This is a genomic window from Mucilaginibacter rigui, from assembly GCF_014773275.1.
GTDB lineage: Bacteria > Bacteroidota > Bacteroidia > Sphingobacteriales > Sphingobacteriaceae > Mucilaginibacter > Mucilaginibacter rigui_A.
The window spans coordinates 57,339-115,009 of the sequence record NZ_JACWMW010000006.1 but is presented as its reverse complement, the minus strand read 5'-3'; the positions used below and the strand labels follow the sequence as shown (position 1 = coordinate 115,009).

Genomic DNA, 57,671 nt, shown 5'->3' with positions numbered 1-57,671 from the left:
TTACAAAACTTTATGCTGTTTGACAGCAGGTTCCTGATCACCAGGTTTATCATATTCCTATCCGCATAAACCTGTACAGGCTCTGTTGCAAGGTTAATTACTTTAAGGCTTTTCAGCCCAATTTTGGTTTCGTAAAGCCGGGCATTTTCCAAAATGCATTCGCTTATATTGAAATTTACAGGTTTAACTACAATGCCTTCCAACTGGCTTTTAGACCACTCCAGCAGGTTATCCAAAAAAGTACCGGTAGATATAATGGTATCTTCCAGTTTCATTAAAAGCGAGTTAAATTCTTTTTTGCCTATAATGCCATCATGGTACACAGCAAGCAGTGTTTGAAGGGTGCCAAGCGGCCCCCGCAAATCGTGCGAGATAATAGAAAAGAATTTTGTTTTGATATCATTAAGCCTTTCCAGTTCAATATTCTGCGCGCTTACCAGCTCCATTTGGGTGTTAAGCTCTTCGTTAACTAAGGCCAGTTCTTTATTGATGTTGGCTATTTCCTGCTGTTGTATTACAAGTTGTTTATTCGACGCCTGTTTTTCAGCATTTCGGCGATATAGTACTACCAGTAAAAAAATGGCCAAAACTAAAACTATGGATGTAAAAACAATGGTATTTGAATAATGATTTAATTTGGTAAGTATACTGGTGTTTTTGGTGGTGATGAGGTGGTTGTCTTTTGCCAGCGTCGCATTTTCTGCCCGCATCCTGTTTATCTCCATAAGCGTAACATCCTTTAGCGATTTTTCGCCCTGCAGGCTATCCTGTATAGCCAACATTTCAGATTGTGCGGCAAAAGCCTTGGGGATATCGTGTTTCTTTTTATAAACGGTGACCAGGCGAAGGTAGCAATCGGCAACGCCCGATTTTGAATCGATAGCTTTCCCTATTGTGATGCCCTGAAGGGCGTAATCTTTTACCTTATCATAATTGGGTATATCAAGGTAAACATCGGAAAGGTCTAACAGGATGGCAAGCTGTTCGTATTGGTCATTTAAGCCCTGCGTAATTTTTAGCGCTTCGTTTAAATTGCCAATAGCCAGTTCGTATTGCTTTGTTTGGCGATACGCCCGGCCCAGCGCTTTTTTTACAAGGGCGATGCCGTTTTGGTCGTCGAGCTTTATTCGGATGGCAAGGCTCTTGTTCAGGTAGTCAACCCCCTTTTTTACCTGGCCAAGTTGAGCATAAGAATCGCCAACACAAAATAGGGCATACCCAATACCTGCGGTATCTTTTAATGTAGTATAGCTTTTCAACGCCTGAGTATAATAGGTATTGGCAAGCTTGTATTCCCTACTATCTTCATAAATGGAGCCAATATTAATATAACACTGGTTAATACCCTTTGTAAAATCGGCTTTTTTTAAGATAGCAAGTGCCCTTAGGTAATAGTTAATAGCTTCTCTGTCATCATCTAAACGGGCGTATGAGAGGCCTGTGTTTGACAAGCTTTTGCCCATCACAATAAGATAGTTTGTTTTTACCGCCGTATCGTACGCTAAAGTATAATAATAAATAGCACTATCCAGCCTGCTGCGGATGCCATATGATACCCCTATGCTTAGGTAGGCATCGGCAAGGGCCTTGTCGTCATGCAATTTTTCGGCAAGTTTTTTATAGATAATGGAATAGTAAAACTTTTTTTCAGGATCAACAGTCCTGTAGGCTTCGGTAAGTTTGCCAAGCAATCTTAGGCGGGTAGTATCGGCAATTGGTTTTTTAAGCTGGCCTAACAACTCGTTTACTTTAGCTATTTGGCCGTAACCGGGAATAGAAAAAAGCAGCAACAGCCAGCAGCAGTGCTTCATAAACCATTTTATAGGGGTGTGATAAGGCATGGTTTTCGGCTAAATTAAACAGGAACTAATTTATGTGGCGGTTGTACTCACTTATCACCCACAATAAACCTCCGGTTAAATATAGCAATTCCACTTCATACATAAGCATAATAATATGGGTGATATTTTAAATTGTTGGTTAATTGCGCCGTATTACCTGCCGTTTGGCAACCCGGCGACATCCCGGTTCCTGGTAATTATTTTAATGATGGTAAAGCCTATCTTGCTGTGCTTAGAAGCGGCAAGGTTTACCTTCAGAATAACAAACAGTTGGAGAAGGTGCAGTTGATGCAATCGCTTTGATCAATTTGCCTTACCATATCCGCAACCTCTTTATTCAATAAAATTAGCCTTGTACATAAACATACCGGAATAATAAAATCAAAAAGAGCCGAAGAGATTATCCCTCCGGCTCATCTTTAAATCAACTATACCCAGCACTCCTGCTAAAGTTTCTTTTAGTTTGATAAGTTTAGTGTTACCCATAATATGGTAATAGCATTGGCAACAGTTTTTAGCAGTTTTATAAACACTGTATTAAAAACCGGGGTTTTGTTTCGACAGTGGGTTGGCAGTCAACTCATTTAAAGGGATGGGAAAAAGCAAATAATTAGGATCGGCTGTACCCCTCTGAGCCGTAATGATTTTAAGTGCATCAACCGTATGAACTGCAGACGGATCCGCCTGTGTTTGCCTGGCGTATCGTACCAGATCAAACCACCTGTCGCCCTGAAAGGCAAGTTCAAATCTGCGCTGCAAATCTACCTCATCCCTGAACAGATTTTTTGTTGGCAGGTCAGTTAACATTTTACCAACAAGGCCTGCTCTTGTACGAATAGCATTCAATTTGCCTAAGCCGTCAGCATTAGGGCCATTTAGTTCGTTTGATGCTTCTGCATACATCAAATAAACATCATTTAAGGTAAGTAATGGATAATTGTCTTCACTCGCGAAAAAGTTTGTGTTTCTCCATTTGTAAATAAACCAACCCGAATCATTACCTGTACCACTCCCTAATATAACACTGGTATAGTTTGTGCCGCCTTCCACCTCGCCACGTTTTTTCCAACGTTCGTCATTCACCATATCGACTTTTGAGATCAAGTCGTTATCAGGGATATTATATTTAGGGAAAGAGTATGTTGCAGGTGGATTAGGGAGTATTAGATCCGGTAAGCTAAGGCCGGGATCGTTTACACCATCAAACTGTACCTCCAGGATAGATTCCTTTTTATTTTTGAAAGGGAAGAGGTCCTGATAGGGCGTGCTTAAAGTGGTGCCATAGTTATTGTTAGCTATAACTTTACCCGCAGCAGTAAGGCATTCCTGCCATTTGCGTTCGTAAAGAAATACTTTTGCCTGCAAGGCATTGGCTGCTCCCTTAGTAGCGCGCACACGGTCTATACTTTGCCCGCCAAAAGTTTCAGGCAACATGCTTTCTGCCGCAGTAAGATCGCTTTCTATCAATGCATAAACCTCAGCCTGGCTTGATCTGGCTTTTGCCGATTGGCTTTCCGATTCGCTTGGTTCGGTACGTATGGTTACATCTCCAAAGCTTTTTACCAGGTTAAAATGGTGCAGGGCTCTTAAAAAATGTGCCTCACCTAATATTTGGGTCCTGCGTTCTTCGGTTAGCCCTTTGGTTATACCGGGCACATATTTAAGAACGGCATTTGCGCGATTGATGCCCTTATATGCATTCAAAAAAAGACGGCCCGGTTGGTCGGTTATTGATGTCCACTGTATTTTATCCAATGTAAAAACATCAGTATTGTCTGAAGTAGCATCGTCTGATGGCATTTCTCCTAAAACGTTAAGTACCGACCCATAATAGCCATCATTTTGTAATGCATCATAACACGCCACTATGCCCGACTCCGCATCATCACCATTTTTAAAATAATTATCAGCCGTAATAACGGTAAGCGGTGGTTTTTCAAGAATTTTTTTACACGCAGTAAAATTTGTTGCTGCCAAAGTAAGCAGGATATATATATAAGTTTTATATGGTTTCATAATTATAAGATTGATAGGTTTAAAACTGTACGTTCACACCCAGGGTATAAACCTTAGCCGGCGGGTAAACACCATAGTCAATACCGAAACCTGCATTTGAAAAAGGTGCGGCATTTACTTCCGGGTCATATCCTTTATATTTGGTGAACGTCAGGATATTTTGACCTGTGGCATATATCCGTAACGAAGAAATCCCGATTTTTTTGAGTGAACCTGTCGGAAACGTGTAGCCCACAGTCAGGTTTTTTAACCTTACATATGTACCACTTTCCAAATACCGGGTTGAAAACTGGCTATTCCCGTTAGGGTCGCCCAATGCTTCACGTGCTAGGTTGGTTACCTGCCCTTCATGTGTCCAACTATTCAATACATCTATAGATTGATTGACTGGATCTATCAGGTTTTCAAGTAAAGTACGGTTCTGATTAAAAATTTTATTTCCAAAACTCCCCTGTAAAAAGAAACTCAGATCCACGCCCTTATAACTAAATGTATTGGTTATACCACTAATAAACTTAGGGTTAGGGTCACCTATTACCTTCCTGTCATTCGGGTCTATCACACCATTCCCATCAACATCCTCAAAACGGTAATCGCCCGGTGCTGCATTGGCCTGTGCCGGTGCTGCGTTTATCTCCGGCTGGTTTTGGAATATCCCCTTCACTACATAACCATAAAAAGCACCTAAAGGCTGCCCTTTTTTTGTGATATAGTAGTTGCCAATAATTTCCCTGTCAACCGGTTTTCCATTTTCGTCAATCTGTGTACCAATATCAATTACCTTGTTACGGTTTATAGTGAAATTAAACTGTGTACTCCAGTTGAACCCACCTGTATTACGCATATTTACCGTATTTATGCCAAGTTCAAATCCCTTATTCTGAACCTGACCCAGGTTTTGAATGATGCTGGAAGCTTCAGAACCGGCACTCACTGCCAGAGGCACATCTATTAGAAGGTCCTTGGTTTTTTTCAGGTAAACATCAGCTGTTATATTTACACGGCTGTTAAATAATTCCAGGTCAAACCCGGCATCGTACTGGTACGTAGTTTCCCATTTCAGATTTTGATTCCCTATCCGTTGGGGCGCAATACCACCAACAACTCCATCACCATTATAATTGCTGTAATTAAACCCGCTACCATAAGTACTAAACCGGTCAGTAATCCCAACATTTTGATTGCCATTAGCACCAAAGCTGCCCCTAAGTTTAAACTCACTAATTACACCATTTTTGTTAAAGAACGGTTCTTCTGAAACTCGCCATGCAGCAGAAACTGCCGGGAAATATCCGAACCTGTTATTGGCAGCAAAACGACTTGATCCGTCAGCACGTATACTGGCTGAAGCATAATATTTATCCTTATAATTATAGTTGCCTCTTAAAAAATAACTAACCAGGCCCCATGCTTCTTCGTAGCTGGACATTGCTTGCTTAATACTTGCCGCGTATAAATATGGAACCGCGTTTGATGGGAAACCATAACCGGAGGCGCTGGAGCTGAAATTTTGTGAATTTTGAACAGACTGCCCACCCAATAGGGTAAGATGATGATCCTTCATATTCAGATCATAAGTAAGTGTATTTTCCCAAACCCAGATGGTGCCGATATTGGTTCCTGTTGCGGCACTTCCCCTGGTGGCAGAAGGCGCATTTTGAAAACCGGGATTTTCCCTTGCTATAAACTGATTTTCATATTGGGAGCGATAATCTATACCTAAAGAAGTGCGAAAGCGAAGATTTTTTAAGATGGAGTACTCGCCATACAGGTTACCAAATAGCTGGTTTATTTTGGTAATGTTACTTGTAGTAGCGTTATTACCAAAGGGGTTATCTGACTGTGAAAACGGATTAAGTGCATAGGTGCCGTCGGCGTTATAAATAGGTATTGTGGGTATTTGTTGTAAGGCGCCTAAAACCACACCTCCATTACTAAGGCCTATTTCGGTACGTGTGCTCCTGTTATTGTTTGTAGCTGCCAAACTAAGGCTTGTACCTATTTTAAAATTATCTGTAACCTGTTGGTCCAAATTAATTTTGGTAGAGTACCGTTTAAACCCCGAGTTTATCACAATACCATCCTGATCAAAGTACGCCCCGGAAATATAATATCGGGTTTTATCATTCCCGCCTGCCACACTTAGCTGATAGTTTTGCATAGGGGCGGTGTGGTAAAGCAAATCCTGCCAGTTTGTATTGGTACTAACCGTATCAACATCGTATGCGAGGGCTTCCCCCTCATTAGCTAATGCTTGATTATATATATTAGCAAATTGTTTGCCGTTAAGCAGCTTTATTTTTTTACCCAGTTTTTGAACGCCGTAATACATACTAAAATTTACTTGCGGTGCGCCGGATTTTCCTCTTTTTGTTGTTACCACAACTACTCCATTTGATGCCCTTGAACCATAAATGGCGGCGGCAGCACCATCTTTTAACACATCGATATTTTCAATATCGCTCGGGTTTAAACTGCTTAAAGGGTTAGGGCTCTGGCCACCAATACCCAATTCCTGGTCATAACTTGGCTGTACCGGCACACCATCAATAACGTATAAGGGCGATGTGCTTAGGCTTAAGGAGTTCTTGCCCCTGATGCTTATTTCTATCGCAGAACCCGGCTGGCCTGTAGGGTTTGTTACCTGTACACCTGCGGCCTGCCCCTGTAAGGCGTTTTCAAAACTGCTTACTACTTGTCGCCCTATGGCTTTTGATCCAACGGTGGCAACTGATGTGCTCAAATCCTGGCGTTTTTGGGTGCCATAGCCTACAACAACTACCTCGGTTAGCCTACCGGTTGAGGCGGTTAAAGCTATATTTAAACTGGCCGGTACGGGGTTTGCTATTAACAGTTCCTTTGTTTCCATACCAATGTAGGATACCAAAAGCAGGTCCCCGGGTTTTGCTTCGATAGAAAAACCGCCGTCAGCGTTGGTTAATACCACACCAGCCCTTCCTTTTATACTAACGGTGGCACCTGGTAATGCTGCACCACTGTTATCCGTTACCTTTCCGGTAATCTTTACCGGGGGCAAAGGCTTTATTATGTCCTCAGATAAAACGGAGATCACCACCGTTTTGTCCTCAATAGCGTAATCTAAATGTTGCCCGTTCAGGCACTCGCTAAGGGCTTGTTGTATGCTGGCATTTTTAATATTAAGGCTTACAGGCTTTGAATTTTTAAGGATAGAATAATCATAAAAGAACACATAGCCGGTTTGTTTTCTGATTGATTTAAGCACTTTTTCTAAAGCTACATCCTTGCCAGAGTAGGTTACCGTTTGAGAAAAACTACTTGCATGAACATGCATAAATGCTACGATAAGTAAAATGATAGTCAACCTCATAATTCGCCAAAATGGGTGGTTCTTCTTTTGCGGCTTAGCTAAATCCTGTTCACAGGAAGACATTGCACAGCAAATGCTGCAAATAATAAATTTCATTATATTTGAATAATTGGTAGTGAGAAATAAGATGATTGAAACAAGTTGTATTATCCTCTTTGCCATAGCCGGAGGTGTTTGCCCACCTTCGGCATTTTTTTTGAAAAAAGGATATGGTTAAGAATGTATAATTAGTCCATAACCATAACCTCCTTTCCCTTAACAGTAAAGTGTAACTTGGTTTTGCCAAGGAGACGTAACACCTGCGAAAACTTAAGATCGCGCTGTATAGCACCCTGGAACTCTTTTGATGTTAACTGAGGGCTGTAACTTACTTTAATATCATACCAGCGGGATAATTGCCGCATAACTGTATGAATATCTGCCTGGTTAAACTGAAAATAGCCCTCTTTCCATGATACTACTTCGTCCGTATCCATATCAGTTAAAACTTTGATGCGCCCATCGCCACCAAAATTCATTACCGACTGCTGGCCGGGATTTAAAAACTGTACGCCTGTTTTATTTAAAACCTTTACACGCCCTTCTAATAGGGTGGTTCTCATTACACCTTCATTTTCATAAGCATTTATGTTGAAATGGGTACCCAATACCTCAATTGTTTGCCCCGAGGATTTAACCTTAAATGGTTTTGCAGCATCTTTAGCTACCTCAAAATAAGCCTCACCGGTAAGTTCTACCACACGCTCTTTACCGCTAAATTGTACCGGATATTTTAATGAAGAAGTGGCATTCATCCATACTTTGGTACCATCTGCCAGGGTAACGCTGTACTCGCCTCCAATAGGGGTTTCCACTATATTGTATTCATTCAAATTATTGCCCTGTACATGAGTATCAGTAATGTTTATTAAAGTACCGCCCGCATCCTTATGTATTACGGTATTGCCCTGTCTTGCAATAATCCCATTTGGAGTATTACTCAATATCATTTTTTTGCCATTAGCCAGCGTAAGTATGGCTTTGCTGCTTCCAGGGAGAATGTCGGGTTTTGTAGTTTTTACAATATCGTTAGCAGGAGCCAACCGCTGCGGGAGTTTCAGGGAAAAAATAGCACCTGCGCATGCTACTATGATTATTATTGCAGCAGCTGCAGTCCGCCAGTTTAGCCATCTTATTTTTGGTGCTTCATCACCCTGCTTGATGCGGCTGATAAGCTTATGATGGATTTGCTCAAATACAAGTTCTTCTTCGGGTGATACATCGCCGGTTATTTCTAAATTATGGTATTGTTCGGTCAACAACGCCTTCAGCAAAGCTTCATTCCCGGGAATGTTAAATGCATTAAGAAGCGTTTGTACCTCTTGCGGTGTACATTCATTTTTAATGTACTTTTTTATCAGTACTTTAAGCTGTTGGGAAGGGTTCAATTTTGGCTGCGTTTATTACTAATACGCTGCAGGCAAAATTTATGTGGGCTGCTAAATGAAAAATATTTACAGCGAGGCTATAATACTAAGCGTTACCGCATATATTGCTATATCAGGGTGGTTTTTCAGGTAATTCTTTAATACGATATTTGCCTTTACCATATGGTCTTGAATGGTAGAAAGAGATATGTTTAGCTCCCGGCTAACTTCGGCATACGTTTTTCCATCCAGTTTGCACATCATATAAACCCTTTTACGTTGCGGCGAAAGCTGTTCAATAGCACCTTGTATCAAAGCAAGTTGTTCCTGGCTAATAACTTTATCTTCCTGGCAGGTATAGTCTTGCTCGGCTACCGAAAGCAAGCTGTTTTGCAAGGCTGTATCTTTAGCCAGCTTTCTGAAATGGTCATATACAAGGTTAACACCAATAGTATAAAGGTAAGCTTTGAATGATTTGGCAGGATCAATTTGCGACCTTCTTTCCCAGATCTTCAGGAAAATGTCCTGTATAATTTCCTGTGCGATATCTTTATCGTGTACCATTTTTAGTGTTTTTGAATACAACTGGCGCACGTAAAGTTGGTAAAGGCGGGTAAATGCTGCTTCGCTTCCACTTTTCAGGAGTTTAAGCAAGCCTTCTTCTTCGTTTATATCCGCACCCATTTACCTGTTATTATTGAGATAAACTTAACAAAAAAAACATCATAAATTAAAGTAAAGAAACGAAGTAGATGAACGGCAAGCATGGTATCTTCAAAATTGCTTCAATATTAACATGTAGCTTAATATTTTGAGGCGGGAAGCACCGAGCCAATGAAAATACTCATTATAGAAGATAACCAGGAAGCGAAGTAATAGCGCATAACACAAAGTAATGTAATATTTATACCTGTGGGTGTATGAATAGGTAAATTATACCTCAATAATATGCAGAAAACCTATATTCGCCTCCTCTAAAATAAATGTTATCCTGCTGCTTTGAGAGTGTAAAGGGATACGGGAAAGAAGGGTATAACGAGCGCATGAACTTCCGGAGCGAGTATTTGAAAATTGTATTTAATATTGTAGCCATCATTGATATTCATGTAATAGCAATGGCCAACCAGGCGATTAAAGGTGTGGTAGAGAAGGCATTTGTTTAACATGAAAAGTAACGTACTTAAGGGTAGCCTTTTTATTGCGCTGGGCGCATCCAGCTATGGTATGCTGGCTACATTTGTAAAAATGGCCTATCATGAAGGTTTCAGCACTGCTGAAGTAACGCTTTCGCAGTTTGGCCTTGGGTTTATCGGGTTGTTTATTTTAACCTTATTTCGTAAACGTGAGCCAGCCCCGCCTGTAGAAACATCGGGCAGTAAAAGCATATTTAAGTTAATAGCCGCTGGTACATCAATGGGCTTAACCAGTGTTTTCTATTACCTGGCAGTTCAATATATACCCGTAAGCGTTGCTATTGTGCTGCTTATGCAAACCGTGTGGATGGGGGTAATAGTAGAAATGATACTGCATAAAAAAACACCCGGATCACGTAAAATAGCAGCCGTTTTTATCATTCTGGCAGGAACTGTACTTGCAACTAATCTGCTTAAGGAATCCATCACCATAAACTGGGCCGGGTTTGCCTGGGGGATGATGGCCGCTGTTTGCTATACGGGTACTATGTATTCATCCAATAATATTGGGGTTCATTTACCGCCCTTGAAAAGAAGCCTTTACTTGATATTGGGCGGGTTAATTATTATAGCGGTTATTTTTCATTCGTCGCTTAACCAGGCTTTTCACTATCAGATATTCCTGCGCTGGGGGCTCATCTTATCCTTATTTGGCACTATACTGCCGCCGTTACTGTTTACCCGCGGCATGCCACTAACGGGCATGGGGCTGGGGGCCATTATAGCATCTATAGAGATCCCGGTTTCGGTATTAATGGCCAATATATTGTTAAAAGAGCCTGTAAGCGCACTGCAATGGCTGGGCGTTATACTGATATTGTTTGCCGTGGTGCTAATGAATATAGGGAACAAGAAAGAAAAGCAAGTGATAGTTTAAGATTATAGTACTGCTATAAATCCGTCCATTCACCCCTATCAGCTGTCCGTCTTACTTAGTTTGGTAGTATATAACATCGGCCTGTGGGGCTTACTTTCCTGGTATCAAACAAATTCAAACTAAGTACTATACAAAAGTGTTATGTTTTTCGGGTGTAATTATAATACAGATTACTGATATTTATACAATTATTACATATTTGAGAAAAAGCCATAACCAACTCATTGATTAATAGTGTAAATTCGAATTAGGAAGCCATTATTATGGATACCCTGCAACGCTTTTAATACGATCAGCGAATACAGTGCATATAATAAATGAAACCAAACACTCATTAGTGAGTGTGCCCGATCTGTCAAGGGCTGATGCAAGACAAGGCAGATAAACAACCGAATTAAACAGATTTTTTTATGACCTCAATTACTGTAAACGGGAAACAACATCAAATTGATGCGGACCCTAACATGCCGTTACTCTGGGTGATCAGAGATATCATCGGTCTTACCGGTACCAAGTATGGCTGCGGTGTGGCACAATGCGGGGCTTGCGTTGTACATTTAAATGGCGACGCGGTACGTTCATGCGTTACTAAGCTAAGTCGCGCAGCAGGCCAGCAGGTAATTACCATAGAAGGTCTGTCAGCAAATAATGATCACCCCGCGCAACAGGCATGGAACGAGGAAAATGTACCGCAGTGCGGTTATTGCCATTCCGGGCAGATCATGTCGGCAGCAGTATTGTTAAGAGAAAACCCCAACCCCAGCGATGCTGATATTGATAGTGCCATGGCCGGTAACATTTGCCGTTGCGGTACCTATCTGCGTATTCGTAAGGCCATACATTTAGCTGCCGAGTTGCAGAGAAAGGAAGGTGCAAGTAAATGAAAAATCAAATAAAATTCCCGGTGAAAGCATTAGCGGCGATAGGTGTGTTGCTAACAATGGTGGGTATTATGGCATTTGCGCTTCACAACGATAATGCACCTGTATCAAAACAGCTTGTTGTGAAAAAAGACAGCATAGCGTCGGTTAAGGCATTTAAACAAGTTTATACAGTGCTAATGAGTGCGAGGTGTATGAATTGCCATCCTTCAGGAGATATCCCACTTCAGGGCGAAGACAGTCACTTGCATACGATGTTGCCTAAAAGAGGTGTTGATGGTAAAGGAGTTTATGCCATGAAATGTTCCAATTGCCATCAGCCGGCAAATACACCAGGGTTGCACACGCCGCCGGGCAATCCTAACTGGCATTTGCCTCCGGCCGATATGAAAATGATTTTCCAGGGGCGTACGCCGCACCAGCTTGCTAAACAATTGGTAGATCCGAACCAAAATGGCCACAAGGATTTGAAGAAACTGATAGAACATGCAGATGATGGTTTAGTGCTGGCTGGCTGGAACCCCGGTGAGGGGCGTAAACTACCGCCAATAAGCCACGCTGCATTTAAAAAAGCGTGGATCACCTGGTTAACCACAGGCGCTTATGCACCAAATGGTAAATAGCAATAAAGTTTATTATTAAGCACACTCAACTCGTTTATTATGAGTACAAGTACAATATCCAGAAGAAATTTTTTGCGGGCTACCGGTATTACCGGTGCTGCACTTTGTTTGGGATTCTCTTTTTCAGCAGATGGAAAGGCTAACGTTATTGTAGCCACTGATGCAGATCAGTCAGCTATTGAAATGAACGCCTGGATAAAGATAGATGCCAGCGGCAAAGTTACTTTAGTAGATCATCGGGCCGAAATGGGGCAGGGGTCCTACCAGTCGGTACCTCAGATAATAGCCGAAGAACTGGAGGTGGACCTGAAAGATGTAAACGTTATTTTTGCGCAGGGCGACCCCAAAAAATACGGTGGCCAGATCACCGGGGGGAGTTCAACAGTACGCGACTCTTATAAAAGACTTTTGAAGTTAAGCGCTACTGCACGGGAGGTTCTTATAGCCGCCGCAGCAGCAAAATGGAAAGTTTCGGCTACTGATTGTTATGCGCAATCGGGTACTGTAATACATAAACCATCGGGCAAAAAATTTCATTATGGCGAACTTGTTGCCGATGCTTCCAAGTTGGATGCCCCCAAAAATATTGTACTTAAAAAACGATCTGATTATAAGTTAATTGGCAAACCATTACACCGAAAGGATACGCCAATGAAAACCAATGGCGAAGCCATATTTGGGTTAGATAAAAAGCTACCGGGGATGCTTTATGCGGTGGTAGAGCGTAACCCCAGGTTTCGTGGTAAGGTAAAAAGTTTTGACGCTGCCGCTACTAAAAAGATACCTGGCGTAAAACACGTTTTTGTGGTTAAAATGGAGGTTTTTAATACCATACGCGAAGGCGTTGCAGTAGTAGCTACCAGCACCTGGGCAGCTATGCAGGGAAGAAAGGCTTTAAAGGTGATATGGGATGATACCGGTTTTGAACATGTGAATATAGCTGACATTTACACGCGGCAACATGAGGAGTTAAAAAAAGAGGGCCTTTTTTTTAAAAAGCAAGGCGACCCGGATGGCATTCTTACTAAAGCTGAGAAAATGCTGGATGTTGTATATCAAACACCTTACCAGGCCCATAGTGCCATGGAACCGTTAAACTGCATTGCCCATTATCAAAAAGATAAAATAGAGATATGGGGCCCAATACAGGCACCGGATTGGGTACAGGGTGATATTAGCCAGAAATTTAAGATGCCAATAGATAAAGTAAGGGTTAACATGACCTTTTTAGGGGGCGGTTTTGGCCGTAAAGCTTTTTTAGATTACCCCTACGAAGCTACCATGATATCTAAGCAAATTGATGGCCCGGTACAGGTAATCTGGACGCGTGAAGATGATACAACCCAGGGGCCTTACCGCGCAGGTATATCTTACAGGGCGCAGGGCGCAATTGCTAATGGACAGATCATGGCTGTTAAATTCCGTATGGCCGGGCAAAATATAGACCATTGGAGCGATCCCAAAAGGGGCGTGGCCAATAGCAGTACTACCGAGGGTTTTTTAGCGCCATATTTTGAAAGCATAAAAAATATAAGCTTTGCTGATGTGCCGTTTGAAATGCCTATTCCTAATATGTGGTGGCGGTCGGTATACGCATCCACAAACGGTTTCGCGTATGAAAGTTTTATTGATGAGCTGGCACACGAGGCCGGAAAAGATCCGCTTGATTTCAGGAGAGCTTATTTGAAAGATGAACGCTGCCAAAAGCTGATAGATAAATTAGAGGAGGTTTCTGGCTGGAAAAGCAGGAAGAAAAATGAGGGTTATGGTGTAGCTATAACGGAATGCTTTTCGAGTACTGTAGGGCAGATAGTTAAAGTGTCGCAGAAAGCCGGTGGTGGGATAATTATAGATAAGGTTTGGGCCGTGATGGATTGCGGCTGGTACGTAAACCCCGATATCATCCACGCGCAAATAGAAGGAAGTATTATTATGGCGCTTGGTGCTGCAACCACCCATGAGATCACCTTTAAAGACGGGCTGGTAGAGCAACGTAATTTTTATGATTACAAAATGCCAAGAATAACAGACATCCCGCCGATAGAGGTGCATATTATAGATAATGATGCAGATGCAGGAGGGGTGGGAGAGCCGGGATTGCCTGCTTTCTCACCAGCTTTAACCGCTGCTATTTTTGACCTGACCGGTAAACGTATCCGCAAATTACCGTTTGATATGGCAAACATATAAAATTACTTATTTGAAAGAATTAAGGGATATAGTTAATGCCTATGATAAGGCGAAGCAGGCAGGCAAAAAATCAGCATTAGCCACAGTGGTGCGCGTAGAAGGTTCGTCCTACCGGCGCGCCGGTGCACGTATGCTGGTAACAGATGACGGTCAGTTAACTGGCGCAATAAGCGGAGGTTGCCTGGAAGGGGATGCTTTGCGTAAAGCCAGGTTGGTTATGGTTCAGCAAAAGCCCATGCTGGTTACGTATGATACAACCGACGATGACGACGCGAAATTTGGTGTTGGCTTGGGTTGTAACGGTATTATTCACATTTTGATTGAACCTATTAATCATGAACAGCCAAATAATCCCATCGCTTTTTTTAAGCTCTTTTTAAGCAAACGCGAACCGGCTGTGTTAATCACGGTTTTTAACATGGCAGACAGGCACGCAGAGCAGTATGGTACCTGTTTATTTTATAACGAAAATGGAGGTGCCTCGGGCTCACTACCGGCCGGAAAAATTAGCGATGCTATTTTGCCTGATGCTGCAAATGTTCTTCATACAGGTAATACCACTACAAAAACTTATTATTATCAGGATAATTATACCTGTTTTATTGAATTGCTGCAGCCTTCGGTATCGCTGGTTATTGCAGGTGCAGGTAATGATGTTATCCCCCTGGTACAAATGGCAAAGGTACTTGGCTGGCAGGTAACAGTAGTTGATGGCCGGGCCAACTATGTTACTGCAGCACGGTTCCCGCTGGCCGACGGACTAATTGTTGCTAAACCCGCTGAGGTGAAAGCACAAATACTAGTAGATGAACGAACTGTGTTTATGCTGATGACGCATAATTACAATTATGATGCAGCCCTGTTAACAGATCTGCTCGAGCTACCGCTGACTTACATTGGTGTACTTGGCCCCAAAAAAAGGCTGAAGCGGATGCTGGAAGAAATTGCACCCGGGTATAGTAGCCCTGCAAATATTCCGGATAAACTATACGGCCCTGCCGGATTGGACATCGGATCAGAAAACGCGGAGGAGATAGCGCTTGCTATTTTATCCGAAATACAATCTGTCTTAAACAGGGGTACTGCTGCATCTTTAAGAACCAGGCCGTTTATTCATGACCGTATCAATAAAAGGGAATTGTTGCCATTAATATCAACACATTAACTACATGACACCCATTGTCATATTAGCTGCCGGCTCTTCCAGCCGTATGGGCACACCTAAGCAAAACCTTTACATTGGCCGCCATACACTATTACAAAGAATGGTACAGGCCGCAACCGCTGCATCAGATAGTGTCCTGGTAATTTTAGGCGCTAACTTCGATGCCCTTGCAGCAACCATTAATGATACCAATGCTGGGATATTGTATAATAAAGATTGGGCATTGGGCATGGGCTCGTCTATTAAACTTGCGGTATCACATATCCAGCTAAAACATACAAATACTGATACTATTGTTTTTATGGTTTGCGATCAGCCATACGTAAATGCCGAACTTTTAAAAAAGTTGATTATAACAGCCGGCAAGGTTAAAGAAGAAATAATTGCTTGTAGTTATAACGGTATAATGGGTGTACCGGTAGTGTTCAAAAAAAGGTATTTCTCTGAGTTGCTTACGTTAAACGGGAAAGAAGGTGCGAAGAAGATACTGGAGCAACACATGGAGGATGTTTATACCGTTCCGTTTCCTTTGGGAAGTGTTGACATTGATACGGAAGAAGATTATAACAACCTGCCCGCAGGTTTAAATTTATAAGAGGATTTTGATATCGTTAAGAAATTGCACTATAGCAGGCAGCGCACTAAGCGCGTGCTGCTATTATTTGCTCGCAAAGGCCAAAAGATAAGGTCATGCCATTGCCACCTAAACCGTTAATGATCAATACGCCGGGTTCTGCATCCACAATCAGTTCGGTTGGCCGGTTGCCATTTTTCATAAGTGCCTACAGCCGGAATTTGTAAATAACAGATTAATATTAAAAACAATTAGGGCTGCTCATTGATGAACAGCCCTATGATGATTTTGAAGAAATCTCCTCTTGCGGAGAGGGAGGGATTCGAACCCTCGATACACTTTTGGCGTATACACACTTTCCAGGCGTGCTCTTTCGACCACTCAGACACCTCTCCGTTTTTATTAAGGATTGCAAAGGTAAAATAATAACCCTTAGTTTAACAGAAGGTGGCTTCGTTTTTTAATTAAAGTAATGGTTTAACAGGATATGTCAATAAGGCCTTATAATATCGTCAAAAATTAATTATTGGGTCCCAGATCTGGTTTAAAACAAAAAAGCGGAACCTCTCCAGGCACCGCTTTTTAACGAAAACTTTAACTCACAAAAACTAAACTTATATGCTGTTATTACTAACTGATATGATAGAGCGTAAAACTTACTAAAGGTTTAACCACACTGTAAAAAAAATCGGTGTTTGTGCATATATATTTTTATAAAGCTTATGTTTGCTACGGATTGCCAGGTAAGGTAATTGCATAAAAAGCATGTTTTGTTTAGATGCTGAACATCAACGAAATTAAAAAACCTATAGCTGCAGAAATTGATGTTTTTGAAGAGAAGTTCAAAACTTCTATGCAAAGCTCTGTACCCCTGCTTGATCGTATTACCCATTACATCGTAAAACGAAAGGGAAAGCAGATAAGACCCATGTTTGTGTTTTTTTCGGCCAGTATTTGTGGCGGGATAAACGAGTCAACCCATCGGGGGGCAGCACTGGTTGAATTATTGCACACCGCTACTTTGGTTCATGATGATGTGGTTGATAACTCTTACCAGCGCCGTGGCTTTTTCTCCATAAATGCTTTATGGAAAAATAAGATAGCTGTTTTGGTTGGCGACTACCTGCTGAGCAAAGGCTTATTGCTTTCTATTGATAATGGCGATTTTAAACTCCTTAAAATAGTATCAGAAGCGGTTAAGCAAATGAGCGAAGGCGAATTGCTACAGATTGAGAAGGTGCGCCGGATGGATATTAGCGAGGATGTTTATTACGAAGTTATCCGCCAAAAAACGGCATCGCTTATCGCATCTTGCTGCGCTTGTGGTGCGGCATCTGCCAATGCAAATGAGGAAACTGTAGAGAAAATGCGGTTGTTTGGCGAGAAGATAGGGATAGCCTTTCAGATAAAGGATGATATGTTTGATTTTGGTACCGATGATGTGGGTAAACCGCTGGGTATAGATATCAAAGAGAAAAAGGTTACCCTGCCACTTATATATGCGCTGAACAACAGTGATGGAAGTGAGAAAAAACGCATGATAAGCCTGGTGAAAAACCATAATGATGACCCTAAAAAGATAGCCGAGATCATCAATTTTGTAAAGCAAAAAGGCGGGTTGGAATACTCTGAAACTCAGATGAAGAAATATACCGACAGTGCTTTCGATATACTCAATACCTTCCCCGTAGGCGAGGCCAGAACCGGATTAGAGCAATTGGTTCGCTTTACCACCGAGAGGAATAAATAAATCGGCCTAATAATTACACTGCCCTGTAAATGATGTTAACGGAAACTTAGTAACTTCGTAACATGCATTCCTTTGATTTCAGCTTCGTAAAGATTGGCGTATTTGACGTGCTGGATGTGCTGCTTGTAGCTTTTATAGTTTATCAGCTTTACAACCTTATTCGTGGAACCATAGCGGCAAATATTTTCATTGGTTTAATTACCATATACCTGCTTTATATGGTTGTGAATGCACTGCACATGCAATTGCTAACCGGTATACTGGGTAAGTTTGTTGATGTGGGTATCATTGCCATTATCATTGTGTTTCAGCAGGAGGTAAGGCGGTTTTTGCTACTGGTGGGTAAGAATGCATCACTACAGCGCAATAAAGCCTGGTGGAAATACTTTTTTGGCAAAGCCGAGGCTGAAAAAAACAACTATGCGCGTATAAAGCCTATTATTGATGCCTGCAAAACCATGAAACAAACCCGCACCGGCGCACTCATAGTTTTTGCTAAGTATTACGACGAGCAATTTTACCAGAACAGTTGCGAGGTATTGGATGCCAAGATCTCTAAACGAATACTGGAAACCATCTTCCAGAAAAATAGCCCGCTGCATGATGGTGCTGTGGTGATATCAGAGAACAAAATAAAATCGGCAAGTTGTATATTGCCCGTTACCGAAAAATCCGACCTGCCTGCTCAATTTGGCTTACGCCACCGCGCAGGTATTGGTGTTACCGAAGCAAACGACGCAACGGCAATCATTGTATCTGAAGAAACCGGCGAAATATCATACGCCAAACAAGGCCGCATCAAAATGGATATCAGCTTTGCCGAGCTTGAGAAATTGTTGAATAAGGATTTTTAACCTACGGAACCACCTGTACCGTATTATTTTGAGCTTTAGGCGTTTTCCCTACAACAGGCATTTTAGAATTTCCTTCTAATACCACAACAGGCATTTTAGAGTTGCCATTTAATTTGGCCACAGGCATATTGTCGGCATTGCTTGCAATAAATAATGATTTTTGAATTTTATCATCAATAAGGTTTTTAAGATCGGCAGGCTCCTGTTTAAAAAGGGTTCCGTTTATTTGCGTATTGGATAACTTACGCCATGAACTGTCAATCTTAAGGTTAGGTGTAAACTTTCCGTTAAGCGTATTGTCAAATGGTTTAATGGTTGTATTTTGTGCCATTAAAGTGCCTGTGCCGGCGCATAAAGTTAAAAGCAATAATATCTTTTTCATTGTTGATCGTAGTATTTAGATAAGCATTTGCCTGACACTAAATTAGCGAATAATCAAATACCATAAATGTTAAATTTTATTATTTAACATTTTAACCATACACAAAGTGCAAACAAAAAAGCCGCCCCATATTCAGGGCGGCTTACATATTTTAATATCTCAGAAAATTACTCTGCTTTTTGTAATTCGGCAGTGGCTTTATCAATAGCAGCAACTGATGCTGTATCGTTCAATTTAGCACGGTCGGCTTTTAAGCCGGTTAATATTTGCACAATCTGTGGGGCTACGCCATATTTTTTATACTTGGTGCCAAAATCGGCGATTGCTTTTATGCCTTTTTGCGCTTGCTCATTACTTTTTATACGGCCTGTAAAATCAGCGAATTTCTTCATGATATTGAACTGGGTTTGAGGCTGGCCTTCGGTGAATGCTTTGTAAACATAAGGGTACTGTTCATCACTGCCACTTGTAGCGTAGATGTTCAGTATGGCTTGTGTTAAAGCACCCTCGCTATCTTTTTCGTAAGTTTTAGCTAAAGGTAATGCTGCGTTAGGGTCAAGTAACCCCAGCGCTGATAAGGATGCCCCTTGTACAGCGTACGATTGGCTCTTTAAACCATCTTTAAATAAATTAGCGTTGCCAGATGCTTTTAACTTACCTAAAACGGTAATGGCGGCAGCCCTAACCAGCGTATTAGGATCGGTTTGGGCCAGTTTGATCAGTATAGGTTGTGCAGCATTGCGCACATCATCATTGGTCATTTCGGCAGCACGGATAGCTTTTATCTGTAATTCGTAGTATTTATCGTTAAGTGCAGCAATAATTACTTTGCGGGCACCTGCATTGCCTTGCTGTTTTGCAGCGGCAGTGATAGCTTCAAAACGATCTAAATATAGGGGTGCATTAAAGTATTGAAAAACAAATTCGTCAATAGTTTTGCTGTCTGTTTTCTTAACCAATAACATCTTATCACCATCAACATTCACCAGGCTTGGTTTAACAGCTGAGTGGAACACCAGGCTATCAACTTTATTACGCATCCAGAATTTTTTGCGGTCCATTTTGCCGTCTGCATAAACATCAATAGCTAATGGTAGAATAAAGCCGTTGCCATCTTGTGTCTGGTTTAGGTAAACGGTTTGTTTTTTGCTTGCCTCATCCCATTTGTAAGTGATATTAAGCACCGGATGGCCTGCACCAAAGTACCACTGGTTGAAGAACCAGTTCAGGTCGCGGCCGCTTGCTTCTTCCATTGCTAAACGTAATTGGTGAGCTTCGCCGTTTTTAAACGCGTTTGTTTTTAGGTAGATGTTTAGGCCTTTGTAAAATGCTGCATTACCAAGGTAATTGCGCAACATATATAAAATGCTACCGCCTTTTTGGTAGGTAACAGCATCAAACACATCCTCTTTATCTTTATAGTGGAAACGCACCAGGTCTTTGGTTTTCAGGTCGGGCTGGCTCAGGTAGTTTTGCCTGTCATCGTTAATATGTGCGTCGCCTGCGTCTTTACCGTATTTGTGTTCGGCCCATAGGGTTTCGCTAAAATCAGCAAATGATTCGTTAACGGTTAAGTTGCTCCAGCTTTCGGCAGTAACGTAATCGCCAAACCACTGGTGGAAAAGTTCGTGTACAATGGTGCTGCGGCCCTGGTTGTAGTAAGCATCAATTAACTCACGTTTGGTAGCTTGCACGTATTCGCCATGCAGGGTAGCGCTGGTGTTCTCCATAGCCCCACTCACGTAATCACGTACAACAATCTGTGAGTACTTGTTCCATGGGTAATCAACCCCCAGCGTTTTCGAATAAAAGTCTATCACCTCCGGTGTAAAGCCGAAAATATCTTTAGCGTATGGTGCGTATTTAGGCTCAAGGTAATAGCTTACCTCTTTACCTTTCCATGTTTCTTTAGTAATTTTAAAATCACCAACAGCCATCATAAATAAGTATGGCGAGTGTGGTAATTCCATTTTCCAGGTATCAGTACGTGTACCGTCTGCATTAACCTTTTGTGATGCCAAACGGCCGTTTGATAGCGTTACGTATTTTTTAGGTACGGTCATGCTGATCTCGTCGGTTGTTTTTTGGTTTGGCTTATCAATAGTAGGGAACCATGCCGATGAACTTTGGGTCTCGCCCTGTGTCCATATCTGGGTTGGCTTGTCTTTTTCGGTACCATCCGGGTTAATAAAGTATAAACCTTTGGCATCGGTAATAGCGGCGCTGCCCTGTGCTTTAAGCTCGTTTGGTTTGGCAGTATAATCTATATAAATGGTGTAGTTTTCACCGTTACGATACGTACGGTCAAGCTTAATATCAATGGTAAGGCTATCATAAGTAAATTTAAGCGGGGTGTTTTTACCGGCTTTTACTATCGATACATTTTTGATATCCATACCCTGTGCGTCTAAACGCAGGGAGTCGGTTGGGTAAAAATGCGGCTTCAAAGTAACCCACTCCTTACCGTACATATAGCGTTTCTTATAATCGAAACGTACATCAAGTTTGGTATGCACCAGGTCGTTATATTTCGGCGTGGTTTCGCGATAGATCTTTAAGGCAGGGTCTTCTGCCGGCGCGGTTTGCGCTTTTGCATTGCCTACAGCAATAGCACTGATACTGCCAATGAGTACAGCAGCGTAAATAGTTTTCATATAGTTAATAGTTAAATTGATATGCAAGCATAATAAAAGCTAAATTATTAGTTTTTATTGTATTTAAGACAGCCCAACAATTTTTATGTTACAGCACCGCAGCTATTAAATAACAAATAATACACAAAGCTTTGGCAGTACAAAAATACAATAAGTAACCATGTTGTTATAATTGCCGGTTTAGATGCGTTTTTTATTTGTAAATACTAAATTAGCCATACCAATTATTGCGATTACACACTTACCAAACCAAACTCCGGTTACTATGGAACGCAGAAAATTTATACAAAACATGGCCATAACAGGCACCAGTTTATTAGTTGGCCCGGGCCTGGCAATGGGCGGTATTTTTAAAGGCTCGCCCAATAAAAAGGTTGTTATTGGCGTAATGGGCGTAAATAGCCGTGGGGCTTTTTTGGCTCAAAAGTTAGCCGCGCTGCCTGATGTGGAAATAGGCTATATATGCGATGTTGATAGTAATGCCATGGCCAAATGCATTGCTGATATTGCCAAAATAACCGGTAAAAAACCAACCGGCATAGCCGATGTACGTCAGTTATTAGAGAAAAAAGATCTTGATGCCCTGGTTATTGCCGCGCCCGACCACTGGCACGCGCCCGCAACTATATTGGCCTGCCAGGCAGGCAAACATGTGTATGTAGAAAAACCCTGCAGCCATAATCCGCACGAGGGTGAAATGGCCATCGCTGCCGCTGCCAAATATAATAAGCTTGTACAAATGGGTAGCCAGCGCCGGTCGTTTGAGAATGTACAAAAAATGGTGGCCGAACTGCACGGCGGCGTAATTGGCCGTGCTTATTTTGCAAGAGGCTGGTATGTAAATAACCGTAAATCAATCGGGGTAGGCAAAGTTGTACCCGTACCTTCACACTTAAATTACGACCTGTGGCAGGGTTATGCCCCGCGCAGGGAATACAAGGATAACCTGATCCATTACAACTGGCACTGGCATTGGAACTGGGGCACCGGCGAGGCGCTGAACAACGGCACGCACGAAATTGATGTAATGCGCTGGGGCCTTGGTGTTGATTTCCCTAACAAGGTAACCTCATCGGGCGGGCGTTTTGCTTTTAAGGATGATTGGGAAACACCTGATACGCAAACTATATTAGCAAACTTCCCCAACAATACGGCTCTTTCATGGGAGGGGCGTAGCTGTAACGGCTATAACTCTGAAGGTGTTGGCCGTGGTGTTGTTTTTTATGGCGACAATGGTACTATTTACTACGGCGGGGGTGATGGTTACCAGGTTTATGATTATAATAATAAGCTGGTTAAAGAAATTAAAGATGCAGTTGCGGTTGATGCGTCAAACAAAGTTAGCCCTACCGAAGTGCTTGACCGTGTGCATCTGCAAAACTTTATTAGTGCTATACAGGGGACAGAGAAGCTTAACCAAACTATTATCAACGGGCATAAATCTACCGTAATACCGCATCTGGGTAACATTGCCCAGCGTGTTGGCAGGGTGCTTAATCTGGATAGCACCAACGGGCATATCCTGCATGATAAAGAAGCCGCAAAACTTTGGGGCCGAGAGTACCAACCGGGATGGAATTTGAAAGTTTAATACATCAGCCTTAATATATATTATGAAAAACTTAAAAACTTGCTTGCTGGCCTTAACTATTGCGGGTGGCTTGCAAACTGCATCGGCCCAAACAAAAGCTGGTTATGTTAATTTGTTTAACGGCAAAAACCTTAACGGCTGGAAGATCCTGGCCGGCAAAGCCGAGTATAAAGTAGAGAACGGCGGTATAACCGGTACTGCAGTACTCAACAGCGGCAATACCTTTTTAGTGACCGAGAAGGAGTACGGCGATTTTATTTTAGAGCTTGATGCCAAAACAGAAAGCGATCTCACCAACTCTGGTATCCAGCTGCGCAGCCATTATAATGCCGCCGGGCACGAGGGTAAAGGCCAGGTTTACGGTCGCCAGTGCGAAATAGACCCCAGCACCCGTAAGTGGACAGGTGGCATTTACGATGAAGGCCGCCGCGACTGGCTTTACCCAATGGACTTGAATGCCAAAGCACAAAACGCATGGACAAACGGCGAGTTTAATCACATAAAAATAGAATGTATTGGTAATACCACCAAGACCTGGATAAACGGGATAGCCACAGCCATGGTGGTTGATACGGTGGATGCCAGAGGTTTTATAGGCCTGCAGGTCCATGCTATAAGTGATGAAAAACAGGCAGGGAAAAGGATCTTCTTTAAAAACGTACAGATAAAAACCACCAACCTTAAACCACAACCATTTGCCAAAGATGTTTATGTTGTAAACCTGCAGCAAAATGTATTGTCGCCTTATGAGAAACTGGATGGATGGAAGTTATTATTTGATGGTAAAACAAATGCTGGCTGGCACAGCGCTACGGCTGCTACTTTCCCTAAAAAGGGGTGGAAGGTAGAGAACGGAATGCTATCAGTAATTGGTGCAAACGGTGGCGAAGCTACTAACGGCGGCGATATTATTACCGATAAAATGTACAGTGCATTTGATATGTCGTTTGAGTTTAGGATGAGCCGTGGGGCTAATAGCGGCGTTAAATACTTTGTAACACTCGATGAAAAAACGCAGGGATCTGCCATTGGGCTGGAGTACCAGGTTTTGGATGATGCCGTACATCCCGATGCCAAACTTGGCCGCGACGGCGACCGCACGCTGGCATCTTTATATGACCTTATCCCCGCCAAAAAGCAAGCCCGCTTTGTACACCCTATTGGCGCGTGGAATATTGGGCGCATTGTGGTTTTACCAAATAACCACGTAGTGCATTATCTTAATGGTGTAAAAGTACTGGAGTACGATCGTGGTTCGGCAGCATACCGCGACCTGGTGGCCATCAGCAAATACAAGGTTTGGAAAGATTTCGGCGAAGCTAAAGAAGGGCACATCCTGCTGCAGGACCATGGCTTTGATGTGGATTTCAGGAATGTGAAGTTAAAGGAATTGAAATAGATGTCATTCTGAACCTGTCGTTGTCAGTCTGAGCCTGTCGAAGACTTGAACGTTTAGCATGTCGGCTAATGGTTAGACAGGCTCACTATAATATTTGGACTTAACCACAAAGAACGCAGAGTCAGAAGTATACAGTTTACAAAGCTTGATTATTTTTTTAAACCTCTGCGTTCTTTGTGGTTTTTCTTTATGCGCCCTGAGGTTAAAATAAACAACTAAAAACCAGTTAATTATCTGTTTGTAATCGAACAGTGCATTGTTCGTTTGCGAACAGTTTTTAAAATGCATCCCTTTTTAATGTATTGATAATTAGTATTTTATAAAATTGGCACGTATCTTTCTATTAAACCCTATAGCAAGCTTGCTTGCTAACCTCGCCAATAAAAAATATTGTTATGATAAAAAATTACTTAAAAATATCGTGGCGCAACCTTACCAAAAACAAAGCGCATACATTTATTAATGTTACCGGGCTTTCGGTGGGGATGGCGGTTGCCATACTGATAGGCTTATGGATCTGGGACGAGATCTCGTACAATAAAAATTTTCAGAACGAGGATAAGATAGTGCAGGTATGGCAACACCAAACCTTTAATGGTAAGGTTGGTAGCCAGGTGGCAATGCCTATACCCCTGGGCACCATGTTAAGGGAAGAGTATACCGGCACCGGTAAGGATTTTAAATATGTAACGTTATCAAGCTGGAACTACGACCATATTGTAGCCTTCGGCGATAAAAAGATAACACAGCAGGGCAGCTTTATGCAACCCGAGGTAACAGAAATGCTCACCCTAAAAATGCTGAAGGGCACACGTGGAGGGTTAAAGGATCCGTCATCTATATTACTATCGCAGAAAGTGGCTACGGCTTTATTTGGCAGTGATGACCCGATGAACAAAACTATAAAGCTTGATAATAAACAACTGGTTAAAGTTACAGGTGTGTATGCAGACCTACCCCGTAATTCTACCTTTAATGAGTTGAATATTATCCTCCCCTGGGATCTGTATCCCATTAACCAGGAATGGATAAAACGGGCTAGTACCCAATGGGGAAATAATTCATTTCAGATATTTGCGCAACTGAATGATAAAGCCGACATAAATAAAGTAAACGCTCGTATAAAAGGCTTAAAAGAAAAAAAAATTGCCCTTGCAGGCGATAAGGTTGGTGCATCATTTAAACCGCTGGTGTTTTTGCACCCTATGGAAAAGTGGCACCTGTATTCGGAATTTAAGGATGGCATAAACACCGGTGGCGATATCCAGTTTGTATGGCTGTTTGGCATAATTGGTGTATTTGTGCTATTGCTGGCTTGCATAAACTTCATGAACCTGAGCACCGCTCGGTCAGAGAAACGTGCCAAAGAGGTTGGCATACGTAAAACGGTAGGCTCATTACGCAGCCAGTTGATAGGCCAGTTCTTTAGCGAGTCATTGATGGTTACTGCCTTCGCCTTTCTCTTCTCGATAGTATTGGTATTGCTGATATTACCCTGGTTTAACCAGGTTGCAGGTAAAACCGTAGGCATCCTTTGGGCTAATCCTTTATTCTGGATATTGGGCTTGGGTTTTACCTTGTTTACCGGGGTTGTTGCCGGCAGTTATCCTGCGTTTTACTTATCGTCTTTCCAACCGGTTAAAGTGCTAAAAGGTACATTTAAGGCGGGCAGGTATGCAGCGTTACCACGCAAAATTTTGGTGGTGCTGCAATTTTTTGTATCGGCCACCTTAATTATTTGTACCATTATCGTATTCAGGCAGGTGCAGTTCACTAAAAACAGGCCCGTGGGTTATGACCGTACCGGCTTGGTGCAAATGAGCATGAAATCTGACGATATCCACAAGAATTTCGCGGCTGTGCGTAACGATTTGCTGCAAAGTGGTTTTGTTATTGAAATGGCCGAATCAGGTAGCCCCCTTACCGATGTGTATTCAAATAACAGCGGCCTTAACTGGCGCGGTAAAGCGCCCGATTTGCAGGACGATTTTGGCACCATACGCCTTACCCCCGAGTTTGGTAAAGTAGCCAACTGGAAGATCATTGAAGGCCGTGATTTCTCAAGGGCTTACGTTAGCGATTCAACGGCGATGATATTGAATGAATCTGCCGCGAAATTCATGAATTTTAAACATGCCGTAGGCGAAGTGATAGATTGGGGGCGGAAATATAAGGTGATAGGCGTAATAAAAGATATGGTGATGTCATCACCATATGAACCCGTAAAGCCAAGCATTTTTGTATTAAGCAATGATGTGGAGGGTATGATAGATATCCGCCTCGACCCGAAAAAGAGCACCCATGATGCGATGGCGAAAATTGAGGCGGTATTTAAACAATACGATCCGGGAAGCCCTTTTGAATATAAGTTTACCGACGAGGAATACTCCAAGAAATTTGCCAACGAAGAGCGTGTAGGCAAACTGGCGGGCTTTTTTACCCTATTAGCCATTTTTATTAGTTGTATGGGCTTGTTTGGCATGGCATCGTTTATGGCCGAGCAGCGCATCAAAGAGATAGGTGTACGTAAGGTATTAGGCGCATCGGTATTTAACCTTTGGCGCTTAATGTCTACCGATTTTATTATCCTGGTGAGTATATCCTTGCTTATAGCCATACCAATGGCTTATTACCTGATGCATGGTTGGTTACAGGATTATAAATACCGCGCCGAACTTTCGTGGTGGATTTTTGCACTGACCGCGGTAGGTGCAATCGTAATAACAGTATTAACAGTTAGCTACCAAAGTATAAAGGCTGCGCTGACAAACCCGGTTAAAAGTTTAAAAACAGAATAAGATATATAGCTTATAGTATATGAAGAAAACAAGGTATGCACTGCTTGTTGTATTATCACTGAGCAGGTTAAACGCGATAGCACAATCTGCCGGTAAAATAAACGACACGCTACAAAAGAAAATACAGCTTGTAGAGAAAGGCCTGGTTGGCTTAATCCAAACAGAAGGGCAGGCACCATGGACTATCCAGGATCGTATGGCGCATTATAAGGTTAATGGGGTTAGCGTAGCCGTCATCCGCAATTACAAGATAGAATGGGCCAAAGGTTATGGCTGGGCCGATGCTGCTGCGAAGAGACCTGTAACTGATAAAACACTTTTTCAGGCGGCATCAATAAGTAAATCATTAAATGGTGTTGGTGTTTTAAAACTTGTGCAGGATGGCAAGCTTGACCCGGATAAAGATATAAACCAATACCTTACCAGTTGGAAATTCCCGTATGATAGCGTATCAAAACATAAAATAATCAACACTAAAAACCTGCTTAGCCACACTGCGGGTTTAACAGTACATGGCTTTGGGGGCTACAGTAATAAGGATAGCCTGCCAACCATTATCCAGATACTAAACGGAAGCAAGCCCGCTAATTCCGACCCTATCCGCTCTATGTTTGAGCCCGGCCTGCGGTCTGAGTACTCGGGAGGTGGTATTACCATATCACAATTAATAGTGATGGATATTACCCACCAACCTTATGATCAGTTTATGTATCAGAATGTATTAAAGCCAATGGGGATGACTGCAAGCACCTACACGCAGCCTCCGGTAAATACAAAACCCGAACTGCTGGCTACCGCGTACCGCGATAATGGTACAGCGGTTGAGGGTAAGTATCACATCTATCCGGAGCAAGCCGCCGCCGGTTTATGGACAAACCCTACCGATCTTTCTAAATACATTATTGAAACACAATTAGCTTATCAGGGTAAATCAAGCAAGGTGCTTAACCAGGCAACTACAAAACTTAGGCTTACACCATACCTTGATAAAGCAGCGGCCTTAGGAGTTTTTATAGACGAAAACAGCGGGACAAAGTACTTTCAACATGGTGGTGCCAATGAGGGTTTTAGGTGCCAGTATTTTGGCAGCCTTGATGGTGGTAACGGTGTAGTTGTTATGGTAAATTCTGACGATGGGGCTATCATGAATGAAATTATAAACAGCATAGCAAAAGTTTATAATTTTAATGGGTTGTATCGGTCGAAGGTTTATAAGGAGGTTGCTGTTGATAGCACCGTTTTGCAAAGCTATGTGGGGAAATATGAGATGAGGCCGGGCTTTAATTTATCCATAACCCGCGAAGGGAATAAATTATACGGACGGGCAACTGGCCAGGGAAAACTTGATCTTTTTGCTGAAGCGCAGAATAAGTTCTTCCTTAAAGTTGTACCTGTCGAGATTGAGTTTATTAAAGATGATAAAGGGAAAATCATAATATGCAGAATATACCAGGGTGGGGTAAATGATGCAAAAAAGATAGAATGATATAAAAAAAATATCAGCATACATGAAACTATATAAAGCATTACTTTTTGCGGCTTGCATGTGTACAGTGCATTGCTATGGCCAGATGGCGCTCCCGAACGAGGCCGATTTTATCGTTTTTAACCGGCAGATCGGTTTTGGGGCCGATGGGAGCATACACCTTAACGGGGTAGATAATGAAGGCATTGCGTGGATAAAAAATAAGCAATTTAAAAGCGGCACAATCGAGTTTGATGTTAAGGGGAACGACCAAATGCAGGGCAGTTTTGTAGGAGTTGCCTTTCATGGGTTAAACGATACCACTTATGAAAGTGTGTATTTCAGGCCTTTTAATTTCCTGTCGGCAGATGCTGTGCGCAAAAGCCATGGGGTGCAGTACATAGCAGTACCCAAGTACGATTGGCCAATATTAAGAGAGAAGTTCCCGAATAAATACGAGCAGGCGGTAACTCCTGCCCCCGACCCTAACGGATGGTTCCATGTGCGCATTATGGTATCGGCAAGTAAAATAAATGTATATGTTAACGGCACGCAGCAAGCGGCCTTAACGGTTACCCCGCTGGTAAATACAGGCGGCACAAAAATTGGCTACTGGGTGGGCAATGGTTCGCCCGGTGATTGGAAGAACCTGAAAATAACCAACGCAAAATAAAAGTTTCTCTATAAAGAAAGCCCGATATATTTACTACACCGGGCTTTCTTTATCTTGTATCTTAACTCTTTAAATCTTGATTCTGATTAGCAATATTGCTCAAACGCACCTATCAGGTTATCGGCAATCATTTGTGCCGGGCGGCCTTCTATCTGGTGGCGTTCTATAATGTGTACCAGTTTACCATCTTTAAACAAAGCCATTGATGGTGATGATGGCGGGTAAGGCAGCATCAGGTTACGGGCAGCGTTCACAGCCTCGGTTTCCATGCCCGCAAAAACGGTCACCAAACGATCAGGATGTTTTTCATTGGCAGCTGCCGCACGTGCAGCAGGGCGTGCATTTGCTGCAGCGCAACCACAAACCGAATTTACCATTACAAACACAGTGCCTTCGCTTTTAATAGCCGCGTTAACTGCATCAGCATCCTTTAACTCTTCAAAACCAACTTTGGTTAATTCTTCCCTCATTGGGGCAACTAAATATTCTGGGTACATAATTTTACTTCGCTTATATTCAGTACAAAAATACTTAATTCAAAATAAAAACAACCCTTAATCAGAATAATCAGTAATAATTGACGTTTCCGTTATAATAGCGGGAGTATGCATTTTTAAAAATAATTTTTAACTTGCATGCTTAGTAATGTTAACCCTAATTAACACTATTTGATGAACTTAAAATTAAAGATTTAGGTATGGGAATTATTACCCGAAAAAATAATGCCCAGCCACGCGTTGTGCAAGTAAAAGCCAAACACTTTAACTCATTAAAAGTAGCTGTAGCGGCAGTGCTAATTATTGTAATGGTATTGATGACGGCCATTGTCCGTTTAAGTACACAGTCATTGCAGCAAAGGCAGGAAAACAGCAGGCTGCAATCGCAGGTATCCGCTTTACAGGGGCAAATAGAAAAAGATTCGCAGGATGCATTACTCACAAATGCCGAAAAAGAAGGCAGCCGTAACAAGGCGGTTTCATACCTGCAGGACATACAGGCCAAGCTTAAAACCATAAATAATTTTATGAGTAAGCGGGGCTTGCACGGTTTCTCTTTTAAAAAATTGAATATTGAAGATAGCCCCAAAAGCGATACCAGGCTATACAACGATTTTAGCAATTACCTTGATAAAGTAGTAAACAATATTGCCTTTACTCCGATGGGCTACCCCAAATTAAGCTCATTCACTTCGTTTTTCGGATCGCGCGGTAACCCGTTCGATTTTGGCGGCAGGGAGTTTCACCCGGGTATCGATTTCTCGGGCCACAGGGGCGACCCGGTTAAATGCACAGCCAGCGGCAAGGTGATATTTGCAGGCAAAGCAGGCGGTTATGGCAACTGTATTAAAATAAAACATGCCAATAATCTCGAAACCTGGTACGGGCACTTATCAAAAATAAATGTAAAAGAGGGCCAGCGTGTTACCGTGGGCGATATGATAGGTAAGGTAGGCTCAACGGGCCGTTCAACCGGGCCACACCTGCATTACGAGATCCGTAAAAACGGGCAACCGGTAAACCCTAAGCAGTATTTAAGTTTAAATATGTGAGCAGTTTTGCTGTGTTGGATATTTAATATTCCGCAAACATCTTGATTATAATAAATGCTTATATTGGGTTTAAATTAAATTATAATCCAAATGAAAGCAAACTTAAATCAAGAATTACAGAAAGTGAAATTTACAGCGCTTAAAAAAAAAGAAATGGCTAAAATAGGCGGCGGTGGCTTACCCGGAGATATGACAGCCAAAGAAAGATGTGAGTTCAATAATGTGGGCAGGTGTGGGGCTTGCGACAAAGACGGCATTTTTACCGCTTGTGCATAACGAGATAATTCAACCCCATTTTATATAAATAAGAATTGCTCTTTTTACTTTTTTAATTTAAAAGAAGCCGGCGGAGTACGTATTTAAAATTAGCAGCTTAGGGCATCTATATCTAAGTATTATAGATGCCCTTTTATTAAACATTGAAAAATAGTGCATGTTAACCGGGCAACACCTGCACTATGTTTAACACCCCCGGGAGTGTTTTTGGCATACTATTTGGTTTATAATAAACTCTTGCATAGCGTAACATTTTTAAACCTGAATAAAATGAAAATAAACTCAACTCAGCAGACCGCAAACTTAAAGTTTACCGCATTGTCAAAAAAAGAAATGGCTAAAATAAGTGGCGGTGGTTTACCCGGAGATATGACAGCTAAAGAAAGATGTGAGTATAACAACGTTGGGAGGTGTGGAGCTTGCGACAAGGATGGAACATTTACTCCATGCGCATAATTAGCATAGGATATATTATATAATTTTTGAATGCCAATATTGTCTGCATTCAAAAAAGACCCGGTTAAAAGGACGCTAAACAATATTTAGATATTGCTGGTGTCCTTTTTTATTTTGTAACTGCAGTTATATTGGAATTGTAAAATACTTATATTAGCTTAACATTTAACGCTAATCAAAATGGGAACAAACTTAAATCAAGGGCCTCAAAAAGAAAGACTCAGCAAACTTTCAAAAAAAGAAATGGCAAAAATAGGCGGCGGAACATGTGATATGACGCCCCAGGAAAGATGTGAGTATAATAATGTTGGCAGGTGCGGAGCTTGTGACAAAGAAGGAGTTTTTACCCCCTGCGCTTAATCTGGCAATTATCCGGAATCTGAGAATATACAAATCCAACAGGTGTCTGCCTGATTTGGGCTGGATCGGCATTTTAGCCTGGCCATATTCGTGCTTGAAAATTATACATTTTTGCCGTTTACACATCTCCATGTATCGATATATTTAAATATGTTACCCTGGTGTTTATTATTTTTAGTTAGAGAATAGATGCCGAAAGCAATTTAATGTTCTCGTTTTTAGTACTATTAAACCATTTTAGTGCACTATTTTTGGATTATAATAATACTTATATTAGCTGCACGATTTAAACTTTTACAAAAAAAATGGAAGACAAAACAAAAAAAGAAAAGCTAACAAGAGAACAGGTTGCTGCAATATCAAAAGTGCCTTTGGTGGAAAAAGTAGGTGATATGACAGCCAAAGAAAGATGTGAGTATAATAATGTTGGCCGATGCGGTTATTGCGATAAAGACGGAATTTTTACTCCCTGCGCATAATGAAAATAGCTATACTTTGTTTTTGGATTATTTTAACACGTGTTGGTTATTATTTTTTAATACAAGGTACGCATGATGGAGGATATTATCTGCAGATGAGTAACCTAAAGGATATCAGCCAGTATTTAGGCATTGCCGGGATTTTATTTTTGTGCTACAATAAGCAATTAGCACCGAAAATGAGGTATGTAATTATTTTTACGATTATTTATTGTGTGTCTTTTGCCTGTATCATGATGTACCCTTTTTTGGGTCCTGATTCGCGGAAAGGTATCGAACCCATTTTGCTTACTTACAATACATTTTGGGCATGTGCATTAGTAGCTATGCTTATATATATAGCCGTTGATTCAGAAAAGTTCTCGGTAAAAAATACGTAGGCTCTTATCTCTATATAGAACCGAAGTAATTGTTTTCGGCCATTGGCAAAAATCTTGTGCCATTCCTGAGTAATCATATATCCTCAATTTCATTAAAATATTTATATTCACTATTTTTGCATTTCAAAAAATAGAATAATATGTCATCAGTAGAAACTGCATACGTTAAAAACAAAGTGAAGGATCCTTCACTGGCCGCCTGGGGGCGCAAGGAGATTGAATTGGCAGAGGCAGAAATGCCGGGGTTAATGGCACTGCGTAAAGAATACGGTCCGGCTAAGATATTGAAGGGCGCACGTATTGCAGGCTGTTTACACATGACTATACAAACTGCTGTATTAATTGAAACGTTGATAGAATTGGGTGCCGAAGTTACCTGGTCGTCATGTAATATATTCTCAACACAAGATCACGCTGCTGCTGCTATTGCTGCCGCAGGTACCTCTGTTTACGCCTGGAAAGGTATGAACGAGCAGGAGTTTGACTGGTGTATTGAGCAAACCTTATTCTTTGGTGAAGACCGCAAACCATTAAACATGATTTTGGATGATGGCGGCGATTTAACCAATATGGTTTTAGACCGTTACCCCGAACTTATCGGCGAGATAAAAGGTTTATCTGAAGAAACCACTACAGGTGTACACCGTTTATATGAGCGTATGAAAGCCGGTACATTACCAATGCCTGCTATCAACGTGAACGATTCGGTTACCAAATCGAAATTTGATAACAAATACGGTTGCCGCGAATCATTGGTTGATGCCATCCGCCGTGCTACTGATGTGATGATGGCCGGTAAAGTGGCTGTTGTTTGTGGTTATGGCGATGTGGGTAAAGGCTCTGCCGATTCACTGCGTAACTCTGGTGTGCGTGTTATCGTTACCGAAATTGATCCTATTTGTGCATTACAGGCAGCTATGGAAGGTTTTGAAGTTAAGAAACTGGATACCGCTATTAAAGAAGCTGATATCGTGGTTACCGCAACTGGTAACAAAAATATTGTTCGCGAAAAACACTTCCGCGCGTTAAAAGATAAAGCCATCGTTTGTAACATTGGCCACTTTGATAACGAAATTGACATGGCCTGGTTAAACGGCGCTTATGGCAACAACAAAATTGAAATTAAACCACAGGTTGATAAATACACTATCGACGGTAAGGATGTAATTGTATTGGCAGAAGGCCGTTTGGTAAACTTAGGTTGCGCTACAGGCCACCCAAGCTTTGTAATGAGTAACTCTTTCACCAACCAAACCTTGGCTCAGATTGAGCTTTGGACAAACGGTGCGGCTTACAAAAACGAAGTTTACACCCTGCCAAAACACCTTGACGAAAAAGTTGCACGTTTACATCTGGAAAAAATTGGTGTCGAACTGGAAGTTTTAGACCAGGATCAGGCCGAGTACATCGGCGTAACTGTTGAAGGTCCGTTTAAACCGGAGTACTACCGTTATTAATAGATTAAAGACTTTTAGAGTCAGGATTCAAGATAAAAGTAAAGGGATAGGGTGTGAGCCATATCCCTTTTTTGTTAAAATTAGATTACGTTTATCCGTTGATATCCCATCGTTCAAATGGATTTAACAGTTAGTATACTGTAACACGACGTATTTCACTTACACCAAAATCATCCAGGTTTACCCAGTTTACTCTAATGGCGTTATAGTGACTGAAATTTTGTTCTTTTTGTATTGGGAAAAGAAATGTCCAATAAAATTTTTGAGCTTCATAATCATAGTCAAAAGAAATCTCATAATTTGAGAGATTAAAATTCAATTTTTTTGCGTGATCTAAGATCGTATTCCTTACCTTATCTAATGGGATAAATTTTAATTTATTGGTATATCCTGTTCTTGGCCAATTCAATTTAAGGGCTTTACCAGACTCATTTAACCTTAATTCGATAGGATAACTTTTAATACCTATTGACAGATCTTTTAGAATAAATACAAGATCATATTTTGGAATAGTTGGGTTGATATTAGCGCTATCCTTGAATTTATGATAAGCATCCAAATCTAAAATTTGGCCATAATTAAATTTTGCTTTTGGACTTAGATCGCCTAAAAATTTGTTTAAAATGATTGCTGCACTATCCCTTATGTTTTCCGGGATTTGCGATAAAGAGGTTATCATTTTTCCATAGCCATCAAAGTAGGTCAAGCCAGGTTTTTGGTCAACCAACATATGATTTTGACTAAATGACAATAAACTAAAAGTGCACAAGAATAATAAGGTCAGGCTTAATCTTTTCATCAATTAAATATACTCATAGCAATTCATACGACTCACGTATCCATGCAAACAACTGCGGCCTCAGTTCGCCGGTGAGGCTCAGCCTGATGTGGTTCTCAAACTTTTTACCGGTTATGCCGGTGCTTTTTATTACAGGTGGCTCCGTTAGTTGTGCAGCCGAATAAAACTTAAGATCCAACACTTTTTGCATGGGGCGGATAACAAAAAAGGTTTGCCTATGCACAAATGTAATACAGTTGGGAGTGGTGCCCACCAAAACATCGGGCCAGTCGGCAACTTCGGCTAACAGTTTATCAAACAATAGCAGCAGTTCATCGGGCTTGCCTTTAAACAGGTCGTGTAAACTTACCCGGGCGCAGTAGTGCCTTTGGCTTTCGCTTGTTAGTTCGCGGTCGCATTTGGGGCAGGTGTAAGGCATTGCTTAATCGGCATTTAATGTGATAACGAATATATAAAATTATAGTTTGTAATATTTGACCGCATATAACTAAACATTTAGTTATGTGGAAAACTATTATATATTTGTAACTTCAAGCGGTTTTTAACACCTAATCTTAAATGAAACTATTAACTAAAACTTTTTTTGCAGCCACGGCACTGTGCCTGTGTGCAGTAACCGCCTTTTCGCAGGAAAGCCAAAACATACCCAAAGATTACCTGAGTAGGGAGTTCCATGCCGGCAGGCGCGAGGCGTTACGTAAACTAATGCCCCCTAACTCGGTTGCCGTAATATTTGCGTATCCTGAACGTGTGTTTTCAAAAGATGTGGACTACGTTTATCATCCTAACCCGGACATGTATTATTTTTCGGGCTATAAAGAGGCTGATGCCGCCTTGCTGATCTTTAAAGAAATGCAGGGAACAGGCGACACTTCTTACAACGAAGTGATTTTTGTGCGCAAGCGCGATGCCCAGCGCGAGCAGTGGACGGGCAGGCGTTTAGGCGTTGAAGGTGCAAAAACACAGTTAGGTTTTAAACGCGCTTATAATGGCAGCGAGTTTGCCAAATTCCCTATTGACTTTAAAAAATTCACCACCATAATTAATGATGAGTTGCCTAATGATGCCGGTAAGGACGGAGATCTGGCAAATCTTATAAAAACATTTAAAGCCAAAGCAGCCCTGCCCGAGGTTGATAAAGCTTTATTGAATGCCCTTAACCTGGTTAGTACCCGTGCTATCCCGGCTAATTTACCGCGCGTAATTGCTTATTTAAAAGCCACCTTACCCGCCGATGTTTATCAAAGCAACGCCATAGTGCAGGAGCTGGTAAACAAACCGGATAGCGCCACCCTGGTAAGCGTAAAAGCAAAAATAAAACAACAGTATGGTGCAGCCAGCATGTTTAACGACTTTACAGTTGCCCTGCGCGGTATTAAACAACCCGAAGAATTGGCGCTGTTAAGTAAATCGGTACAGTTATCAAGCATTGCACATGCCGAGGTTATGCGTGCGGTAAAACCGAGTATGAGCGAGCGCGAGTTGGAAGGCATCCTGATGTACGTTCATAAAAAGTATGGTGCCGAAGGTGAAGGTTACCCGCCGATAGTAGGTGTAGGCGCCAATGGTTGTATTTTACATTACGAGGAAAATAACGAGACTGTTTTAAATAACCAATTGGTACTGCTTGATGTAGGTTCGGAGTACCATGGTTATTCGGCCGATGTTACGCGTACTATACCGCCAAGCGGTAAATTCACCGAAGAGCAGAAAGCCATTTACCAGATAGTTTATGATGCGCAGGAAGAGGTATTTAAAATGTGTAAAGCAGGCGTGCCTTATTCATCGCTGGAAGATAAGACCGGCGAGGTTTTAGCCGCGGGCTTAATAAAACTGGGCATTATAAAAGAGGCGAAAGAACTGCGTACCTATTACCCGCACGGTGTATCGCACCACATGGGGTTAGATGTACATGACAAAGGATCATACTCAGGCAACCTGGAAGAAAATATGGTTATTACCGTTGAGCCGGGCATTTACATCCCCGCAGGCAGCAAGTGCGATAAAAAATGGTGGAATATTGGTGTGCGTATAGAAGATGATGTGGTGATAGGTAAAGATAAAGGCACCATATTATCGCTCGATGCCCCAAGAAAATGGCAGGATGTTGAGAAATTGGCTGCAGAAAAAAGTATATTTGACGGTGCGAAATTCCCGCCGCTTAAATAGGATTTACTACTATATTAGAAAGCCCCGACTTGTCGGGGCTTTCTTGTTTTTACCAGTAAAAAATCGTAGAGACGCGATACTTCGCTTCTTTGCCGGTTGGATTTGCATAAGAGAGACGCGAAGTATCGCATCTCTACGTCCAAGCGACAGGTCGGCGATCAGATGCTTCGCTATAGCTCAGACTGACACGTATTATTTCACCTCTGCTTCTTCCTCCACCGTTTCGCGCAGGTCATAAAGCAGCCATTGCTTTTTGGCTATTGATGGTGCCTTGGATTGCAGCAGCTTAATAAAATCATTAACGCCTACCGGCTCATTCCCGTTGCCGTGGATCAGTACAATACTGCCGGACTGTGGCTGCTGCCCTTTGGCTAACCATGCATCGGTACCAATGGGGATCAATCCAAAATCCGTTATTTTATAAACCAGTTGCTGATCAGAAACCAACCCCGGGAATCTGAAAAATACAGACGGTAATAATCCATTTGCCAGCATCAGTTTTTCGGTTTCTAAAACCTCATATTTAATATCAGTGCCGGGTTCCAGTAGAAAATTCTTTTTAAGCGGGTTTGTTTTGCTTACGCGATGGTTGTACGAATGATTGATCCAGGTAATATAGATCTCATGATTAGCCTGTAGTTGCTTTAGCCAGTCAATATCCTGCACGTGGTGTTTCATCCACAAGCCACTAACCGATAAGGCAATGGGCACCTGTGGTTCTACCCGTTTAAAGCCGGCGATGATATCGGTGAAGATGCGCCTGTCTAAAGGTTTGTGCGATGGGCAAAGATCGGCCGTGAGGCTGATGCCGGTTTCCTTTGGTAATCCACGTTCTATCCCTGCATCCTGTATTGCTATTGATTGGCTTTCGGCCTTGCTTAATGCTTTTTGGTAAGGCGTGCTATTGAATAATTTGCGGGCTTCGGCCATGCTCATGGGCTTTACCTGGTAAAAGCCGGCATCATTCACCTTAGTTTCTAACGTTTGCGGGTTTACCAGCAACAGGTAAGGTTTGCCATTGTTCTCAAAACGGCGTAGTATCATCCAATCCTGCGGGTAATGTTTGGCCCATCCAAAATAAACCTCATAATTGGTGATGCGGGTATAATTGGCCTGTGCCATTGTGCCTGTTGCCAAACAGTAAAGGGGTAGTAATATTAAAAATGCTTTGAGGTATACTTTCGTCATATTTTGCAAATAAACACAATCATAAAAATAGTTTAATTGTTATAAACGGAATAATGATATTTGCCCACGTAACACTTGTAAAGCTATGGCCCGATTATCCATCAATATCAATAAAATAGCTACCCTGCGTAACTCGCGCGGCGGCAACAACCCAAATTTGGTACAGGTTGCTAAAGATTGCGAACGTTTTGGTGCGCAGGGTATAACTGTGCACCCAAGGCCCGATGAAAGGCATATCCGCTATCAGGATGTGTTCGACCTAAAAAAGATAGTGACAACCGAATTTAATATAGAGGGCAATTGCCAGGAGCAAAAGTTTATTGACCTTGTACTGGCCAGCAAGCCCGAGCAGGTTACCCTGGTGCCGGATGTGTTGGGCCAGATAACGTCAAACCATGGCTGGGATACTATTGCCAATCAGCAATACCTGAAGGATATCATCAAGGTATTTAAAGATGCCGGCATCCGCGTATCTATATTTGTTGACCCTGTTACCGAGATGGTAGAAGCCGCTGCCACAACAGGTACCGACCGTATTGAACTTTACACAGAAGCTTACGCGCATAATTACGCCACAAACAAAGAAGAAGCCATTGCACCTTATGTAAAGGCTGCAGAAGTTGCTCATAAGCTTGGCCTTGGCATAAATGCCGGGCACGACCTTGACCTGCAAAACCTGCAATACTTTGCGCAAAGCATACCCGCGCTTGATGAAGTAAGTATAGGCCACGCCCTTATCAGCGATGCGCTGTACTACGGGCTGGAGAATACCATACAAATGTATTTAAGGCAGCTGGCCTAACGTATAATAGTTACACTGCCCGATAATAAATCGCAAGGGGTGTTTAGGTTAATGATGTAATAATAAACGCCTGCCGGTAGTAAGGTGCTGCCCTGTTTACCTTCAAATGGTGTTGCGTATTGCTTGGATTCGAACACTTTTTGGCCGCCCCTGGTAAACACCTGTACCAAACTGCCCGGGAATTTCTCCAACCCGGTTATCTTCCAGTAATCGTTAATGCCATCCTGATTAGGGGAAAAGGCATTGCCGAATTTTACATCCACCAAAATTACTTCAACGTGTACTTTGGTACGCAGGCTTTCGCAGGTGCCAATGTTGTATGATACATAATAATCCCTGGTTTCGGCAACGGCAACGTTGAATGATCCTTTTGCATTTTTTTGTAAGGGTTCTGTTGCTGTTTCTGTAGCATACAGGTTATAATTCCCCGCAATAGGGTTTATTACAGCCAGGTTAACAGACTCCGGAGAGCAGATCCTTTTATCGGTAAGTACCGGGGTAGCAGGTACAAACTGAATGTTGTCAATCTCAATATGCCCGGCCACAAGCGGTATAGCGCATGGGGTAGCATCGGTAACCACAAGGCGATATATGCCTTTACCAATACCATTTAATGATGGCGTATTGCCACCAACCTGCTGCCCGGTTGCTTCGTCTGTCCAGGTGTAGGTATAAGGCGCAACACCACCGGCAACGGCTACACCATCAATATGGCCAAGCTTTTGGTTACACTGGTCGGCTGTAGGTGTGGGGTTATTAGTATCCGCAAAAACAAGCAGCGGTGTTTTCTTCACCTCAAAAGGGCCAAGGGTTGACGGGCAATTATATTTATCGGTTATCAATAACCGGTAAAAACCAGGCGCAAGATCTGTTATTTGGTTGCTGTTTCCGTTACTCACAGGTATATTATTCACGTCAATCCATTGGTACGATTGCGGCGTGATTGTGCCGTTAAATTGCAGTTTTATACTGCCGTTGCTCAGGTCGCAGGAGGCAGCTACAATATTAGGCGTGTAGCTGAACGTTTCGGGAAGCTGCCTTATCACAATAAACGACTTGCTGTTGTCGCACCCTGTAGTTGTGTTTTTTGCATATAAGGTGTATTGTCCTTCGGCCAGGTTGCTCAGGTCATGATAATTGTTCGGATTGGTAGGGATAGGGCCATTAGGTCCGGTCCATTGGAAAAAGTCGGCATTATCTACATACACACTATTTATAGCACCATTGTTAAGGCCGCAGGTAGGGCGGGTAATATTTCCGGCCGTGATGTTTACCGAGTTGGTTTCCTGAATTGCGATGTAAGACGTAGAATATGGGCTGCACTGGCTTTGATCTCTTAATTCAAGCCGGTATAAGCCGCCCTTAACGCCGGTAAGGTCTTTGCCGGTTTTTCCGGGTAAAGGATTGTTATTAACATCATACCACTGGTAGGTTAACGTACCAATGCCTACATAGGTAGTTATATTTTTAATGGAGCCCTCGGCAATGCCACAGCGGGCGGTTGCAACATCCATGGTAGACAGGTCATAATCGGGCCCGGGTTTTGGGGTTATGGTAAACGGAGCCGATGTTACCGAGCAACCAGCCTCGTCAGCTATAGTTACAGTGTAGGTACCACCCGGCACTATCGCCTGTTTGTTTGAGTAAATAGTACCGGTAGTAGTGTTTTTCCAGGCAAAAGTGATATTGCCGGTACCGCCTTTAAAATTAACATCAACCGGGAAAAACTTTTGGCGGCATACCGGGACCGGCGGTATAGTGTTTTGTATGCTGATCCGCTGATCGTTAATGATGAAAAGTTTAGTGCTTTTTTGGCAGCCACCGGGGTATTGAACGGTTAGCTGATAGCTGCCGGGCTGTAAGTTGGCAATATTTTTAGTGTCGCCTATTGGTGTTAATGAGCCGTTCTGTTCTTTTTTATCCCAATGGAAAAGCAAGCCGGTAAATGCCGGTTTTATAGTTATGCTACCTTTATAATCGCATGTGAATTGTTTAATCTCTATATCATTGTCGGCAATCTCTAATGATGAGAAAGGGGATGTATTATTATTGCCATCGGTAGCGGTTGCAATAACCGGGCTGCTGATGGTACCACTATAGGTCCACTCGCCATTAGCGTTTGAGTTAACGGTTGTAATATAGGTTTTACCCTGGCAGTTTACATAACCGCAGGCATCAGCATAAAACAATTCAATTTTTGAGTTTGGGGTAGCCACGCCCGATACCTTAGTGGCGCTAAAGCCAAGCACCTTTATAAATGGTACATTATAATAATTTGTTGATACGCTTATACCGTATTCTTTATTACAAAATATACTGTTGCGGCTTATTAAAGCATGGGCATCATTTAAAGCATCAATACCATAACTGTTATAGGCTATGATGTTTTTGGCAGTAGCAGCAGTGCCACCAATATTGCCTGAAGCATTTGCCCCAACCCTTATACCTGCGCCGTTGCCCAGGTCGGTTGTGCCGTTTTTATCGGTGCCAATTTTATTGCCTTCTATTTCAAACGTCGCGTTATCAATATATATACCATAATAGCGTTGGCCCGATACAATGTTATCAGTGATTTTGGCAGTAAGGCCGTTAGCGCCATCAATTAAAATACCATACATCCGGCCAAATGTGGCCGCTACAAACAAAGGGATGTTTTTAAAATCGGCAGTGCCGGCAAAATTAGTGCCTATTTTATTATTTTGAATGATGAGCGCATTGGTTGGCGATGTGAAATTATAAATGCGTGAAATAGCAATATTGGTAACATTGGCCGATATTACATTCCCCATATTGGCGTTAATTCCCCCTATTGTAGCATTTTGGTTGACAGATAAATTAATGCCATATATATTGCTGTTTTCGGTAAAACCATCATCCAGCAGGCCGATGATGTTGCTTTGTATTTTAATTTCACTAACACCGTTGTAGTAGTTGGTGTAGGAATTTGTAATGCCATAGCTATTGCCGCTAATTACATTCCCTTTGCCCGGCGCGCCAATGGTAATAAATGATGCATCCCCGATAATATAAATACCCGAATTTGCGTAAGGGTTTGGGTTATCAACCCTGTTTATTTTGTCAAAATTACGAATGTATAAGCCGTATATCTCAATGTTTTTTGCAGCTACGTAACCATTGTAAATATCGCCGTTAATGTTTAAACCGTTAAAGTTTGCGGGCGATGTTTCAGGTTCAATTACAACTTTAGCATCAGATACGCCAAAAACAGCCCCGGTTTGGGTAGTTCCATCAATAATGAGGTTTGATGAAACAAAAGGTAATTGTGTTTTTAGCCTGATGATACGATCAGAAACCAGCGGCCCCGGTAACGCAAACCTGATGATATCCTGGGTGGCAACACCATTGGCGGCTGCATTGGTTAACGCTTCGCGAAGTGTACCTGGCCCGGCGTCAGCATTACTGGTAACCGTAAATGTAGCGCCGAAACATATTTGCGAGCAGAAAAATAATATTGTGATGAGTAGTAAAGGTTTCTTCAAAAGCATAAAAAATAGGTCTCGTAAAGATACATATTTTACTTAGTAAACGAGTGCTGTAATACCCCCGGAAATCGCTTTAAAGTTTGAGGGGTAGATAGGGTGATAAGCCAGTTTATTTGCCTTTTAAAACAACAAGGGCTATTTTAATAATTAAAACAGCCCTTGTTGATGAGTAATAATTTGCTTTTTGTAATTAAGCATTTGGGTCGGTGCAGCAAACCAGATCCTGCCCTGTTTGGCAATATTGTAGCTGGTTTGGCGTGTAAGTGCAACCATAGGTTAACAATGGCGGCGGGGCCTGGCATGAGCATCCGGGAGGAGGAGGTAATTTACCGCCGGTTACGTTTTTCATTTCGGTTCTTGTCAGTTGTTTTTTCATTTTATTTAGTTGTTATTTAGTTTCAGTTATTGAGGGTGGCGTTCTGTACTGCTATCTACGCTTCCTAAAGTTAAATCATGGCATTAATTTAATGGAACTTTTGTTTCTATTAAATTAATACAGCAATCTCCAGTGTTAGCTTATTGCTTATAAGGCAATATACATATAAATTATTAGTCAATAAAAATTAAAAAATATATAATTAAATACATTGCGAATTTATTCGTGGTTAGATCAATGAGATGGTATATTAATATTACTGTAAAATATGTATAACACATTATACCTGATTGTTATTCAACACGTAAAATTGTACCTTTGCACTAAATTTTAAGGGACACCATTTCAATGAAGCTGAACGTAGATTACCAGGAAAAATTCCAGCAAAGGCACATAGCGCCAAACCAGGCAGATACCGATAAAATGTTAAAAACCATCGGTGTAAATACGCTTGATGAATTGATAGACGAGACCGTACCGGCCAAAATACGATTGAAAAATCCGTTGAATTTGCCGGCCGCTAAAAGCGAGTTTGATTACCTGAATACGCTTAAACAAACAGCTTCAAAAAACAAAGTGTTTAAATCGTATATCGGCCAGGGGTATTATGATGTAATTGTGCCGGGTGTTATACAGCGTAACATCCTTGAAAACCCTGGATGGTACACCCAATACACGCCTTACCAGGCTGAGATTGCACAGGGCCGTTTACAGGCGCTGTTAAACTTCCAAACTATGGTTATTGATTTAACCGGGATGGAAATTGCCAACGCATCGTTATTGGATGAAGGCACCGCTGCTGCTGAGGCGATGTTTATGCAGTACAGCTTGCGTAAAAATAACGCGGCCAACGTTTTCTTTGTATCTGAAGAACTGTTCCCGCAAACCATTGATATTTTAAAAACCCGCAGCGAGCCTTACGGCATAAAACTGCAAATTGGCGACCACCGCACCGTACAATTAACCGACGATATGTTTGGTGCCATTGTACAATACCCTGCTGGTAACGGCCAGGTTTATAACTATACCGATTTTGCTGCCGCACTGCATGATAAAGGCATTAAACTAACCGTTGTTGCCGATATTATGAGCCTTATCCTGTTAACCCCTCCGGGTGAATGGGGTGCGGATATCGTTGTTGGAAGTACCCAGCGCTTTGGCGTGCCAATGGGCTTTGGCGGACCGCACGCAGCATTTTTTGCCACAAAAGAAGAATATAAACGCTCTATCCCAGGCCGTATCATTGGTGTAACCATCGATAGCGCGGGTAACTACGCTTTGCGTATGGCATTGCAAACCCGCGAGCAGCACATCCGCAGGGATAAGGCAACCTCAAATATTTGTACTGCGCAGGCTTTATTGGCTATTATGGCCGGTATGTACGCGGTATACCACGGGCCGCAAGGCTTAAAATTAATAGCCGAAAGAATCCACGGCTTAACCGTGTTGCTGGCAAACTCTTTAAAAGAGCTTGGTTATGAGCAATTAAATGATACTTATTTTGATACCATTAAAGTTGAGCTTGGCGTATTGGCCGGCCCGGTAAAATCAGAAGCATTAAATAATGAGCTTAACCTTAATTATAAAGGTACGGTAGCTACCATCTCCATTGATGAAACTACCTCACCTGAGGATATCAAAACCATTGTACGTTTCTTTGCTAAGGTGAAAGGTAAAACCCTTGCCGATGCAAACTTCGAAACTTTGAAAGGTAATGTAGAGGGTATTATCCCCGCTGAACTGCAACGTACATCGGCTTACTTAACACACGGCTTGTTTAACTCGCACCATTCTGAACATGAGATGCTGCGTTACATCAAATCGCTGGAAGCAAAAGACCTTTCACTTTGCCACTCGATGATCGCTTTAGGTTCATGTACCATGAAACTGAATGCAACTACCGAGATGGTACCGGTTACCTGGGCCGAGTTTAGTAAAATGCATCCTTTTGCACCAACCGACCAGGTTGGCGGCTACATGCAGCTATTTGATGAGCTAAACCGCTGGTTAAGCGAAATTACCGGTTTTGCGGCCATGAGCTTACAGCCAAATGCAGGCGCACAAGGCGAATACGCAGGCCTGATGGTTATTCGCGCTTATCATAACGACAGGGGCGACCATCATCGTAATATAGCGCTTATCCCATCATCAGCACACGGTACCAACCCCGCATCAGCGGCTATGGCCGGCATGAAAATAGTTGTGGTAAAATGCGACGATAACGGTAACATTGACGTTGCTGATATGAAGGCCAAAGCCGAGCAATACAAAAACGAACTTTCGTGCCTGATGGTAACTTATCCGTCAACCCACGGCGTGTTCGAGGAAAGCATTATCGAGATTTGCGAAATTATCCATGCGAATGGTGGCCAGGTTTATATGGATGGCGCTAACATGAACGCGCAGGTAGGCTTAACCAGCCCGGCTAATATTGGTGCCGATGTTTGCCACCTTAATTTACACAAAACCTTCTGTATACCGCACGGCGGCGGCGGCCCGGGCATGGGCCCAATTGGCGTAGCTAAACACCTGGTGCCTTACTTACCAGGGCATGCTGTGGTTGATATTGATAATGGCAAAGCCATCCACGCGGTATCTGCCGCACCATGGGGTTCTGCATCTATCCTGATCATATCACATGCATATATTGCTATGATGGGCGCCGACGGTTTAACTAATGCAACCCGCTACGCTATACTAAACGCAAACTATATTAAAACACGCTTAAAAGATCATTACAACGTATTGTACACCGGCGCTAAAGGCCGTTGTGCGCACGAAATGATATTGGATTGCCGTTCGTTTAAAACATTTGGCGTTGAGGTTACCGATATTGCCAAGCGTTTAATGGATTATGGTTTCCACGCGCCAACAGTATCGTTCCCGGTTGCGGGTACGGTGATGATCGAACCAACCGAATCTGAACCAAAACACGAGCTTGACCGTTTCTGCGATGCCATGATCTCTATCCGTCATGAAATTATGGATGTAGAGAATGGCGTATCTGATAAAACAGATAACCCGCTTAAGAACGCGCCACATACCGCTGCTGTCATTACCGGCAACGAGTGGGAGCATCCATACACCCGCCAAAAAGCGGCTTACCCGCTGCCTTATGTAGCGGCATATAAATTCTGGCCATCTGTTGGCAGGGTTAATGATACTTACGGCGACAGAACGCTGATTTGTTCATGCCCGCCGCTAACCGATTACGAGTTTGAAGAAAGTGAAGTAACAACCCCCGAATACGGAACGTGATAAACAGAGAAAGGCAATCAGCAATGATTGCCTTTTTGCTAATATGTAACTGCAACGTGTAACAAAATGGTCAAATTATCGTAAACCAAACAGTTGGCGGTATAAGAACTAAAAATAGCTGCATTACGTAATTAAAATAATGTGTGGTTAACGGTTGCCCCCTATAACTTTACAAAAAAAACAACGTTACAACCTGTAGGAATATAACCTTTTAATTTGCAATTCCGTATAAATAGATATGAGCCCTAATAACGACAAGACAGTAAGCGTTTTATTGGTTGACGACGACGAAATAAACAACTTTATATCTATAAAGCTGATCAAGAAGGCTTTGACCAATTCTGATATTATGGCATGCCTTAATGGGAAATTTGCGATAGATCAACTGGCTGATATACAGCGTAAAGACCCGGAAAAATTGCCGGATTATATATTGCTGGATATTAATATGCCGATCATGAACGGGTGGGAATTTTTAGATGAGTACAAGCGCCTTAACCTCGACCCTTTAGGGAAAAGTAAGATCTACATTATCTCTTCATCCGTATTTAGTAACGATATTAATAAGGCGCGTTCATACCCCCTTGTTAAAGATTTTATATCAAAACCGCTAAACGTTGAAAAAATTAAAGAACTTTTTGGCGTATCGCAATATTAAACCGCGGTTACGGTAAATACCTCGTCCTGGTAGTTAACCGTGCCAATAGCTGTAGCTCTGGCATGATAAAACAAACAGATATCCCCCTCTGAAGCCGCTTTTTTGCCATATTGTATCCGCAATTCGGCAGAGCGGTGCCCATCATAGTCGTACTTAGCTACAAACTTTCTTATTAATTGCTCGGGTTCGGGCAGTTCATCACCACCAAAAAAAACTTTAGTACCTTCCAGGTCTATCCAAAATACCTGGTGAAATTTACTGTGCCCAGCAGATAGCTCATACTTAATGCCTGGCTTGTATTCGCCGCTACCCTCAACAAAATCAATTTTAGCGCTGGCTTGCAGGGCCTCAAAAATTTCTTTATGATATGATGTTGAAGCCCCCGACAGGCCAAACGTAAACTCATCGCGCTGGATAACATGTGTAGCCTGCGGGAAGCTGGGTTCCAGTTTGCCGTTACGCTCTACAACCAAACCGCCCGAGTGGTCATAATGCAGGTGCGACATTAAAACCAGGGTAACATCCTCCGGATCGAACCCCGCATTGCGGATATGTTGGTGTAAAAGCAGTTCGTCGCGGGTATCTTTATAACCAAGGCCTGCATCAAGTACTATCAGGTCATCGGCGGTTTTTATCAGAAATGGGTTTACATGGATGAATAGGGAGCCGGGACGGTCTCTTTTACTATCGGTTTCGGGGTTAAAAGGAATGAATTTTTTAGTGGCATCAACCGAGTACGAGCCTTCGCCCAGCGCAAAAATTTCCATAAATATGATATTTGCTGCAAATATAACCTACAGAAATTAAGCAGGCGAAAATTGGCGAATTAAGGCCGTTTTTTGACGAAAATGTAACGTTTTAAAGTTTAATACGTCTGTTAAATGAAGGCTGTTCTAACCGGTTTGGATGATCATGGCAAATAGAACAGAAAAATATTTTAAATAAAATTTTGATATACGAAAACTATCGTACATATTTGTACGAAGAAATTCGTATAACTTTTATAACATGGATTTGAAACCGACAGAAAGCGAACTTGAGATATTGCAAGTGATTTGGAAAAAGGGACAGTGCAGCGTTCGTGATGTTCATGAAGAACTGGCAAAAAATAAAGATTCGGGCTATACCACAACCCTAAAACTAATGCAGATAATGCATGAAAAAGGTTTGGTTGAGCGCGATACCAACGCCAAAACACATCTATATAAAGCACTGATAAGCAGGGAGCAAGCGCAGCAAGGCGCGCTTGATAAAATTTTATCAACAGTGTTTAAAGGGTCAACGTCTGACCTGGTGATACAGGCCCTGGGCCAGCACCGGGCATCAAAAGATGAAATAGACGCAATAAAGAATTTTTTAGATCAGTTTGAGGGTAGAGATTAACATTTGTGGTTAGAGATTGGGTAAGCAATTTGAGTTTAGAATTTAGCTTTCAATACAATGGAAAATATACTATATAACATCAGCCAGGTTTTAGGGATAACCATCATACACTCATTGTGGCAGGGCTTACTTATTTACTTCCTGTTAAGGGTGGTGTTATTGCTGGCGTCGGGGCTTACTGCTTCAAAAAAATACCTGATGGCAGTAAGCAGCCTGCTTGCTATTACCGGATGGTTTGCCTATACGCTTATCCACGAGATACAATTGTACGATTGGCTTGCCAAGCCGGCTAACTCAGCTAATATGCCTTTACTGGCAGCTTTTCCAAATATTCAACAATTAGGAAATCAAACAATCCGATACTATTATAATATTGAAAAATATCTGCCATATGTAACCGCTGTATATGTTTTAGGTTTAATGCTTAATATGGCAAGGGTTGTACTGGCACACAGAAAGATCCGCACCATTAAGCGCACCATGAGCCTGGGTGTACAGTTACAACAGCAAATAGGCAGTTTTGCCAAAAAGCTTGATATCACTAAAACGGTAAGGGTAGGCTTTAGCCAAATGGTTGACGTGCCCTGCATTGTAGGCTTTTTAAAACCTGTAATACTGCTGCCCGTTACCTTATCTACCTACCTGGAAGCCGAAGAAATTGAAGCCATATTAATGCACGAACTGGCTCATATTAAACGTAACGACTACCTTATTAACCTGCTGCAGCAAGTTGTAACCACGTTGTTATTTTTTAATCCGTGCGTATTACTTATCAATAAAATAATTGGGGAAGAACGTGAAAACAGCTGCGACGATTTAGTTGTAGACAGCACAAAAGCCCCCGTTGTTTATGCGAAAGCTTTATTCAAATTAGAGCAGAACCGCCAAAATGAATTGCAGTTAGCGCTGGCTGTAACAGGCAAAAAGTATCAATTATTAAACCGAATCGAAAGAATCATGAAAACAAAAAAACAAATGCCAAGCATTAGGCCAACAGTAGTGGCTATGCTTATACTAACTATAGGCATTAGCGGTTTAGCACTGCTTAATCCCGAAATTGCGCAGGGTAAAATATCTGTAAAGGCCATAACCCCCGAAGTAATAAAAAGCTTAATCACCGATACCATCCCGGCAAAAAAAGCTGTAAAGGCAAAAAGAACTGCCGAAAAAGCAGCGGCCAAAAACCGGGAAATTACCACAACAAAGATCAAAGCAGAAATAGCTGCAACCAGGGCAAATAACAGGAATACTTACCGCTACGGAAGTTATACCTTTAACGAAGGAATAGATGACCCGCAATTAGAAAAACTGAGCAAGGAGGTTGAACGCCATGGAGATGCTATCAGTAAATATTATGATAGCCCCGAATTTAAAGCCAAAAGCGAAGAAATGGATAAGCTGGGTAAACAAATTGATGCCTTTTATAATAGCCCCGAGATAAAACAAGCAACCGCCGACCAGGAAAAAGCCGCTGCTGAATATGAGAAGATTTGGGGTGGAAGAAGTGCTGATATGGAAAAAACAGGCAAACAAATGGAGGGTTTAGGTAAAAAGATAGAAACCTATTTTAATGCCCCTGAATTTAAAGCATTAAACGATAAGCTGAAGAAAAAATATGGTATAAGTAGCGACGGATATTATGATAGCCGTGATGAAAACTATAAAAAATACCAGGCAGAATTAGATCAGAATTTATCACCTGAAATAAAGGAAACAACCGCTAAAATGAGGAAATTGGGCGAGCAAATGCGTGGCCTGAGCAATAGCCCCGATGCGGTAAAACAGCGCGAAGCTATGCTAACTGCAAGCGAAAGTATACGCAAAATTTATAATAACCCCGATATTAAGGCAACGCAGGAAAGAATGCGCAAAATTGGCGAAGAAATGCGCAATTATACAGGTAACCCGGATATGAAGAGAGAGAAAGAAGAACTGCGTGCCGCTTCAGAGAAATTAAGGGCTTATACCCAATCGCCGGAATTTAAAAAGAAGGTTGCAGAGTTCAGAAAAACGCACCCGTCTAACGTTTATTATTGGGATAACAAGGATGCGAAGGAGTATGTGGAAAGGCCACAGGCACCCGAAAAGCCCGAAGCACCCGAAAAACCTGAGAATAATTAAGTATTAGTGAGTGGTTGATTAAGTTGAGTAGTGAATAGGTTAGAGCCATTCACCAATCAACTTAATCAACCATTCTCCAATGCAAATCCTATTAAAATTAGTAATTTAGTATCCTCAAAAAAAGGATACTTTTTTTATGCTTCAAAAGTTAACCATACAAAATTACGCGCTTATAGATAACCTCGAGATCAATTTTGATAAGGGGCTTAATATACTTACCGGCGAAACGGGTGCGGGTAAATCAATTATTTTAGGGGCCCTGTCGCTTATATTAGGGCAGCGTGCCGAGAGCCGTTACTTTTTTAATCAGCAAAAAAAATGTGTGATAGAAGGCTCTTTTAAAATTGCCGATTTTCATCTGAAGAACTTTTTTGAGGATAACGACCTCGACTACGAGGGCGAAACTGTTTTACGGCGCGAGATTTCGGCCGATGGCAAATCGCGCGCGTTTGTGAACGATACCCCGGTTAATCTTACCCAAATCAAAAATCTGGGCGAAAAGCTGATAGACATCCATTCGCAACATGCCACCCGCGAAATTAACGACCCGGAGTTTCAATTACTGGTTGTTGATGGTGTAGCAGGTCATCACGAGTTGTTGGGTAGTTATCAAACCAAATATCGCGCATATAAAAAGTCTCTTAAACAGCTTGATGAGCTTATAACACAAAACGATAAAGCCAAAGCCGATCTTGACTACTACCAGTTTCAGTTTGATGAACTTGAAAAGGCCGGCATAGCTGCCGATGAGCAGGAGGGGCTTGAAAAGGAACTCGCCACACTTACCAATGCCGAAGAAATAAAACGTAACCTGCTGGGCGCACATTACCTGATGCATGAGGGCGAAACATCTGCCATTATACAACTGCGCGAGGCGGGGCAGCAGCTATCAACCATAGAACAATACAACCCGGGTGTAGAAGAGCTGCACAAGCGCTTAAAAAGCACCCTCATCGAGCTGAAAGATATAGCCGCCGAAGTTGAAGATATAGAACAACGCACTTTTACAAATGAGGCCCGCGCCGAAGAGGTGAATACCCGCTTAAGCATGTTATATAACCTGCAAAAAAAGCACCGGGTAAATAGCAATGCCGAGTTGTTGGCCATCCAGGAGGACCTGTCGGACAAAATTCAGCAGGCAGTGTTTGGCGATGAAGCGGTAGAAAAGTTGCAAAAGCAAATTAGTGCCGATAGGGATGAACTGGCAGGCATCGCTAATAAACTATCGGCTAACCGTAGTAAAGCTATCCCTGTTATTCGGCAAAAGGTATTGGCCAACCTAACCGAAATGGGCATGAGTAATTCTGCTTTAGAGATTGAGCAAGCGCCGCTGGCAGATTTAGGTGCTACAGGTATTGATGCTATCCGCTTTATGTTTTCGGCCAACAAAGGTCATGCACTGGCCGATATGAGCAAGGTGGCATCGGGAGGGGAATTAAGCAGGTTAATGCTCAGCATCAAATCAATCATAGCCGAGTATACCGCCCTGCCAACTATTATTTTTGACGAGATAGATACAGGCGTTAGCGGCGAAGTGGCCAACAAGGTAGGGCAGGTAATGGAACGCCTGTCAAATAACCTGCAGGTAATAACTATAACCCACCTGCCGCAAATTGCTGGTAAAGGCCAAAGCCATTACTTTGTTTATAAGGACGATGCTGAATCGGTTACTAAAACCCGTATAAAAAAGCTGAGTGTTGAAGAGCGTGTGCAAGAAATTGCCAAAATGTTAAGCGGCGATAACCCCGGCGAAAGTGCCCTGCAAAATGCAAGGGAACTGTTAGGTATTTAAGATGTTGTATTTTTAGAATTACGATTTGGCCTGCAATCTAAAATCGTAATTCTAAAATTGTAAATAAAACATAACTTTGCCCCACTTATAAAACTAAAAACAATGGCTTACAATTTATTAAAAGGTAAAAAGGGAATTATTTTTGGTGCGCTAAATGAGCAATCAATAGCCTGGAAGGTGGCGCAACGCTGCCACGAAGAAGGTGCCGAAATAGTTTTAACCAACTCGCCGCTGGCATTACGCATGGGCGAACTGAATAAACTTGCAGAGGAATGTAATGCCCCTGTTATACCGGCTGATGTAACCAGCAACGAAGATGTAACCAACCTGTTCACCAAAAGCATGGAACATTTTGGCGGCGGTGTTGATTTTGTGCTTCACTCGATAGGGATGAGCATTAACGTTCGTAAAGGCATCCATTATACCGACAACAACTACGAGTTTACCCACAAGGGGCTTGATATATCGGCACTAAGCTTTCATCGCGTGTTGCAAACAGCTATGAAACTTGATGCTATAAACGAATGGGGATCTGTATTGGCGCTAACTTACATTGCCGCGCAGCGTGTATTCCCTGATTATAATGATATGGCCGATAACAAGGCTTACCTGGAAAGCATTGCACGTAACTTTGGTTACCAGTACGGCGTTAAAAAACACGTACGAATCAATACGGTATCGCAATCGCCAACACGCACAACTGCAGGTAACGGTGTAAAAGGGTTCGACGGTTTTATTAACTATGCTGAGAAGATGAGCCCGCTGGGTAATGCTGATGCCGACCAGTGCGCTGATTACTGTGTGAGCCTATTTAGCGACCTTACCAAAATGGTAACCATGCAGAATTTGTTTCATGATGGCGGTTTCTCGTTCACAGGCGTAACCCAGGCCGTGATTGAGCAAATGGAGAAATAATAATTCCATTCCCTATATGTCATACTGAGTTTTCGAAGCATTGGCTTGCTAAGTCTTTGAGAAGCTCATGCCAACATATTCATTAACGCAAAAGGCCTTCGGATATCCGAAGGCCTTTTGTTTTAATATAGTGTTTTAGTCTACCAACACAACTTTTAAATTAAGGGTAGGTGGCTTTGGGGTGATAGAGTTACCATCACTGTTTTGTGCGTCTAAATAAACATGGCCGCCGGTATAGGTAAAACGGTAAGAAATACCGCCATACACAGAAGGCAAAGCTTCATATTCGCCATTTCCTAGGTCGTTATAAACAAGCACCGCTCCATTGTTATCGAAGTAGCTATCAATTTCAGGCATTGAAACGTCAGCGGAGTAAGTAAAGCCACCATCAGTTGTGGTCCAATTAGTAGCTTTAGGGAAAAATGTTTGAGCGCCCGGCGCAACAATGGTTTCTTTTTTACATGAGGCAGCTGTAAGAGTAATAACGGCTACGCATAGGATAGATAATAATTTTTTCATATGTGATTTGTTTTTTGGCCATAAACCTGTTATGACAACTATCATAACGGTTAATAACGTGTTTTTGTATGTAAGAACAAATATCATGCAAAAGGTTTAAACAACTAAAAAATTAGTTATCTTTATTTTTTATGAAACGTTTACTCTTACTCATCTTTTTATTGCCGCTTACCTGTTTTGCCCAAATCACCATTACGGGTAAACTTACAAACGCAACAGATAAAAGCCCTGTAGCTGATGCCAGCGTGTTTTTGAGCAACGCAACAGTGGGTAATAAATCTGCTGCCGACGGTACCTTTATATTACGGCATGTAAAACCGGGGCAGTACGAACTGGTGGTAACCGTGCTCGGGTTCGAAACGTATCGCCAAATGGTTATGGCCGCAGGCGAGAACCTGGTGCTGCCTGATATTAAACTAACGCCAAAAACAAATCAGCTTAAAGAAGTGGTTATAAAACCCGACCCCGATTGGGCATGGAAGTATGATGTTTTTAAGCGGGAGTTTTTAGGCTCGTCGGAATTGGCGAAAGAGTGTAAAATTTTAAACCCCGAGATGGTTGACCTGGAGTATGATAAAGCTACGCGAACACTAACAGGCTCATCATACGATTTTTTGGAGGTAGAGAATAAGGCCCTGGGCTATAAGGTTAAATATCTGTTATCCAAATTTATCAAAAATAACAAATCGGGGCTGTTGTATTTTGAAGGGTCAACTTTATTTGAGGAAATGAAAGGCACGCCCAAGCAGCATCGCCGCTGGTTAAAAAACCGATTGATAGCTTACGAGGGCTCGTCGATGCATTTTTTGCGGGCTGTGGTAGGTGATAATGTAGAAGGCAATGGCTTTAAGGTATTAAGGCTGATAAGAAAACCAAACCCCGGTTATAACGGCTTTAACGATAAGTATTTTCAAACCCTGGTAAATGTACCGTTAAAAACTACTGAGTATACCTCCATTACAGATGTAAAAGGCATGTTCGCTTTAAAATTTACCGATTGTTTATATTTAATGTACACCAAAAAGCGCGACAATAGCCCGGATAATAAGGTGATACAATTAACAATGCCAAATTATTTAACCACCATACTATCTTTTGAGGAGCCTTACACGCTGTTTGATAGTAACGGTGTTATACAAAACCCGGCAAGTATAAATTTTGAAGGCAATTGGGGTAAAAATCGTGTTGCAGAAATGTTACCGGTTGATTATTCGCCAGAAGAAAAGTAATTGTATATTTAGGCATACTAACCTATGAAACACCTGTTATTACTGTAATGATTATGAAGTACCTGGGTTTACTATTGTTTTTATTGCCTTATACCTGCTTTGCGCAATTAACCATTAAGGGCAAAGTTATTAGTGAAGCCGATGGTAAGCCCATACCCTATGCCAGTGTATTCCTGAACAACGAAACCATCGGCACCAAATCTGCCGATGATGGATCGTTTGTATTGAAAAATTTAAACGCTGGCCAGCACGATCTGATAGTGAGTGTAGTGGGATACGAGGGTTATCATAAAACCTTGATGGTAAATACCAATGTTGAATTGCCGGATATTAAACTACTACCTAAAACCCTGATATTGGGTGAGGTGAAGATAGGGGTTGATGCCAAACGCGAAAAAAAGCTAAAAGAATTTAAAGAGCAGTTTTTGGGTACATCGGCCTATGCCAGCCAGTGCGAGATCCTTAATCCCGAGGTTTTAGATTTAAAATACAACCGCGACGAAAGAATCCTTACCGGTAATTCCGACGATTTTCTGGAGATTGCCAATAACGCCCTGGGCTATAAGCTAAAATACCTGATAGCCAATTTTGTGATGGATAAGCACGAAAGCAAGCTAACCTATGAAGGATCGGTGTTGTTTGAGGAAATGGAGGGCTCCGATTTTCAGTTAAAGCAATGGAAAAAAAACCGCAGGGATGTTTACTTTGGTTCAACAATGCATTTTTTGCGTGAGGTATTAGCCAACCGTGTGGATAGCAATTATGCTGTAGAGAGTAAAAGGATCATCAGTAGCTATTCAACAAGCAAAGGGTTCGCATCTAACCGCCGCGAATCAAGTGATGTATTGCGCACTGTTGATTATGTACACCCTACCGAAAAGCCCGGCATATTTGCATTGGGCTACAATACCAATCTGGATGTATTTTACAAACCACGAACAGCAAATGGCAAGGCAGCAAAAGTACACCCACAGTATGCAACCGTAAGCTTTACCGACCCATACCTGTACTTTGATACCAACGGTACTATTTTAAACCCTATGGGTGCTGTTTTTAGCTACGCCTGGGGCAATAGCCGGGTAGCACAGCTACTACCAATAGATTACTGGCCGGATGGGAAGTGATATCATTAATGTATTTATAAAACAAAAAGCCCGCTTACAATTTGCAAGCGGGCTTTGTATTTTAAGAAGAAGTAATTACTTCTGTTCTTCTTCTTCTTTTGGCTTAACGTCGTCGTTCTTTTTGTCGATCACCTTTATCTCGTTGGTTTCTTTGTCAAAATCAACCATCAGGGTATCGCCCTCGGTTAGTTCGCCTTTCAGTATCTCTTCGGCAATTGGGTCTTCCAGGTATTTCTGGATGGCGCGTTTAAGCGGCCTTGCACCAAACTGCGAGTCGTAACCTTTTTCGGCGATGAACTCTTTGGCAGCTTCGGTCAACTCAATTTTGTAACCCAGGCTATTTACACGGCCAAACAAGAAACCTAATTCGATATCGATGATCTTAAAGATCTCGTCTTTACCTAACGAGTTAAACACAATAACATCATCAATACGGTTCAAAAACTCAGGGGCGAAAGCGCGTTTTAGAGCGTTCTCTATCACACCACGTGAGTGTGAATCGGCCTGTGTTGTTTTTGCAGCTGTACTGAAACCAACGCCCTGGCCAAAATCTTTCAGCTGGCGTGCACCGATGTTAGATGTCATGATGATGATGGTGTTCCTGAAATCAACCTTGCGGCCTAATGAATCAGTTAACTGGCCTTCATCCAATACCTGCAGGAGTATGTTAAATACATCCGGATGGGCTTTCTCTATCTCATCCAGTAATACTACCGCGTAAGGTTTGCGGCGTACCTTTTCGGTAAGCTGCCCGCCTTCTTCATAACCCACATAACCCGGAGGCGCACCCACCAAACGTGATACCGCGAATTTCTCCATGTACTCGCTCATATCAATCTGTATCAGCGCGTCTTCGGTATCAAACATAAAGCGTGCAAGCTCTTTGGCAAGCTCGGTTTTACCCACGCCGGTAGGGCCCAAGAATATGAACGAGCCTATAGGCTTTTTAGGGTCTTTTAAGCCCGCTCTGGTACGTTGTATAGCCCTTGTAAGCTTTTTAATGGCATCGTCCTGGCCAATAATTTTGTTGCCTATGGTTTCGCCCATGGCTAATAATTTGGCACTGTCTGCCTGGCCAACACGTTGTACCGGTATACCGGTCATCATGCTTACCACTTCGGCAACGTTATCTTCGGTTACGGTGTAACGTTTTGATTTTGTTTCGGCTTCCCAAACCGCTTTGGCCTGGTCAAGCTC

The 57,671-nt window shown here is 42.1% G+C and carries 49 protein-coding genes and 1 tRNA gene (2 of these 50 cut by a window edge); 32 read left to right on the top strand and 18 right to left on the bottom strand.

Translation table 11 applies throughout. From position 1 onward, the window contains the following. Window positions 1-1,811: the 5' portion of a tetratricopeptide repeat protein gene (locus IDJ75_RS19875; RefSeq protein WP_191177404.1), read on the bottom strand. The gene continues 277 nt to the left of window position 1, outside the view; only the first 1,811 of its 2,088 coding nucleotides appear in the window; its start codon is at window positions 1,809-1,811; its stop codon lies beyond the left edge, outside the window. A gap of 165 nt (window positions 1,812-1,976) precedes the next feature. Here IDJ75_RS19875 and IDJ75_RS19870 point away from each other — a divergent pair, with 165 nt between their 5' ends. Next, window positions 1,977-2,144, top strand: a complete 168-nt coding sequence (locus tag IDJ75_RS19870) for a hypothetical protein (RefSeq protein WP_191177403.1) — start codon at window positions 1,977-1,979, stop codon at window positions 2,142-2,144. A 234-nt stretch (window positions 2,145-2,378) separates the two neighbouring features. Here IDJ75_RS19870 and IDJ75_RS19865 read toward each other — a convergent pair whose 3' ends face one another. The 4 genes from IDJ75_RS19865 to IDJ75_RS19850 form a co-directional block, all read right to left on the bottom strand. Beyond that, entirely contained in the window at window positions 2,379-3,857 is a 1,479-nt protein-coding gene (locus IDJ75_RS19865; RefSeq protein WP_191177402.1) for a RagB/SusD family nutrient uptake outer membrane protein, read from the bottom strand. 19 nt (window positions 3,858-3,876) lie between these two features. Beyond that, window positions 3,877-7,206 (bottom strand): TonB-dependent receptor, encoded by a 3,330-nt coding sequence (locus IDJ75_RS19860; protein WP_191177401.1) that lies wholly within the window; start codon window positions 7,204-7,206, stop codon window positions 3,877-3,879. A 227-nt stretch (window positions 7,207-7,433) separates the two neighbouring features. Then, window positions 7,434-8,633, bottom strand: coding sequence for a FecR family protein (locus IDJ75_RS19855; RefSeq protein ID WP_191177400.1), 1,200 nt, complete (start codon window positions 8,631-8,633; stop codon window positions 7,434-7,436). 66 nt (window positions 8,634-8,699) lie between these two features. After that, entirely contained in the window at window positions 8,700-9,296 is a 597-nt protein-coding gene (locus tag IDJ75_RS19850; RefSeq protein WP_191177399.1) for an RNA polymerase sigma factor, read from the bottom strand. A gap of 299 nt (window positions 9,297-9,595) precedes the next feature. Between IDJ75_RS19850 and IDJ75_RS19845 the strand changes: the two genes are divergently transcribed. The 7 genes from IDJ75_RS19845 (at window position 9,596) to IDJ75_RS19815 (ending at window position 16,136) form a co-directional block, all read left to right on the top strand. After that, the gene (locus IDJ75_RS19845; protein WP_191177398.1) at window positions 9,596-9,775 is read left to right on the top strand and encodes a hypothetical protein; all 180 of its coding nucleotides are present in this window, start codon (window positions 9,596-9,598) and stop codon (window positions 9,773-9,775) included. A 1-nt stretch (window position 9,776) separates the two neighbouring features. Then, entirely contained in the window at window positions 9,777-10,682 is a 906-nt protein-coding gene (locus IDJ75_RS19840) for an EamA family transporter (protein ID WP_191177397.1), read from the top strand. A gap of 410 nt (window positions 10,683-11,092) precedes the next feature. Continuing rightward, on the top strand, window positions 11,093-11,566 hold the full coding sequence (locus IDJ75_RS19835) for a (2Fe-2S)-binding protein (protein ID WP_191177396.1): 474 nt from the start codon (window positions 11,093-11,095) through the stop codon (window positions 11,564-11,566). Continuing rightward, window positions 11,563-12,186, top strand: coding sequence for a hypothetical protein (locus IDJ75_RS19830; RefSeq protein WP_191177395.1), 624 nt, complete (start codon window positions 11,563-11,565; stop codon window positions 12,184-12,186). The genes IDJ75_RS19835 and IDJ75_RS19830 overlap by 4 nt, the downstream gene beginning before the upstream one ends. Window positions 12,187-12,225: 39 nt before the next feature. Next, window positions 12,226-14,376, top strand: coding sequence for a molybdopterin cofactor-binding domain-containing protein (locus IDJ75_RS19825; RefSeq protein ID WP_191177394.1), 2,151 nt, complete (start codon window positions 12,226-12,228; stop codon window positions 14,374-14,376). A gap of 10 nt (window positions 14,377-14,386) precedes the next feature. Then, window positions 14,387-15,541 carry an XdhC family protein gene (locus IDJ75_RS19820; protein ID WP_191177393.1) on the top strand — a complete coding sequence of 385 codons (1,155 nt, stop codon included), beginning with the start codon at window positions 14,387-14,389 and terminating at the stop codon, window positions 15,539-15,541. Window positions 15,542-15,545: 4 nt separating this feature from the next. Beyond that, window positions 15,546-16,136 (top strand): nucleotidyltransferase family protein, encoded by a 591-nt coding sequence (locus IDJ75_RS19815; protein WP_191177392.1) that lies wholly within the window; start codon window positions 15,546-15,548, stop codon window positions 16,134-16,136. A 46-nt stretch (window positions 16,137-16,182) separates the two neighbouring features. Here the strand turns inward: IDJ75_RS19815 and IDJ75_RS21345 are convergent, their stop codons facing one another. Further along, window positions 16,183-16,317, bottom strand: a complete 135-nt coding sequence (locus IDJ75_RS21345; RefSeq protein ID WP_262892114.1) for a hypothetical protein — start codon at window positions 16,315-16,317, stop codon at window positions 16,183-16,185. Window positions 16,318-16,422: 105 nt separating this feature from the next. Then, window positions 16,423-16,510 (bottom strand) — tRNA-Ser (locus IDJ75_RS19810). 383 nt (window positions 16,511-16,893) lie between these two features. Here IDJ75_RS19810 and IDJ75_RS19805 point away from each other — a divergent pair. Continuing rightward, a complete protein-coding gene (locus IDJ75_RS19805) occupies window positions 16,894-17,865 on the top strand; it encodes a polyprenyl synthetase family protein (protein ID WP_191177391.1) in 972 nt (323 codons plus the stop codon). A 62-nt stretch (window positions 17,866-17,927) separates the two neighbouring features. After that, window positions 17,928-18,719 (top strand): diadenylate cyclase CdaA, encoded by a 792-nt coding sequence (gene cdaA, locus IDJ75_RS19800; RefSeq protein WP_191177390.1) that lies wholly within the window; start codon window positions 17,928-17,930, stop codon window positions 18,717-18,719. 1 nt (window position 18,720) lies between these two features. Here cdaA and IDJ75_RS19795 read toward each other — a convergent pair whose 3' ends face one another. After that, window positions 18,721-19,101, bottom strand: coding sequence for a hypothetical protein (locus IDJ75_RS19795; RefSeq protein WP_191177389.1), 381 nt, complete (start codon window positions 19,099-19,101; stop codon window positions 18,721-18,723). 167 nt (window positions 19,102-19,268) lie between these two features. Further along, window positions 19,269-21,755 carry a M1 family aminopeptidase gene (locus IDJ75_RS19790; RefSeq protein WP_191177388.1) on the bottom strand — a complete coding sequence of 829 codons (2,487 nt, stop codon included), beginning with the start codon at window positions 21,753-21,755 and terminating at the stop codon, window positions 19,269-19,271. Window positions 21,756-22,020: 265 nt separating this feature from the next. On the opposite strand from IDJ75_RS19790, the gene IDJ75_RS19785 reads away from it, so the two are divergent. The 5 genes from IDJ75_RS19785 (at window position 22,021) to IDJ75_RS19765 (ending at window position 29,681) form a co-directional block, all read left to right on the top strand. Then, a complete protein-coding gene (locus tag IDJ75_RS19785) occupies window positions 22,021-23,346 on the top strand; it encodes a Gfo/Idh/MocA family protein (RefSeq protein ID WP_191177387.1) in 1,326 nt (441 codons plus the stop codon). Between the two features lie 22 nt (window positions 23,347-23,368). Then, on the top strand, window positions 23,369-24,745 hold the full coding sequence (locus IDJ75_RS19780; protein ID WP_191177386.1) for a 3-keto-disaccharide hydrolase: 1,377 nt from the start codon (window positions 23,369-23,371) through the stop codon (window positions 24,743-24,745). Window positions 24,746-25,140: 395 nt separating this feature from the next. Continuing rightward, the gene (locus IDJ75_RS19775) at window positions 25,141-27,543 is read left to right on the top strand and encodes an ABC transporter permease (protein ID WP_191177385.1); all 2,403 of its coding nucleotides are present in this window, start codon (window positions 25,141-25,143) and stop codon (window positions 27,541-27,543) included. Between the two features lie 19 nt (window positions 27,544-27,562). Next, a complete protein-coding gene (locus IDJ75_RS19770; RefSeq protein ID WP_191177384.1) occupies window positions 27,563-29,029 on the top strand; it encodes a serine hydrolase in 1,467 nt (488 codons plus the stop codon). A gap of 22 nt (window positions 29,030-29,051) precedes the next feature. After that, window positions 29,052-29,681 carry a family 16 glycoside hydrolase gene (locus IDJ75_RS19765; protein WP_191177383.1) on the top strand — a complete coding sequence of 210 codons (630 nt, stop codon included), beginning with the start codon at window positions 29,052-29,054 and terminating at the stop codon, window positions 29,679-29,681. Between the two features lie 86 nt (window positions 29,682-29,767). Here IDJ75_RS19765 and IDJ75_RS19760 read toward each other — a convergent pair whose 3' ends face one another. Next, window positions 29,768-30,178, bottom strand: coding sequence for a BrxA/BrxB family bacilliredoxin (locus tag IDJ75_RS19760; protein WP_191177382.1), 411 nt, complete (start codon window positions 30,176-30,178; stop codon window positions 29,768-29,770). Window positions 30,179-30,378: 200 nt separating this feature from the next. Here IDJ75_RS19760 and IDJ75_RS19755 point away from each other — a divergent pair, with 200 nt between their 5' ends. The 7 genes from IDJ75_RS19755 to ahcY all read left to right on the top strand — a co-directional run bounded on the left by IDJ75_RS19755 (window position 30,379) and on the right by ahcY (window position 34,638). Next, window positions 30,379-31,230 (top strand): peptidoglycan DD-metalloendopeptidase family protein, encoded by an 852-nt coding sequence (locus tag IDJ75_RS19755; RefSeq protein WP_224746691.1) that lies wholly within the window; start codon window positions 30,379-30,381, stop codon window positions 31,228-31,230. Window positions 31,231-31,320: 90 nt separating this feature from the next. Beyond that, window positions 31,321-31,506: a hypothetical protein gene (locus IDJ75_RS19750; protein WP_191177381.1), complete on the top strand. Its 186-nt coding sequence runs from the start codon at window positions 31,321-31,323 to the stop codon at window positions 31,504-31,506. A 270-nt stretch (window positions 31,507-31,776) separates the two neighbouring features. Then, a complete protein-coding gene (locus IDJ75_RS19745) occupies window positions 31,777-31,962 on the top strand; it encodes a bacteriocin (protein WP_191177380.1) in 186 nt (61 codons plus the stop codon). Between the two features lie 180 nt (window positions 31,963-32,142). Beyond that, window positions 32,143-32,322, top strand: a complete 180-nt coding sequence (locus IDJ75_RS19740) for a hypothetical protein (RefSeq protein WP_191177379.1) — start codon at window positions 32,143-32,145, stop codon at window positions 32,320-32,322. Window positions 32,323-32,627: 305 nt separating this feature from the next. Next, complete coding sequence (locus IDJ75_RS19735; RefSeq protein WP_191177378.1) at window positions 32,628-32,801, top strand: hypothetical protein; 174 nt, start codon at window positions 32,628-32,630, stop codon at window positions 32,799-32,801. Continuing rightward, window positions 32,801-33,181, top strand: a complete 381-nt coding sequence (locus IDJ75_RS19730; protein WP_191177377.1) for a hypothetical protein — start codon at window positions 32,801-32,803, stop codon at window positions 33,179-33,181. Before IDJ75_RS19735 ends, IDJ75_RS19730 begins: the two co-directional genes overlap by 1 nt. Before the next feature lie 140 nt (window positions 33,182-33,321). Beyond that, a complete protein-coding gene (gene ahcY, locus IDJ75_RS19725; protein ID WP_191177376.1) occupies window positions 33,322-34,638 on the top strand; it encodes an adenosylhomocysteinase in 1,317 nt (438 codons plus the stop codon). Window positions 34,639-34,768: 130 nt separating this feature from the next. Here ahcY and IDJ75_RS19720 read toward each other — a convergent pair whose 3' ends face one another. Next, window positions 34,769-35,437 carry a hypothetical protein gene (locus IDJ75_RS19720; protein ID WP_191177375.1) on the bottom strand — a complete coding sequence of 223 codons (669 nt, stop codon included), beginning with the start codon at window positions 35,435-35,437 and terminating at the stop codon, window positions 34,769-34,771. Between the two features lie 13 nt (window positions 35,438-35,450). Continuing rightward, the gene (locus IDJ75_RS19715; RefSeq protein WP_191177374.1) at window positions 35,451-35,855 is read right to left on the bottom strand and encodes a DUF5655 domain-containing protein; all 405 of its coding nucleotides are present in this window, start codon (window positions 35,853-35,855) and stop codon (window positions 35,451-35,453) included. Window positions 35,856-35,995: 140 nt separating this feature from the next. Here IDJ75_RS19715 and IDJ75_RS19710 point away from each other — a divergent pair, with 140 nt between their 5' ends. Continuing rightward, entirely contained in the window at window positions 35,996-37,606 is a 1,611-nt protein-coding gene (locus IDJ75_RS19710) for an aminopeptidase P family protein (protein WP_191177373.1), read from the top strand. Window positions 37,607-37,798: 192 nt separating this feature from the next. Here IDJ75_RS19710 and IDJ75_RS19705 read toward each other — a convergent pair whose 3' ends face one another. Next, on the bottom strand, window positions 37,799-38,794 hold the full coding sequence (locus IDJ75_RS19705; protein ID WP_224746690.1) for a polysaccharide deacetylase family protein: 996 nt from the start codon (window positions 38,792-38,794) through the stop codon (window positions 37,799-37,801). A gap of 85 nt (window positions 38,795-38,879) precedes the next feature. Here IDJ75_RS19705 and IDJ75_RS19700 point away from each other — a divergent pair, with 85 nt between their 5' ends. Beyond that, window positions 38,880-39,596 carry a pyridoxine 5'-phosphate synthase gene (locus IDJ75_RS19700; protein ID WP_191177372.1) on the top strand — a complete coding sequence of 239 codons (717 nt, stop codon included), beginning with the start codon at window positions 38,880-38,882 and terminating at the stop codon, window positions 39,594-39,596. On the opposite strand, the gene IDJ75_RS19695 is transcribed toward IDJ75_RS19700, so the two are convergent. Both IDJ75_RS19695 and IDJ75_RS19690 read right to left on the bottom strand, forming a co-directional pair. Continuing rightward, window positions 39,593-43,102: a T9SS type B sorting domain-containing protein gene (locus IDJ75_RS19695; RefSeq protein ID WP_191177371.1), complete on the bottom strand. Its 3,510-nt coding sequence runs from the start codon at window positions 43,100-43,102 to the stop codon at window positions 39,593-39,595. The two genes, IDJ75_RS19700 and IDJ75_RS19695, sit on opposite strands and share 4 nt — an antisense overlap. A 187-nt stretch (window positions 43,103-43,289) precedes the next feature. Next, window positions 43,290-43,475, bottom strand: coding sequence for a hypothetical protein (locus IDJ75_RS19690; RefSeq protein ID WP_191177370.1), 186 nt, complete (start codon window positions 43,473-43,475; stop codon window positions 43,290-43,292). 348 nt (window positions 43,476-43,823) lie between these two features. Between IDJ75_RS19690 and gcvP the strand changes: the two genes are divergently transcribed. After that, window positions 43,824-46,733, top strand: a complete 2,910-nt coding sequence (gcvP, locus tag IDJ75_RS19685; RefSeq protein ID WP_191177369.1) for an aminomethyl-transferring glycine dehydrogenase — start codon at window positions 43,824-43,826, stop codon at window positions 46,731-46,733. 238 nt (window positions 46,734-46,971) lie between these two features. Beyond that, the gene (locus tag IDJ75_RS19680) at window positions 46,972-47,391 is read left to right on the top strand and encodes a response regulator (RefSeq protein ID WP_191177368.1); all 420 of its coding nucleotides are present in this window, start codon (window positions 46,972-46,974) and stop codon (window positions 47,389-47,391) included. Here the strand turns inward: IDJ75_RS19680 and IDJ75_RS19675 are convergent. Next, window positions 47,388-48,158: an MBL fold metallo-hydrolase gene (locus IDJ75_RS19675; protein ID WP_191177367.1), complete on the bottom strand. Its 771-nt coding sequence runs from the start codon at window positions 48,156-48,158 to the stop codon at window positions 47,388-47,390. The two genes, IDJ75_RS19680 and IDJ75_RS19675, sit on opposite strands and share 4 nt — an antisense overlap. Window positions 48,159-48,399: 241 nt before the next feature. Between IDJ75_RS19675 and IDJ75_RS19670 the strand changes: the two genes are divergently transcribed. The 4 genes from IDJ75_RS19670 (at window position 48,400) to IDJ75_RS19655 (ending at window position 53,602) form a co-directional block, all read left to right on the top strand. Next, window positions 48,400-48,774 carry a BlaI/MecI/CopY family transcriptional regulator gene (locus tag IDJ75_RS19670; RefSeq protein ID WP_191177366.1) on the top strand — a complete coding sequence of 125 codons (375 nt, stop codon included), beginning with the start codon at window positions 48,400-48,402 and terminating at the stop codon, window positions 48,772-48,774. A gap of 57 nt (window positions 48,775-48,831) precedes the next feature. Beyond that, a complete protein-coding gene (locus IDJ75_RS19665; RefSeq protein ID WP_191177365.1) occupies window positions 48,832-50,895 on the top strand; it encodes a M56 family metallopeptidase in 2,064 nt (687 codons plus the stop codon). 136 nt (window positions 50,896-51,031) lie between these two features. Continuing rightward, a complete protein-coding gene (gene recN, locus IDJ75_RS19660) occupies window positions 51,032-52,687 on the top strand; it encodes a DNA repair protein RecN (protein ID WP_191177364.1) in 1,656 nt (551 codons plus the stop codon). A 102-nt stretch (window positions 52,688-52,789) separates the two neighbouring features. Then, window positions 52,790-53,602, top strand: coding sequence for an enoyl-ACP reductase FabI (locus tag IDJ75_RS19655; RefSeq protein WP_191177363.1), 813 nt, complete (start codon window positions 52,790-52,792; stop codon window positions 53,600-53,602). A 135-nt stretch (window positions 53,603-53,737) separates the two neighbouring features. On the opposite strand, the gene IDJ75_RS19650 is transcribed toward IDJ75_RS19655, so the two are convergent. After that, window positions 53,738-54,121, bottom strand: a complete 384-nt coding sequence (locus tag IDJ75_RS19650) for a hypothetical protein (RefSeq protein ID WP_191177362.1) — start codon at window positions 54,119-54,121, stop codon at window positions 53,738-53,740. 131 nt (window positions 54,122-54,252) lie between these two features. Between IDJ75_RS19650 and IDJ75_RS19645 the strand changes: the two genes are divergently transcribed. Together IDJ75_RS19645 and IDJ75_RS19640 are read left to right on the top strand one after the other, a co-directional pair. Continuing rightward, window positions 54,253-55,350: a carboxypeptidase-like regulatory domain-containing protein gene (locus tag IDJ75_RS19645; protein WP_191177361.1), complete on the top strand. Its 1,098-nt coding sequence runs from the start codon at window positions 54,253-54,255 to the stop codon at window positions 55,348-55,350. A 53-nt stretch (window positions 55,351-55,403) separates the two neighbouring features. Beyond that, complete coding sequence (locus tag IDJ75_RS19640) at window positions 55,404-56,474, top strand: carboxypeptidase-like regulatory domain-containing protein (protein ID WP_191177360.1); 1,071 nt, start codon at window positions 55,404-55,406, stop codon at window positions 56,472-56,474. 75 nt (window positions 56,475-56,549) lie between these two features. On the opposite strand, the gene IDJ75_RS19635 is transcribed toward IDJ75_RS19640, so the two are convergent. Beyond that, window positions 56,550-57,671: the final stretch of an ATP-dependent Clp protease ATP-binding subunit gene (locus IDJ75_RS19635; protein WP_191177359.1), read on the bottom strand. Its footprint extends 1,416 nt past the window's final position; 1,122 of the gene's 2,538 nt are visible here — the last part of the coding sequence; the start codon falls outside the window, past its right edge; the stop codon is at window positions 56,550-56,552.

What these genes read in the sequence shown, in the direction of transcription:
- IDJ75_RS19865 (WP_191177402.1), bottom strand. Translation starts at nt 3,857, where the DNA reads ATGAAACCATATAAAACTTATATATATATCCTGCTTACTTTGGCAGCA.
- IDJ75_RS19860 (WP_191177401.1), bottom strand. Translation starts at nt 7,206, where the DNA reads ATGAGGTTGACTATCATTTTACTTATCGTAGCATTTATGCATGTTCAT.
- IDJ75_RS19850 (WP_191177399.1), bottom strand. Translation starts at nt 9,296, where the DNA reads ATGGGTGCGGATATAAACGAAGAAGAAGGCTTGCTTAAACTCCTGAAA.
- IDJ75_RS19845 (WP_191177398.1), top strand. Translation starts at nt 9,596, where the DNA reads ATGTTATCCTGCTGCTTTGAGAGTGTAAAGGGATACGGGAAAGAAGGG.
- IDJ75_RS19840 (WP_191177397.1), top strand. Translation starts at nt 9,777, where the DNA reads ATGAAAAGTAACGTACTTAAGGGTAGCCTTTTTATTGCGCTGGGCGCA.
- IDJ75_RS19835 (WP_191177396.1), top strand. Translation starts at nt 11,093, where the DNA reads ATGACCTCAATTACTGTAAACGGGAAACAACATCAAATTGATGCGGAC.
- IDJ75_RS19830 (WP_191177395.1), top strand. Translation starts at nt 11,563, where the DNA reads ATGAAAAATCAAATAAAATTCCCGGTGAAAGCATTAGCGGCGATAGGT.
- IDJ75_RS19825 (WP_191177394.1), top strand. Translation starts at nt 12,226, where the DNA reads ATGAGTACAAGTACAATATCCAGAAGAAATTTTTTGCGGGCTACCGGT.
- IDJ75_RS19815 (WP_191177392.1), top strand. Translation starts at nt 15,546, where the DNA reads ATGACACCCATTGTCATATTAGCTGCCGGCTCTTCCAGCCGTATGGGC.
- IDJ75_RS21345 (WP_262892114.1), bottom strand. Translation starts at nt 16,317, where the DNA reads ATGAAAAATGGCAACCGGCCAACCGAACTGATTGTGGATGCAGAACCC.
- IDJ75_RS19805 (WP_191177391.1), top strand. Translation starts at nt 16,894, where the DNA reads ATGCTGAACATCAACGAAATTAAAAAACCTATAGCTGCAGAAATTGAT.
- cdaA (WP_191177390.1), top strand. Translation starts at nt 17,928, where the DNA reads ATGCATTCCTTTGATTTCAGCTTCGTAAAGATTGGCGTATTTGACGTG.
- IDJ75_RS19795 (WP_191177389.1), bottom strand. Translation starts at nt 19,101, where the DNA reads ATGAAAAAGATATTATTGCTTTTAACTTTATGCGCCGGCACAGGCACT.
- IDJ75_RS19790 (WP_191177388.1), bottom strand. Translation starts at nt 21,755, where the DNA reads ATGAAAACTATTTACGCTGCTGTACTCATTGGCAGTATCAGTGCTATT.
- IDJ75_RS19785 (WP_191177387.1), top strand. Translation starts at nt 22,021, where the DNA reads ATGGAACGCAGAAAATTTATACAAAACATGGCCATAACAGGCACCAGT.
- IDJ75_RS19780 (WP_191177386.1), top strand. Translation starts at nt 23,369, where the DNA reads ATGAAAAACTTAAAAACTTGCTTGCTGGCCTTAACTATTGCGGGTGGC.
- IDJ75_RS19775 (WP_191177385.1), top strand. Translation starts at nt 25,141, where the DNA reads ATGATAAAAAATTACTTAAAAATATCGTGGCGCAACCTTACCAAAAAC.
- IDJ75_RS19770 (WP_191177384.1), top strand. Translation starts at nt 27,563, where the DNA reads ATGAAGAAAACAAGGTATGCACTGCTTGTTGTATTATCACTGAGCAGG.
- IDJ75_RS19765 (WP_191177383.1), top strand. Translation starts at nt 29,052, where the DNA reads ATGAAACTATATAAAGCATTACTTTTTGCGGCTTGCATGTGTACAGTG.
- IDJ75_RS19760 (WP_191177382.1), bottom strand. Translation starts at nt 30,178, where the DNA reads ATGTACCCAGAATATTTAGTTGCCCCAATGAGGGAAGAATTAACCAAA.
- IDJ75_RS19755 (WP_224746691.1), top strand. Translation starts at nt 30,379, where the DNA reads ATGGGAATTATTACCCGAAAAAATAATGCCCAGCCACGCGTTGTGCAA.
- IDJ75_RS19750 (WP_191177381.1), top strand. Translation starts at nt 31,321, where the DNA reads ATGAAAGCAAACTTAAATCAAGAATTACAGAAAGTGAAATTTACAGCG.
- IDJ75_RS19745 (WP_191177380.1), top strand. Translation starts at nt 31,777, where the DNA reads ATGAAAATAAACTCAACTCAGCAGACCGCAAACTTAAAGTTTACCGCA.
- IDJ75_RS19740 (WP_191177379.1), top strand. Translation starts at nt 32,143, where the DNA reads ATGGGAACAAACTTAAATCAAGGGCCTCAAAAAGAAAGACTCAGCAAA.
- IDJ75_RS19735 (WP_191177378.1), top strand. Translation starts at nt 32,628, where the DNA reads ATGGAAGACAAAACAAAAAAAGAAAAGCTAACAAGAGAACAGGTTGCT.
- IDJ75_RS19730 (WP_191177377.1), top strand. Translation starts at nt 32,801, where the DNA reads ATGAAAATAGCTATACTTTGTTTTTGGATTATTTTAACACGTGTTGGT.
- ahcY (WP_191177376.1), top strand. Translation starts at nt 33,322, where the DNA reads ATGTCATCAGTAGAAACTGCATACGTTAAAAACAAAGTGAAGGATCCT.
- IDJ75_RS19720 (WP_191177375.1), bottom strand. Translation starts at nt 35,437, where the DNA reads ATGAAAAGATTAAGCCTGACCTTATTATTCTTGTGCACTTTTAGTTTA.
- IDJ75_RS19715 (WP_191177374.1), bottom strand. Translation starts at nt 35,855, where the DNA reads ATGCCTTACACCTGCCCCAAATGCGACCGCGAACTAACAAGCGAAAGC.
- IDJ75_RS19710 (WP_191177373.1), top strand. Translation starts at nt 35,996, where the DNA reads ATGAAACTATTAACTAAAACTTTTTTTGCAGCCACGGCACTGTGCCTG.
- IDJ75_RS19705 (WP_224746690.1), bottom strand. Translation starts at nt 38,794, where the DNA reads ATGACGAAAGTATACCTCAAAGCATTTTTAATATTACTACCCCTTTAC.
- IDJ75_RS19700 (WP_191177372.1), top strand. Translation starts at nt 38,880, where the DNA reads ATGGCCCGATTATCCATCAATATCAATAAAATAGCTACCCTGCGTAAC.
- IDJ75_RS19695 (WP_191177371.1), bottom strand. Translation starts at nt 43,102, where the DNA reads ATGCTTTTGAAGAAACCTTTACTACTCATCACAATATTATTTTTCTGC.
- IDJ75_RS19690 (WP_191177370.1), bottom strand. Translation starts at nt 43,475, where the DNA reads ATGAAAAAACAACTGACAAGAACCGAAATGAAAAACGTAACCGGCGGT.
- gcvP (WP_191177369.1), top strand. Translation starts at nt 43,824, where the DNA reads ATGAAGCTGAACGTAGATTACCAGGAAAAATTCCAGCAAAGGCACATA.
- IDJ75_RS19680 (WP_191177368.1), top strand. Translation starts at nt 46,972, where the DNA reads ATGAGCCCTAATAACGACAAGACAGTAAGCGTTTTATTGGTTGACGAC.
- IDJ75_RS19675 (WP_191177367.1), bottom strand. Translation starts at nt 48,158, where the DNA reads ATGGAAATTTTTGCGCTGGGCGAAGGCTCGTACTCGGTTGATGCCACT.
- IDJ75_RS19670 (WP_191177366.1), top strand. Translation starts at nt 48,400, where the DNA reads ATGGATTTGAAACCGACAGAAAGCGAACTTGAGATATTGCAAGTGATT.
- IDJ75_RS19665 (WP_191177365.1), top strand. Translation starts at nt 48,832, where the DNA reads ATGGAAAATATACTATATAACATCAGCCAGGTTTTAGGGATAACCATC.
- recN (WP_191177364.1), top strand. Translation starts at nt 51,032, where the DNA reads ATGCTTCAAAAGTTAACCATACAAAATTACGCGCTTATAGATAACCTC.
- IDJ75_RS19655 (WP_191177363.1), top strand. Translation starts at nt 52,790, where the DNA reads ATGGCTTACAATTTATTAAAAGGTAAAAAGGGAATTATTTTTGGTGCG.
- IDJ75_RS19650 (WP_191177362.1), bottom strand. Translation starts at nt 54,121, where the DNA reads ATGAAAAAATTATTATCTATCCTATGCGTAGCCGTTATTACTCTTACA.
- IDJ75_RS19645 (WP_191177361.1), top strand. Translation starts at nt 54,253, where the DNA reads ATGAAACGTTTACTCTTACTCATCTTTTTATTGCCGCTTACCTGTTTT.
- IDJ75_RS19640 (WP_191177360.1), top strand. Translation starts at nt 55,404, where the DNA reads ATGAAGTACCTGGGTTTACTATTGTTTTTATTGCCTTATACCTGCTTT.